Origin of the sequence: Methanoregula sp. (assembly GCF_041663825.1) — an archaeon.
Lineage (GTDB): Archaea > Halobacteriota > Methanomicrobia > Methanomicrobiales > Methanospirillaceae > Methanoregula.
This window is the reverse complement of sequence record NZ_JBAYLY010000002.1, coordinates 1-53,001: the sequence shown is the minus strand read 5'-3', so window position 1 is coordinate 53,001 and position 53,001 is coordinate 1. Positions and strand designations below refer to the sequence as shown.

67 protein-coding genes, 5 tRNA genes and 1 pseudogene are annotated in these 53,001 nt (G+C 55.1%); 26 read left to right on the top strand and 47 right to left on the bottom strand.

The window, feature by feature from the left end:
• The first annotated feature begins 110 nt into the window (after positions 1 to 110).
• On the top strand, positions 111 to 920 hold the full coding sequence (locus tag WCX19_RS01425; RefSeq protein ID WP_373003874.1) for a uridylate kinase: 810 nt from the start codon (positions 111 to 113) through the stop codon (positions 918 to 920).
• A gap of 192 nt (positions 921 to 1,112) precedes the next feature.
• Here the strand turns inward: WCX19_RS01425 and WCX19_RS01420 are convergent, their stop codons facing one another.
• Together WCX19_RS01420 and WCX19_RS01415 are read right to left on the bottom strand one after the other, a co-directional pair.
• The gene (locus WCX19_RS01420) at positions 1,113 to 2,198 is read right to left on the bottom strand and encodes an ABC transporter ATP-binding protein (RefSeq protein ID WP_373003872.1); all 1,086 of its coding nucleotides are present in this window, start codon (positions 2,196 to 2,198) and stop codon (positions 1,113 to 1,115) included.
• 18 nt (positions 2,199 to 2,216) lie between these two features.
• Positions 2,217 to 2,954 carry an ABC transporter permease gene (locus WCX19_RS01415; RefSeq protein ID WP_373003869.1) on the bottom strand — a complete coding sequence of 246 codons (738 nt, stop codon included), beginning with the start codon at positions 2,952 to 2,954 and terminating at the stop codon, positions 2,217 to 2,219.
• A gap of 183 nt (positions 2,955 to 3,137) precedes the next feature.
• Between WCX19_RS01415 and WCX19_RS01410 the strand changes: the two are divergent.
• Positions 3,138 to 3,380 (top strand): annotated as a pseudogene (locus tag WCX19_RS01410) (IS1182 family transposase); the annotation flags it as partial.
• An 84-nt stretch (positions 3,381 to 3,464) separates the two neighbouring features.
• On the opposite strand, the gene WCX19_RS01405 reads toward WCX19_RS01410, so the two are convergent.
• The 5 genes from WCX19_RS01405 to WCX19_RS01385 form a co-directional block, all read right to left on the bottom strand.
• Positions 3,465 to 4,145, bottom strand: coding sequence for an ABC transporter permease (locus tag WCX19_RS01405; RefSeq protein ID WP_373004227.1), 681 nt, complete (start codon positions 4,143 to 4,145; stop codon positions 3,465 to 3,467).
• A gap of 18 nt (positions 4,146 to 4,163) precedes the next feature.
• Positions 4,164 to 4,313 (bottom strand): hypothetical protein, encoded by a 150-nt coding sequence (locus tag WCX19_RS01400; protein ID WP_373003865.1) that lies wholly within the window; start codon positions 4,311 to 4,313, stop codon positions 4,164 to 4,166.
• 279 nt (positions 4,314 to 4,592) lie between these two features.
• Positions 4,593 to 5,567, bottom strand: coding sequence for a GDP-L-fucose synthase family protein (locus WCX19_RS01395; RefSeq protein ID WP_373003862.1), 975 nt, complete (start codon positions 5,565 to 5,567; stop codon positions 4,593 to 4,595).
• 127 nt (positions 5,568 to 5,694) lie between these two features.
• A complete protein-coding gene (gene gmd / locus WCX19_RS01390; protein ID WP_373003859.1) occupies positions 5,695 to 6,741 on the bottom strand; it encodes a GDP-mannose 4,6-dehydratase in 1,047 nt (348 codons plus the stop codon).
• A gap of 122 nt (positions 6,742 to 6,863) precedes the next feature.
• Positions 6,864 to 6,936: transfer RNA gene (locus tag WCX19_RS01385), tRNA-Thr, on the bottom strand.
• A gap of 212 nt (positions 6,937 to 7,148) precedes the next feature.
• Between WCX19_RS01385 and mmp10 the strand changes: the two genes are divergently transcribed.
• Positions 7,149 to 8,375, top strand: coding sequence for a methyl coenzyme M reductase-arginine methyltransferase Mmp10 (gene mmp10 / locus WCX19_RS01380; protein WP_373003856.1), 1,227 nt, complete (start codon positions 7,149 to 7,151; stop codon positions 8,373 to 8,375).
• Positions 8,376 to 8,861: 486 nt separating this feature from the next.
• Here the strand turns inward: mmp10 and WCX19_RS01375 are convergent, their stop codons facing one another.
• From WCX19_RS01375 to WCX19_RS01305, 15 genes are all read right to left on the bottom strand, one after another.
• Positions 8,862 to 9,362 (bottom strand): DUF350 domain-containing protein, encoded by a 501-nt coding sequence (locus WCX19_RS01375; RefSeq protein WP_373003853.1) that lies wholly within the window; start codon positions 9,360 to 9,362, stop codon positions 8,862 to 8,864.
• 171 nt (positions 9,363 to 9,533) lie between these two features.
• Positions 9,534 to 9,654 (bottom strand) — tRNA-Met (locus tag WCX19_RS01370).
• 67 nt (positions 9,655 to 9,721) lie between these two features.
• Positions 9,722 to 11,197 (bottom strand): acetyl-CoA carboxylase biotin carboxylase subunit, encoded by a 1,476-nt coding sequence (locus WCX19_RS01365; protein ID WP_373003850.1) that lies wholly within the window; start codon positions 11,195 to 11,197, stop codon positions 9,722 to 9,724.
• Positions 11,194 to 12,942: a sodium-extruding oxaloacetate decarboxylase subunit alpha gene (gene oadA / locus WCX19_RS01360; RefSeq protein ID WP_373003847.1), complete on the bottom strand. Its 1,749-nt coding sequence runs from the start codon at positions 12,940 to 12,942 to the stop codon at positions 11,194 to 11,196. Before oadA ends, WCX19_RS01365 begins: the two co-directional genes overlap by 4 nt.
• A gap of 45 nt (positions 12,943 to 12,987) precedes the next feature.
• Positions 12,988 to 13,641, bottom strand: a complete 654-nt coding sequence (locus WCX19_RS01355; RefSeq protein WP_373003844.1) for a hypothetical protein — start codon at positions 13,639 to 13,641, stop codon at positions 12,988 to 12,990.
• Positions 13,623 to 14,321 carry an ATP-binding cassette domain-containing protein gene (locus WCX19_RS01350; protein ID WP_373003840.1) on the bottom strand — a complete coding sequence of 233 codons (699 nt, stop codon included), beginning with the start codon at positions 14,319 to 14,321 and terminating at the stop codon, positions 13,623 to 13,625. Before WCX19_RS01350 ends, WCX19_RS01355 begins: the two co-directional genes overlap by 19 nt.
• Positions 14,318 to 14,989: an energy-coupling factor ABC transporter ATP-binding protein gene (locus WCX19_RS01345; RefSeq protein WP_373003837.1), complete on the bottom strand. Its 672-nt coding sequence runs from the start codon at positions 14,987 to 14,989 to the stop codon at positions 14,318 to 14,320. The genes WCX19_RS01350 and WCX19_RS01345 overlap by 4 nt, the downstream gene beginning before the upstream one ends.
• A complete protein-coding gene (locus WCX19_RS01340; RefSeq protein WP_373003834.1) occupies positions 14,986 to 15,495 on the bottom strand; it encodes a biotin transporter BioY in 510 nt (169 codons plus the stop codon). Before WCX19_RS01340 ends, WCX19_RS01345 begins: the two co-directional genes overlap by 4 nt.
• Positions 15,496 to 15,541: 46 nt before the next feature.
• A complete protein-coding gene (locus WCX19_RS01335; RefSeq protein ID WP_373003831.1) occupies positions 15,542 to 16,522 on the bottom strand; it encodes a biotin--[acetyl-CoA-carboxylase] ligase in 981 nt (326 codons plus the stop codon).
• Positions 16,523 to 16,527: 5 nt separating this feature from the next.
• Entirely contained in the window at positions 16,528 to 16,950 is a 423-nt protein-coding gene (locus WCX19_RS01330) for a DUF2111 domain-containing protein (RefSeq protein ID WP_373003828.1), read from the bottom strand.
• Positions 16,951 to 16,987: 37 nt separating this feature from the next.
• On the bottom strand, positions 16,988 to 17,563 hold the full coding sequence (locus WCX19_RS01325; protein WP_373003825.1) for a hypothetical protein: 576 nt from the start codon (positions 17,561 to 17,563) through the stop codon (positions 16,988 to 16,990).
• Complete coding sequence (locus WCX19_RS01320; protein ID WP_373003822.1) at positions 17,560 to 18,993, bottom strand: RtcB family protein; 1,434 nt, start codon at positions 18,991 to 18,993, stop codon at positions 17,560 to 17,562. Before WCX19_RS01320 ends, WCX19_RS01325 begins: the two co-directional genes overlap by 4 nt.
• A gap of 11 nt (positions 18,994 to 19,004) precedes the next feature.
• Entirely contained in the window at positions 19,005 to 19,412 is a 408-nt protein-coding gene (locus tag WCX19_RS01315; protein WP_373003819.1) for an archease, read from the bottom strand.
• A complete protein-coding gene (locus tag WCX19_RS01310; protein ID WP_373003816.1) occupies positions 19,409 to 19,696 on the bottom strand; it encodes a hypothetical protein in 288 nt (95 codons plus the stop codon). The genes WCX19_RS01315 and WCX19_RS01310 overlap by 4 nt, the downstream gene beginning before the upstream one ends.
• Before the next feature lie 65 nt (positions 19,697 to 19,761).
• On the bottom strand, positions 19,762 to 20,070 hold the full coding sequence (locus WCX19_RS01305) for a DUF2551 domain-containing protein (protein ID WP_373003813.1): 309 nt from the start codon (positions 20,068 to 20,070) through the stop codon (positions 19,762 to 19,764).
• Positions 20,071 to 20,279: 209 nt separating this feature from the next.
• On the opposite strand from WCX19_RS01305, the gene WCX19_RS01300 reads away from it, so the two are divergent.
• From WCX19_RS01300 to WCX19_RS01275, 6 genes are read left to right on the top strand one after another with little or no spacing between them, the layout of a single operon-like run.
• Positions 20,280 to 21,134 (top strand): protein translocase subunit SecF, encoded by an 855-nt coding sequence (locus WCX19_RS01300; RefSeq protein ID WP_373003810.1) that lies wholly within the window; start codon positions 20,280 to 20,282, stop codon positions 21,132 to 21,134.
• Positions 21,131 to 22,585: a preprotein translocase subunit SecD gene (locus tag WCX19_RS01295; RefSeq protein WP_373003807.1), complete on the top strand. Its 1,455-nt coding sequence runs from the start codon at positions 21,131 to 21,133 to the stop codon at positions 22,583 to 22,585. Before WCX19_RS01300 ends, WCX19_RS01295 begins: the two co-directional genes overlap by 4 nt.
• A gap of 55 nt (positions 22,586 to 22,640) precedes the next feature.
• Positions 22,641 to 22,913: a thioredoxin gene (gene trxA, locus WCX19_RS01290; protein ID WP_373003804.1), complete on the top strand. Its 273-nt coding sequence runs from the start codon at positions 22,641 to 22,643 to the stop codon at positions 22,911 to 22,913.
• Positions 22,914 to 23,564 (top strand): NADPH-dependent F420 reductase, encoded by a 651-nt coding sequence (npdG, locus tag WCX19_RS01285; RefSeq protein ID WP_373003802.1) that lies wholly within the window; start codon positions 22,914 to 22,916, stop codon positions 23,562 to 23,564. It begins immediately after the preceding gene.
• On the top strand, positions 23,542 to 24,189 hold the full coding sequence (locus tag WCX19_RS01280; protein ID WP_373003799.1) for an endonuclease III domain-containing protein: 648 nt from the start codon (positions 23,542 to 23,544) through the stop codon (positions 24,187 to 24,189). Before npdG ends, WCX19_RS01280 begins: the two co-directional genes overlap by 23 nt.
• Entirely contained in the window at positions 24,162 to 24,698 is a 537-nt protein-coding gene (locus WCX19_RS01275; protein ID WP_373003796.1) for an aldolase, read from the top strand. The genes WCX19_RS01280 and WCX19_RS01275 overlap by 28 nt, the downstream gene beginning before the upstream one ends.
• Positions 24,699 to 24,751: 53 nt before the next feature.
• On the opposite strand, the gene aglJ is transcribed toward WCX19_RS01275, so the two are convergent.
• A complete protein-coding gene (gene aglJ / locus WCX19_RS01270) occupies positions 24,752 to 25,675 on the bottom strand; it encodes an S-layer glycoprotein N-glycosyltransferase AglJ (protein ID WP_373003794.1) in 924 nt (307 codons plus the stop codon).
• Between the two features lie 38 nt (positions 25,676 to 25,713).
• Between aglJ and WCX19_RS01265 the strand changes: the two genes are divergently transcribed.
• Positions 25,714 to 26,283, top strand: a complete 570-nt coding sequence (locus WCX19_RS01265; protein WP_373003791.1) for a DUF99 family protein — start codon at positions 25,714 to 25,716, stop codon at positions 26,281 to 26,283.
• Positions 26,284 to 26,381: 98 nt separating this feature from the next.
• Positions 26,382 to 26,576 (top strand): rubredoxin, encoded by a 195-nt coding sequence (locus tag WCX19_RS01260; protein ID WP_373003788.1) that lies wholly within the window; start codon positions 26,382 to 26,384, stop codon positions 26,574 to 26,576.
• Positions 26,577 to 26,613: 37 nt separating this feature from the next.
• Here WCX19_RS01260 and WCX19_RS01255 read toward each other — a convergent pair whose 3' ends face one another.
• The gene (locus WCX19_RS01255; protein WP_373003785.1) at positions 26,614 to 27,123 is read right to left on the bottom strand and encodes a type IV pilin; all 510 of its coding nucleotides are present in this window, start codon (positions 27,121 to 27,123) and stop codon (positions 26,614 to 26,616) included.
• A gap of 267 nt (positions 27,124 to 27,390) precedes the next feature.
• Here WCX19_RS01255 and WCX19_RS01250 point away from each other — a divergent pair, with 267 nt between their 5' ends.
• Positions 27,391 to 27,804 (top strand): tellurite resistance TerB family protein, encoded by a 414-nt coding sequence (locus tag WCX19_RS01250; protein ID WP_373003783.1) that lies wholly within the window; start codon positions 27,391 to 27,393, stop codon positions 27,802 to 27,804.
• A 184-nt stretch (positions 27,805 to 27,988) separates the two neighbouring features.
• On the opposite strand, the gene WCX19_RS01245 is transcribed toward WCX19_RS01250, so the two are convergent.
• Positions 27,989 to 28,061, bottom strand: a tRNA-Asp gene (locus tag WCX19_RS01245).
• 16 nt (positions 28,062 to 28,077) lie between these two features.
• A tRNA-Tyr gene (locus tag WCX19_RS01240) sits at positions 28,078 to 28,184 on the bottom strand.
• Between the two features lie 150 nt (positions 28,185 to 28,334).
• On the opposite strand from WCX19_RS01240, the gene WCX19_RS01235 reads away from it, so the two are divergent.
• Positions 28,335 to 29,852 carry a 2-isopropylmalate synthase gene (locus WCX19_RS01235; protein WP_373003780.1) on the top strand — a complete coding sequence of 506 codons (1,518 nt, stop codon included), beginning with the start codon at positions 28,335 to 28,337 and terminating at the stop codon, positions 29,850 to 29,852.
• 127 nt (positions 29,853 to 29,979) lie between these two features.
• Here WCX19_RS01235 and WCX19_RS01230 read toward each other — a convergent pair whose 3' ends face one another.
• The 11 genes from WCX19_RS01230 to WCX19_RS01180 form a co-directional block, all read right to left on the bottom strand.
• Positions 29,980 to 30,342: a prefoldin subunit beta gene (locus tag WCX19_RS01230; protein ID WP_373003777.1), complete on the bottom strand. Its 363-nt coding sequence runs from the start codon at positions 30,340 to 30,342 to the stop codon at positions 29,980 to 29,982.
• Between the two features lie 119 nt (positions 30,343 to 30,461).
• The gene (locus WCX19_RS01225; protein WP_373003774.1) at positions 30,462 to 30,701 is read right to left on the bottom strand and encodes a KEOPS complex subunit Pcc1; all 240 of its coding nucleotides are present in this window, start codon (positions 30,699 to 30,701) and stop codon (positions 30,462 to 30,464) included.
• A 75-nt stretch (positions 30,702 to 30,776) separates the two neighbouring features.
• Positions 30,777 to 30,911, bottom strand: a complete 135-nt coding sequence (locus WCX19_RS01220) for a DNA-directed RNA polymerase subunit P (protein WP_373003771.1) — start codon at positions 30,909 to 30,911, stop codon at positions 30,777 to 30,779.
• A 14-nt stretch (positions 30,912 to 30,925) separates the two neighbouring features.
• Entirely contained in the window at positions 30,926 to 31,225 is a 300-nt protein-coding gene (locus tag WCX19_RS01215; RefSeq protein WP_373003768.1) for a 50S ribosomal protein L37ae, read from the bottom strand.
• A gap of 43 nt (positions 31,226 to 31,268) precedes the next feature.
• On the bottom strand, positions 31,269 to 31,973 hold the full coding sequence (locus WCX19_RS01210) for a ribosome assembly factor SBDS (RefSeq protein ID WP_373003765.1): 705 nt from the start codon (positions 31,971 to 31,973) through the stop codon (positions 31,269 to 31,271).
• A gap of 6 nt (positions 31,974 to 31,979) precedes the next feature.
• Complete coding sequence (gene psmA / locus WCX19_RS01205) at positions 31,980 to 32,702, bottom strand: archaeal proteasome endopeptidase complex subunit alpha (RefSeq protein ID WP_373003762.1); 723 nt, start codon at positions 32,700 to 32,702, stop codon at positions 31,980 to 31,982.
• A complete protein-coding gene (locus WCX19_RS01200; RefSeq protein WP_373003759.1) occupies positions 32,674 to 33,231 on the bottom strand; it encodes an Rpp14/Pop5 family protein in 558 nt (185 codons plus the stop codon). Before WCX19_RS01200 ends, psmA begins: the two co-directional genes overlap by 29 nt.
• Complete coding sequence (locus WCX19_RS01195; RefSeq protein WP_373003756.1) at positions 33,228 to 33,872, bottom strand: RNase P subunit p30 family protein; 645 nt, start codon at positions 33,870 to 33,872, stop codon at positions 33,228 to 33,230. The genes WCX19_RS01200 and WCX19_RS01195 overlap by 4 nt, the downstream gene beginning before the upstream one ends.
• A 32-nt stretch (positions 33,873 to 33,904) precedes the next feature.
• A complete protein-coding gene (locus WCX19_RS01190; protein WP_373003753.1) occupies positions 33,905 to 34,495 on the bottom strand; it encodes a 50S ribosomal protein L15e in 591 nt (196 codons plus the stop codon).
• A 154-nt stretch (positions 34,496 to 34,649) separates the two neighbouring features.
• Positions 34,650 to 35,132, bottom strand: coding sequence for a cyclic pyranopterin monophosphate synthase MoaC (gene moaC / locus WCX19_RS01185; RefSeq protein WP_373003750.1), 483 nt, complete (start codon positions 35,130 to 35,132; stop codon positions 34,650 to 34,652).
• Positions 35,132 to 36,568 carry an NAD(P)H-hydrate dehydratase gene (locus WCX19_RS01180; protein WP_373003747.1) on the bottom strand — a complete coding sequence of 479 codons (1,437 nt, stop codon included), beginning with the start codon at positions 36,566 to 36,568 and terminating at the stop codon, positions 35,132 to 35,134. Before WCX19_RS01180 ends, moaC begins: the two co-directional genes overlap by 1 nt.
• 27 nt (positions 36,569 to 36,595) lie before the next feature.
• Between WCX19_RS01180 and WCX19_RS01175 the strand changes: the two genes are divergently transcribed.
• The 4 genes from WCX19_RS01175 to WCX19_RS01160 are packed head-to-tail and all read left to right on the top strand — an operon-like array spanning position 36,596 to position 39,482.
• Complete coding sequence (locus WCX19_RS01175) at positions 36,596 to 37,996, top strand: DHHA1 domain-containing protein (RefSeq protein ID WP_373003744.1); 1,401 nt, start codon at positions 36,596 to 36,598, stop codon at positions 37,994 to 37,996.
• The gene (locus tag WCX19_RS01170) at positions 37,941 to 38,495 is read left to right on the top strand and encodes a PUA domain-containing protein (RefSeq protein WP_373003741.1); all 555 of its coding nucleotides are present in this window, start codon (positions 37,941 to 37,943) and stop codon (positions 38,493 to 38,495) included. Before WCX19_RS01175 ends, WCX19_RS01170 begins: the two co-directional genes overlap by 56 nt.
• Positions 38,419 to 38,760 (top strand): nascent polypeptide-associated complex protein, encoded by a 342-nt coding sequence (locus WCX19_RS01165; RefSeq protein WP_373003738.1) that lies wholly within the window; start codon positions 38,419 to 38,421, stop codon positions 38,758 to 38,760. Before WCX19_RS01170 ends, WCX19_RS01165 begins: the two co-directional genes overlap by 77 nt.
• On the top strand, positions 38,757 to 39,482 hold the full coding sequence (locus tag WCX19_RS01160) for an rRNA adenine N-6-methyltransferase family protein (protein ID WP_373003735.1): 726 nt from the start codon (positions 38,757 to 38,759) through the stop codon (positions 39,480 to 39,482). Before WCX19_RS01165 ends, WCX19_RS01160 begins: the two co-directional genes overlap by 4 nt.
• 42 nt (positions 39,483 to 39,524) lie before the next feature.
• On the opposite strand, the gene WCX19_RS01155 is transcribed toward WCX19_RS01160, so the two are convergent.
• The 4 genes from WCX19_RS01155 to WCX19_RS01140 all read right to left on the bottom strand — a co-directional run bounded on the left by WCX19_RS01155 (position 39,525) and on the right by WCX19_RS01140 (position 41,509).
• Positions 39,525 to 39,929 carry a hypothetical protein gene (locus tag WCX19_RS01155; RefSeq protein ID WP_373003731.1) on the bottom strand — a complete coding sequence of 135 codons (405 nt, stop codon included), beginning with the start codon at positions 39,927 to 39,929 and terminating at the stop codon, positions 39,525 to 39,527.
• Positions 39,930 to 40,278: 349 nt separating this feature from the next.
• A complete protein-coding gene (locus WCX19_RS01150) occupies positions 40,279 to 40,875 on the bottom strand; it encodes a hypothetical protein (protein WP_373003728.1) in 597 nt (198 codons plus the stop codon).
• Between the two features lie 66 nt (positions 40,876 to 40,941).
• Entirely contained in the window at positions 40,942 to 41,301 is a 360-nt protein-coding gene (locus WCX19_RS01145) for a type II toxin-antitoxin system PemK/MazF family toxin (protein WP_373003724.1), read from the bottom strand.
• Entirely contained in the window at positions 41,294 to 41,509 is a 216-nt protein-coding gene (locus WCX19_RS01140; protein ID WP_373003721.1) for an AbrB/MazE/SpoVT family DNA-binding domain-containing protein, read from the bottom strand. The genes WCX19_RS01145 and WCX19_RS01140 overlap by 8 nt, the downstream gene beginning before the upstream one ends.
• A gap of 195 nt (positions 41,510 to 41,704) precedes the next feature.
• Here WCX19_RS01140 and WCX19_RS01135 point away from each other — a divergent pair, with 195 nt between their 5' ends.
• The 3 genes from WCX19_RS01135 to WCX19_RS01125 all read left to right on the top strand — a co-directional run bounded on the left by WCX19_RS01135 (position 41,705) and on the right by WCX19_RS01125 (position 43,490).
• Complete coding sequence (locus WCX19_RS01135; protein WP_373003718.1) at positions 41,705 to 41,941, top strand: antitoxin VapB family protein; 237 nt, start codon at positions 41,705 to 41,707, stop codon at positions 41,939 to 41,941.
• A gap of 112 nt (positions 41,942 to 42,053) precedes the next feature.
• A complete protein-coding gene (locus WCX19_RS01130; RefSeq protein WP_373003716.1) occupies positions 42,054 to 42,896 on the top strand; it encodes a hypothetical protein in 843 nt (280 codons plus the stop codon).
• Between the two features lie 450 nt (positions 42,897 to 43,346).
• Positions 43,347 to 43,490 carry a hypothetical protein gene (locus WCX19_RS01125; RefSeq protein WP_373003713.1) on the top strand — a complete coding sequence of 48 codons (144 nt, stop codon included), beginning with the start codon at positions 43,347 to 43,349 and terminating at the stop codon, positions 43,488 to 43,490.
• A 98-nt stretch (positions 43,491 to 43,588) separates the two neighbouring features.
• On the opposite strand, the gene WCX19_RS01120 is transcribed toward WCX19_RS01125, so the two are convergent.
• Complete coding sequence (locus WCX19_RS01120) at positions 43,589 to 45,226, bottom strand: hypothetical protein (protein ID WP_373003709.1); 1,638 nt, start codon at positions 45,224 to 45,226, stop codon at positions 43,589 to 43,591.
• A 191-nt stretch (positions 45,227 to 45,417) separates the two neighbouring features.
• On the bottom strand, positions 45,418 to 45,627 hold the full coding sequence (locus WCX19_RS01115) for a hypothetical protein (RefSeq protein ID WP_373003706.1): 210 nt from the start codon (positions 45,625 to 45,627) through the stop codon (positions 45,418 to 45,420).
• A 352-nt stretch (positions 45,628 to 45,979) separates the two neighbouring features.
• Here WCX19_RS01115 and pyrB point away from each other — a divergent pair, with 352 nt between their 5' ends.
• Both pyrB and pyrI read left to right on the top strand, forming a co-directional pair.
• Positions 45,980 to 46,903, top strand: a complete 924-nt coding sequence (gene pyrB / locus WCX19_RS01110) for an aspartate carbamoyltransferase (RefSeq protein WP_373004224.1) — start codon at positions 45,980 to 45,982, stop codon at positions 46,901 to 46,903.
• Positions 46,900 to 47,394 (top strand): aspartate carbamoyltransferase regulatory subunit, encoded by a 495-nt coding sequence (gene pyrI / locus WCX19_RS01105; RefSeq protein WP_373003703.1) that lies wholly within the window; start codon positions 46,900 to 46,902, stop codon positions 47,392 to 47,394. The genes pyrB and pyrI overlap by 4 nt, the downstream gene beginning before the upstream one ends.
• 57 nt (positions 47,395 to 47,451) lie before the next feature.
• On the opposite strand, the gene WCX19_RS01100 is transcribed toward pyrI, so the two are convergent.
• On the bottom strand, positions 47,452 to 47,949 hold the full coding sequence (locus tag WCX19_RS01100) for a phosphopantetheine adenylyltransferase (RefSeq protein ID WP_373003700.1): 498 nt from the start codon (positions 47,947 to 47,949) through the stop codon (positions 47,452 to 47,454).
• A 36-nt stretch (positions 47,950 to 47,985) separates the two neighbouring features.
• On the opposite strand from WCX19_RS01100, the gene WCX19_RS01095 reads away from it, so the two are divergent.
• The 4 genes from WCX19_RS01095 to WCX19_RS01080 are packed head-to-tail and all read left to right on the top strand — an operon-like array spanning position 47,986 to position 51,536.
• On the top strand, positions 47,986 to 48,474 hold the full coding sequence (locus tag WCX19_RS01095; protein ID WP_373003697.1) for a gamma carbonic anhydrase family protein: 489 nt from the start codon (positions 47,986 to 47,988) through the stop codon (positions 48,472 to 48,474).
• Positions 48,467 to 49,768 carry an FAD-dependent oxidoreductase gene (locus tag WCX19_RS01090; protein WP_373003695.1) on the top strand — a complete coding sequence of 434 codons (1,302 nt, stop codon included), beginning with the start codon at positions 48,467 to 48,469 and terminating at the stop codon, positions 49,766 to 49,768. Before WCX19_RS01095 ends, WCX19_RS01090 begins: the two co-directional genes overlap by 8 nt.
• On the top strand, positions 49,765 to 50,808 hold the full coding sequence (mtnA, locus tag WCX19_RS01085; protein WP_373003692.1) for an S-methyl-5-thioribose-1-phosphate isomerase: 1,044 nt from the start codon (positions 49,765 to 49,767) through the stop codon (positions 50,806 to 50,808). The genes WCX19_RS01090 and mtnA overlap by 4 nt, the downstream gene beginning before the upstream one ends.
• Before the next feature lie 26 nt (positions 50,809 to 50,834).
• On the top strand, positions 50,835 to 51,536 hold the full coding sequence (locus WCX19_RS01080) for a DUF116 domain-containing protein (protein ID WP_373003689.1): 702 nt from the start codon (positions 50,835 to 50,837) through the stop codon (positions 51,534 to 51,536).
• On the opposite strand, the gene WCX19_RS01075 is transcribed toward WCX19_RS01080, so the two are convergent.
• The 3 genes from WCX19_RS01075 to WCX19_RS01065 form a co-directional block, all read right to left on the bottom strand.
• Positions 51,501 to 51,914, bottom strand: a complete 414-nt coding sequence (locus tag WCX19_RS01075; RefSeq protein WP_373003686.1) for a polymer-forming cytoskeletal protein — start codon at positions 51,912 to 51,914, stop codon at positions 51,501 to 51,503. The two genes, WCX19_RS01080 and WCX19_RS01075, sit on opposite strands and share 36 nt — an antisense overlap.
• Positions 51,915 to 51,982: 68 nt before the next feature.
• Positions 51,983 to 52,822: a geranylgeranylglycerol-phosphate geranylgeranyltransferase gene (locus WCX19_RS01070; RefSeq protein ID WP_373003683.1), complete on the bottom strand. Its 840-nt coding sequence runs from the start codon at positions 52,820 to 52,822 to the stop codon at positions 51,983 to 51,985.
• Positions 52,823 to 52,880: 58 nt separating this feature from the next.
• Positions 52,881 to 52,955 (bottom strand) — tRNA-Arg (locus WCX19_RS01065).
• Positions 52,956 to 53,001: the final 46 nt, after the last annotated feature.

The window sequence follows — 53,001 nt, the reverse complement described above, 5'->3', positions numbered from 1 at the left end:
GCATACCTCCAGCCGATCTCCAGCCTAGTGATTACATCGGCTCTGGTATACCAATTGGTTTAAATGGTTTTATACCTTTCTATTATGGTATAGGAATTGAGTGTCTCATTATGAAAAAACGGTTTGAGCTCACGAGCGGATTACAGGGAGAGACTCTGATCCGAAAAGGATTGAAAACCAAACGGCCGGTAGCAGGCCAGATTCGCATTGCTCCCGATATCAATATTGTCAAGATCGGGGGACACGGGGCAATCGATTATGGGCGTGAGGTCATGTACCCGCTCTGCGAGGAGATCGGGACCCTCTCAAAGAAACACCAGATTCTCGTGGTCACCGGGGGCGGAGGCAGGGTGCGCCATATTATGGATATCGGCATCGACCTTGGCATGCCGACCGGTGTCCTTGCGGAGCTGTCCTCAAAGATCTCCGAGCAGAACGCGATCATGGTCTCGATCCTGCTCGCGAAATATAATGGGACGCGGATAAAATCCGGCGATCTCCTCGAACTTCCGATGCTCCTGAAACTGGGGATCCTGCCGGTCACGCACGGTACTCCCCCGTACGGATTGTACGAGCACCCGGCCCGGAATGAGATGATTCCCCCCCACCGTACAGACACCGGTGCATTTTTAATCGCAGAAGTCCTCGGGGCAAAAAATTGTATCATCGGCAAGAACGTAGACGGTCTCTATACAGAAGACCCGAGGAAAAACCCGGATGCGGAACTGATCCGGGACATCACCGTAGAGGATCTGATTCGCATGAATCTCGATGACATGGTTATCGAGCCCATGGTGATCAAACTTCTCAAAGAAGCAGTCAATATCCGGGAAGTTCGCATCATCAACTGCCACAAGAGAGGCAACATCGAGAAAGCGATTAACGGGAAGAATGCAGGCACAATTATACGGGCAGAATAACAAAAAAACGCTTCCTTGGCGGGTCATGAACCCTGTGACAGCGCAACAGATTGTTGGGATTATTGCCGGAAGGGAAGTTTGAGAGGATCACCCCGGATTTATTTTTTTGCGACCAGACTCCAATTGACGGGTTGATCACCCGGAACCTCCCATAGAGGTCATCGATACAGGCAAACGGTCAAGGAGCCCCGTTTACTGTTCCTCAATCACATGAACAGCCGTTGCCTTGAATGACACCCAGCATTTCACGCCCCGGGCCAACCCGAGATCTTCTGATGACTGGATGGTTACTAGAGCAGTAAGGTCAATACCACAATCAACAATCACATCGACAAACGGCCCTGATGGTATCATCTTTTTTATTATACCACTGAACACATTCCGGGCACTGGTTTTCACGCTCTGCTCCATGTGGAGTGTCACATCTTCTGGCCGGAACAGGAGTGTGACTTTTGTTTGTGGATGAAAAGGAGTCACTGCGGCAATATGTTTTCCGGCAACGTCAACGATCGCTTCACCGTCATGGTTTTCTGTGATGACACCCGCATACATATTTTTGACGCCGACAAACCGGGCTATATTGGTTGTCGTGGGCTGGTGGAATATCTCTTTTGTCGTACCCACCTGGGGCAGAGCACCGTCCATGATGACACCGATTCGATCGGCAAGGTGCTGTCCCTGGATCATGTCATGTGTGCTAATGACGACCGTCATTCCCTTCTCGCGGTTTAACCGGATAATGATGTCGTCGATCCGTTCTGCGGATACCGGATCGAGATTTGTGGTCGGCTCATCGAGAAAGAGAATCTCCGGATTAATTACCACAGCCCGGGCAAGCGCCATTCGCTGGGCTTCCCCTCCAGAAAGCGTGCGTGCGGATCGTTTACCGTAACCAGCGAGCCCCACGGCATCGAGAGCATCGGTCACGGCTCGGGAAATTTCGGACTTTACCTTCTTGCGGTATTCCATGCCGATTGCAATATTATCAAAGACCGACCGGCTAAAGATAACCGGTTTCTGAGAAAGGAGTGCCATCCGCCGCCGGAGGGGGAACTTCGCATCAGGGACAAGGGCATCGGTCCCAAAAATCGTAAGCCTGCCGCCAGTCGGCTGTTCAATAAGATCGAGAAGGCGCAGGAGAGTACTCTTGCCAGAACCGCTCGGGCCGATAATTCCAAAGATCTCCCCCGATTGAATCGAGAAAGATACGTCCCGGATCACATCCCGCTCATCATACTTCTTTAGGAGGGCATGTGTCTCTATTGCGCTCGTACTCATGGTATCCTGTGCACCTTTTTATGAATTCCACGAATTTTTCCAGAGGGATCCTGACTGGATCATGTTCAGGCCAACGTTCACAACGATTGCCACACCAAGGAGGATCAATCCAAGTGCAATCGCCAACGGAAAATCACCCTGCGAGGTCTCAAGGGAGATGGCGGTTGTCAGAACCCGTGTTCCCGAGAGGATGTCACCGGGAAACGCGCGGATATTTCCCCCGATGATCATGGCAGCTCCGACTTCGGAGATGGCACGACCGAACCCCAGGATGACCGCTGCAAGGATTGCAAACCGGGCTTCCTGGATAAGGGTAACAATAGCCTGAAATTTTGTTGCCCCGAGGGATATTATGGAATGCCGCATATCCTTGTCAATCCCGCTTAAAGCAGTAATGGTCAGACCGATAATAAGTGGTGTGACCAAGATCATCTGGGCAAGGATCATCCCCTGGGGTGTAAAAAGAAAATCGAGAAAACCAAGCGGCCCCTGGTGTGAGAGGAACAGGAACAACAGAAGGCCTGCAAGAACGGTCGGAAGGGCATACAAGGTCTGAATAATATTGATCACAAGCCGTTTTCCAAAAAAATCATGAGCGTAGATGTAAGCCCCGGCAGGAACAGAGATAATGGCAGATAAAAATGTGGAGGTTAGCGAGACGATGATGGTAAGAACCGTTATCGTGACCACTTCGGGATTTAAGGATACGATAAGTTGGATTGCCTGAACAAACCCGTCTATAATCTCGTAAACCATAATCACTAACCTATCATTAAACCACGTTCATCAATATATGTGATGTTCTTTGTATCAAGTATTACATGAGAGGCTGTTACCTAATTCAAAGTTTTTCAGGGAAGAGGTTGTTGCACAACTCCCCCGGCCCCCTATTAAAATAAATCGAAAGTACTTTGCCGGAATAAGAATAACCACTCGCTGATGTATCATACAAAGGGACGCGACCTTGAACAAGAATGTCTCCTGCCGGTTAACATCAAGAAATGGTTACCGGAAGATGATTTCAGTCAGATAATAATCGATATAGTATCCATTCTCGATCTGATCAAGATCTATTCAGCCCATCGGGAAGATGGACAGGACGCAGCATTTTATTACCCGGAAATCATGACCGTAATAGCACAGTATTCCTATGTTCGGGGCGCACGTTCGAGCCGTGAGATATTTCGTTCCCGAGATCTTTCATTAACCCAAATTACTCTTTTTGTTAGTTGGGCAACAGCCCTTTTTAATCGCGATTTTTTTTAATCATACAATATCCGCGTAGTACTGCTCCATCCTTCGGAAGTAAAACATTCCGGAAACAAGGAGCACGATGACCATGCCAACCGAAACGAGCACCATCGCACTTGGAGCACCGGTACCCAAGAGCGCCCAGCGGAACCCTTCGATCACACCCGCCATGGGGTTAACGCCGTACCAGACACGCAATGATTCCGGCACGAGGCTTGAAGCATAAACGACTGGCGAGGCAAACAGCAAGATCTGAATCATGAAGGGGACTGTGTACTGAAAATCGCGGTACTTGACGTTGAGTGCCGAGAGCCAGAGTCCAACACCAAGGGCCGTTGCAAGCGCGAGCAGGAGAAACACCGGTAAAAAGACGATATTTACTGTCGGCATAAACCCGTAGTAGATCATCATCGCAATCAGGATGATAAAGGAAACCGCAAAATCCACGAGCGGCGAGATGATGCTTGATAGCGGCATGATCAGACGTGGGAAGTACACCTTGGTCATGATGTTCGCGTTCGTGACCATACTTGTCGTGGACCGCGTCAGTCCTTCGGCAAAGAGTGTCCACGGAAGCAGGGCCGCCAGAACAAAAAGAGGATACGGGACGCCATCGGACGGAATCTTTGCGAGCCCCAAAAAAAAGACCGTGAAGATAACCATGGTCAAAAGCGGCTGGAGAAATGCCCACGCAATCCCAAGGCAGGTCTGCTTTTACCGGAGTTTGATGTCGCGCAAGGTAAACGAGGTGACCAGTTCCCGGTACTCCCAGAGCTCATGCAGGTCAACCGGCACCCATTTCCGGGGCGGACGGATGACGAGAGTCGGGACGGCGGATTCCTGAACAGGTCTGATCTCGGTCATAAGAAGTTACCATGAATTTTGTTTTTACATTACTTATAGTCTGGTGATTTGATCAACGCGATATCCTCCCATAGCATCCAGCACTCTTTAAAAAGATTCTGATCGGGGATTTGATCGTAGTCGAAAATTCCCAAAATAATTTCCCTTTTTCTTCACCGGTTTAGAATGTAAAAAAGCCACATAGGGGTCTGTGTAAAGAGACAATCATCCATCTCGCACAAAAAATGCACTATTGGCAAGAATCGGCCCCGGGGTTTCCCCCAAGCAGACAACTATTTTTCAGCAATGATCCCCGACCCCATGCGGCTTGCCGGCTTCTTCACGATGCGCTTCGTACCATGCGATCGTCCGCTTCAGACCTTCCCTAAACTGCATCTGCGCTTCAAACCCAAACTCATCGCGTGCCCGGCTCACATCCAGACAACGCTTGGGCTGTCCATCGGGTTTTGAAGTGTCCCAGTGAATCGTACCAGTATAGCCGGTCAATTCCTGAATGAGAGAAACCAGATCCCGGATCGAAATCTCCATCCCGGATCCAAGGTTCACCGGCTCTGATTTATTATACCTCTCCGCTGCAAGGACAAGCCCGTGTGCGGCGTCATCAACATATAAAAATTCCCTTGAAGCAGCGCCGGTTCCCCAGACATCAACAAACGTTTTTTTATTCCGTTTTGCATCGATAAACTTTTTTATGAGAGCAGGAATGACATGCGAACTAGCCGGATCAAAATTGTCCCCGGGCCCGTACAGGTTAACCGGCAGGAGATAAATTGAATTAAAACCATACTGCTGTCGGTATGCCTGTGACTGAACCAAGAGCATCTTTTTTGCGAGTCCATAAGGAGCATTGGTCTCTTCCGGGTAACCATTCCAGAGGTTCTCCTCCTTAAACGGAACCGGGGTGAACTTGGGGTACGCGCAGATAGTACCGACCACAACACACTTCTCCACGTTTTCCTGCCGGGCAGCCTCGATCATCTGGATGCCCATGATCGCATTGTCGTAAAAAAGTTGGGCCGGGTAAGCCTGATTGTATCCGATCCCACCGACCCGTGCGGCAAGGTGGATGACGATATCGGAATCCCTGATCACATCGACACAGTTCTTCCATACCCGCAGATCGATCTCCCGGCTACGGGGTATGGCGATATTATCTTTCTGAACTCCTTTCTGCAGGAGTTCTCTGACAACCTGCGAACCAAAGAATCCTGCCCCACCGGTAATGAGAATTTTTTTATCAGACCAGAACGTCATAAAGATCGCCTGCAGGAGTACCCATGTTCTGATGAGATCCAGCTAAACCTGCACGTCAGTATTAGAAATAAAATATGAGCTTCGATCCTTTTAATGACCTCGGCTTTTTTTCGGGAAACATTTCCTGTCAGTCGCACTTCCACCACCGGTGCGGGAACTTAGTCCTGATTATCCCTTCACCTTTGCCGATCGGTTCCAGTCCCGCTGCCTTCATATCCGCATCCACCATGATCCTCACGAGATCGACGAACTTTATGGTCGGTTTCCAGCCAAGAATCTTCCCGGATTTCCCTGCATCTGCAGCCAGCACCTCTACTTCCGTCGGCCGGAAATATTTTTGATCGATCCGCACATGTTCTTCAACATCCAGTCCCGCATATTCAAACGATTCATGTAAAAATTCGCGGACAGAATGCGTCTCCCCGGTCCCGATGACAAAATCATCTGCTTTTTCCTGCTGGAGGATCCGCCACATGCATTCGACGTACTCCGGGGCAAATCCCCAGTCCCGCTTTGCATCGAGATTTCCAAGGTAGAGATATTTTTCCTTTCCTGCAAGGATACGGGCGATTGCCCGGGTAATCTTGCGGGTGACAAACGTCTCACCCCTACGTGGGGATTCGTGGTTGAAGAGGATGCCGTTCGACGCAAAGAGGTTATATCCGTCCCGGTAATTCCGTGTCATCCAGTAGGAGTATACCTTCGCGCAGGCATAGGGACTGCGCGGGTGGAAGATTGTCATCTCACTCTGGGGCGGCGCTGCAGCACCGAACATCTCACTCGATGACGCTTGGTAAAACTTCACGGAGTTGTTACTCCGGCGGATTGCCTCTAAAATACGGGTAGTACCAAGGGCGGTGACATTACCGGTGTATTCGGGGGTATCGAAACTGACCCGGACGTGGCTCTGTGCACCCAGGTGGTAGACCTCATTCGGTCGGATATTGTACATCACGTTTGCAATCTGTTCGGAATCTGATAGATCTCCGTAATGCAGAAAAAGACTAGCATTAGGATCATGTGGATCGACATAGATGGAGTCGATCCGACTCGTATTAAAGGTGGATGATCTCCGTACCAGCCCGTGGACTTCGTATCCTTTACTGAGCAGCAGTTCGGCAAGGTACGACCCGTCCTGACCGGTAATACCCGTGATGAAGGCTTTTTTTGTCATGATACATCAAGCGTAACTACATATAAAATTCATAAAAATTTCAATGTATGGGGCACTTGTCCTAGAGAACAACCCGAAAATAAAAACCCCATAAGTCGCAATGATGAACAGATTAAAGAGAAAGCCTCAGCCGAGATTTGAACTCGGGACCTGCTGATTACAAGTCAGCCGCTCTGCCAACTAAGCCACTGAGGCGCCATATACAATAGGTAGTTACTGGTAAAAAATGTGGTGTTTTCCGGGCATATCTATCCGTAGAGGGATATCTCACAGGCTCGCTTGGTTTTATGTAAAAACCTGCACCGCCCAGGATACCTTCAACAAAAAAGCGCTTATAATTTTTTCCGGCCCGAAACATACAATTCCAAATACATTATACGCACCGGAACGGAGTAATCTAACAACGAATGGCTCAGTTAACCGTTGACATCGGGGGACGGGCGGGCGTTGACTGCCGCGGCTTCTGCGAGTATTGTTACTTCAAGCGCGTGAAAACAACCCGGGCATTCGGCTGCCGCTATTGCCTGCCGTTCAAGAAAGGCTGCGACTATTGTACACGGGGGGTCCGGGAGGAGTACAGTGGTTTCAAGGACCTCAGGACCATCGCAGACGAGACTCTTGCCGCACTCCAGACAAAAAGTGGGGAACTCGACCGCATCACCATCAGCGGTGGTGGCGATCCCAGTTGTTACCCACAGTTTAACGATCTCATCGAGCTGCTCGGCGCAACAGAAGCACCGCTCCATATCGGGTATACCAGCGGCAAAGGCTGGGATGACCCGGCGGTTGCCGATCTCCTTGTCGACAACGGGTTAGCCGAGTGCTCGTTTACAATATTTGCAGCGGACCCGGCCCTGCGGAAGCGCTGGATGCACGACCCGACACCGGACGCTTCGCTTGCGATTCTCGAACGACTCTGCGGAGGGGCGGAGGTCTACGCAGCGGCGGTAGTGCTGCCCGGGGTCAACGATGGCGCCGTTCTTGAACATACCTGCGAATGGTTGGAAGAGCGCGGTGCAAAGGGCCTTATCCTCATGCGATTTGCGAATGCAACGGAACAGGGGCTCATTCTGGAGAACGCCCCGATCCTCAAGGGGCAGAACGTACAAACTGTGGAATCGTTCCGAGATATGGTGACCGACTTTAGCAGCCGTTTCAAAATGAAAATCTCCGGCACACCGCTATGGGATCCGGAGATCGGTTCGCCGTTTGCGATCCTCCACGAACCCACAATCATGAAAAAACTCCCTCGCGTCCAGCATCGGGCATCGGTTATCTCCGGTTCTGTGGCCACACCGTATATCAGCGAGGTTTTGTCAGCACGCGGTGCCACGTCTCCGGTTATACCGGTAAAAAAAGAGATTGCCTGCCTGATCACAATCGACGACCTCCAAGAACTGGACCTTTCGCATCTCGAACCAACCGTTATCATCCCGGGCCGCGCCTTTGTCCATGACGCTGAAGCGCAGGAAGTATTGGGTCGTGACGGAACGCACCGCGAGGTGATCCGGGGACCGGATCAGCTCACCGCCGATGCCGAAACGAGCATGGGTATGACCCGAAATGAAGTGCTTGCGCTGGAGATGGAGGGCTTTTCAACTCTCATCCAGCAGATCAACCTGTACGGGAAATAAGCCCCTATTTTCCGAGCAAGAGTTAATAATCAATCCAAAAAATCCTGCTTTTTTGGAGTAAAGCATAAAAATTGTTCAGAATTGGTGAAGTGATCGTTACCTTCCAACTGAGGGACGATGAGTGACTCCACCCATAAAGGGACGCCTCCTCGAAGGTTCAGCAACTTAAAACATCTGTATCCCTGCCCCACCGTGCCCCGAAAGGGCCCTGATGCGGGAAGCCATTCAAATATTGACCGTTTACGATTGGATATGAAAATAACCTTAATTTTCCTTCGGTCTGTCTGTAACCCTTGGCATTATGGTTGTTTTCATAGTTTCGGAGTAAATCCGATCTGTTTATCTTGATTACCACCATGACAGAGCCAGACTCTTCGCGTGTATAAAAGACAAAAGGCCTCACGCACTAACGTCAGAAGACGTGCAAATGACTGTTTTAAGACAACACTCCGGAGAGCTTGAAAAAAGAAAAATTGATGAGATCCTTCAGGCCAGTGCTGTCGTAATACCAACAATACCGGACTGGATAATAAGGGCAACCGCGATGATAACGCCAGCCATTTCGAGCGCAACAGCGACATTGCCTTTCTTGAGTTCCTCGAACTCCTCGATGCCTTTGGTGAGCTTGTCAAGAATGTTTAATGCAAGGTAGATGGCGCCAATCGCAAGGAGGACACCAAGGATAAGCTGGATGATCGCAACGCTGATTGCAATCAGGCCATCAACGGACGTGAACCCGAATGCCGAAGCCTTGCTGATTCCGACAGAGATACCGGCAACACCGGACTGGACGACTACGGCAATTGCGACAAAGATTGCGGCAATAACAATACCGAATGCAACATTGCCCTTCGCAAGTTCCTTCTGCTCGTCAACGTCTTTTGTGATCTTGCCAAAGACGGAGAAACCAATATACAATGCTACCACCGCAAGGATGACTGCGATGATTAACTGAATAATTCCAACAGCTGCATTTACAAGAATCATTATTTCACCTCATTTTCAGTATTGTGTGGGCTGACGGTACACATAAATATATCTCCGGCAGGTGGTTGAAATCCCCCTGAATACGTGGCAAAACAACATTCCGGGCAATTATACTTCTTTAAACGCATATAAAAATATAAAAAAATCCGGACGTACCGAAAGAAATTAAAATGCTGCGAGTGGGTTACGATCCCACGATCTCCAGATGTCCCAAAGTTCTTCAGCGCGAAAGACTACATGCGCCGATAAAACCCTATGAGTCTGGCGCCCTAACCAGCTAGGCCACCGCAGCACGAAAGTGCATAAATACAACACCGTAAAAACTTTTAAAGGTTCTGATATAGGTGGATTTGCACCGGTCAGCCCTTTTTCTGCTGGAGATAGACGTTGACCGCTGCCGTGATCGCAGCGACCTTGTTCCCTTGCGAAAACGAGCCGGCCAGGGTCTGCATCCGTGCTTCCTCGTCATTTTTGTAACGTTCGAGCGTTTTTATGATATGTTCTTCCTGCAGGAAGTGGGTGTGCGTGTTGCCCTCGATGAACTGCTGGTTGTTCATGATCGCGTAGTGGAGCGGGAGCGTGGTCTTGATCCCGAGGATGATATATTCTGATATAGCCCGACGCATCCGTTTGATAACCTCAGCACGGGTGCTGTCCCACGCGCAGAGCTTTGCGATCATCGAGTCGTAGTTGGGAGGGATCATATACCCCATGTGGATACCGCTGTCGACACGGATACCCGGGCCGCCCGGGGAACGGTACCGGACGATCTTGCCCGGGTCCGATGAAAAATTATTGAGCGGATCTTCCGCATTGATCCGGCATTCGATCGCATGGCCCCGTATCGAAACGTCTTCCTGATCGAAGGGGAGCGATTCCCCTGCGGCAATCGCAATCTGCTGCCGGACTAAATCGATGCCGGTGATGAATTCGGTGATGGTATGTTCGACCTGCAACCGGGTGTTCATCTCCATGAAATAGAAATTCCCGTTGCTGTACAGGAACTCGACTGACCCGGCGTTTGTATAATCAGACACTTCAGCCACCCTGAGCGCGGCGGCCGACATGCGCGCACGGAGCTCGGGAGTCATGATCGCAGACGGGGCTTCTTCGACCAGTTTCTGGTGCCGGCGCTGGATGGAGCACTCGCGGTCGTAGAGGTGGACCGCATGCCCGTGTTCATCGGCAAGGACCTGGAACTCGATATGCCGGGGCTTGACTAGGTATTTCTCGATAAAGACCGTGGGATCGCCAAACGCAGACTGGGCGATGCGCATACTGCCCGTGATCGCCTCTTCGAGCGCGGTCTCGTCATTGACGATCTGCATCCCGATACCGCCGCCACCCGCGCTTGCTTTTACAATGACCGGGTAGCCAATCTCGGCTGCAACCTTTTTTGCAGTCCCGATATCACTGATGCCATCATCGGTCCCGGGCAGGACCGGCACGCCGGCCTTTTTCATCATCTGCTTGCTCCCGATCTTGGAGCCCATGGCCTGGATGGTCTTTGAACCGGGGCCGATAAAGGTCACGCCTTCATCAGTGCAGAGCTTCGCGAACCGGTAGTTCTCCGCAAGGAAACCATAGCCCGGGTGGATCGCCTCGGCACCGCTCTTTTTGGCGATGTCGACGATCCGTTCCATGTTGAGATAACTCTTGGACGGGTGCGCCTCCCCGACCGGAAATGCCTCGTCGGCGTACTTGACATGGAGTGCGTTCTTGTCGACCGATGAATAGATCGCCACGGTATCGATGTCGAGCTCGCGGCACGCACGCATGACCCGGATCGCTATCTCGCCCCGGTTCGCGATCAGGATCTTCTCAAAAAACTTCATTGAACCACCAGCAGGACATCGCCATTCTGGACGACATCGCCGGCGTCAACAAAAATCTCGGTGACCTTGCCGTCCACCGGACTGTGGATGGGGTTTTCCATCTTCATCGCTTCAAGCACAATGAGGGTATCGCCCTTTTTGACCGCCGCGCCCCGGCTGACCATGACCTGAAGCACCATGCCCTGCATGTTGCTCCGGATACCGCCTACGATATCCCCGCGAGGCGCTTTCTGGGGTGCGATATTTGCTACCTGTACCTGGTTCCCGCCCACGGATACAATGCGGACAGAGAATACTTCCCCGTCCACTTCAACTTCCATCTGGTCAGGAATGCCCCCGGATGCGGCTGCCTGCTGGGCGGCCGACTGCTTCTGGGGAATCGCCTCAAGCTGCCGCTCGCCTTTCAGGAATGAAGGGGCAATGGCAGGGTACATGATGTAAGTGAGGACATCTTCCTCTTTTTTTACGAGACCGGCTTTTTCTGCCTCTGCCTTCATGCGCTCGTATGAGGTTTCGAGCATGTCGGCCGGGCGGCAGGTGATCGGCTTCTCATCGCCGATGATCAGTTTCCGGATCTCCTCGCTGACCGGTGCCGGCGAACGGCCGTACAGCCCGCGCACGTAATCCTTGACTTCCTTTGTCACGTTCGCGTACCGATGGCCGTTCACGAGCACGTTTAAGACCGCCTGCGTCCCCACGATCTGGCTCGTCGGCGTCACAAGCGGCGGGTAGCCGAGATCTTTTCTCACGCGCGGGATCTCAGCGAACACTTCATCGAGCCGGTTGAGCGCGTCCTGCTCCATCAGCTGCGAGACGAGGTTTGAGATCATGCCGCCGGGCAATTGGTAGATAAGCACGTTGCTGTCCACGCGCTCAGAGATCGGGTTTAACAGTCCCGCGTACTTCTCGCGGATCTGCATGCAGGTATTCCGGACCGTCCGTAGTTTCAGGAGATCGATACCGGTATCCCGGGGGGTTCCCACAAGAGTCGCCACGACACTTTCTGTCGGGGGCTGGGAGGTCCCCATCGAGAACGGCGACATCGCAGTATCGAGGATATCGACACCCGCTTCAATTGCTGCCTGGTAACTCATGGGAGCAATCCCGCTTGTCGAGTGGCTGTGGAGGCAGACTTTGATATCTACCGCATTTTTTATGCCGCTGATGAGTTCACGAGCCGCTTCGGGCATGATGAGCCCGGCCATGTCCTTGATGCAGATGGAGTCGCAGTCGAGCGCGGCAAGTTCCTTGGCCATCTCGATAAACATTCCCGTACTGTGAACCGGGCTTGTCGTGTAGGAGATCGTGCCCTGGAGATGGGCGCCGGCTTTCTTTACCTGCTCCATCGAGCGCTTCATATTCCGTATATCGTTGAGCGCATCAAAGACCCGGAAGATATCCACCCCGTTCTTGTAGGATGCCGCGACAAACCGGTCAACAACGTCATCGGAATAATGGCGGTACCCGACAAGGTTCTGGCCACGGAGGAGCATCTGGATGGGGGTGTGTTTCAGCTCCGCCTTAAGGGCACGGAGCCGGTCCCACGGATCATCATTCAGGAACCGTATGCAGGTATCAAACGTAGCCCCGCCCCATGCCTCGGCAGAAAAAAATCCGCACGTATCAATCTCACGTGCAAGCGGGATCATATCCTCGGTGCGGAGGCGCGTAGCGATGAGAGACTGTTGGGCATCACGAAGTGTTGTATCAGTGATAAGTACTTTTCCAGAAACTGCAGCACACATGGGAAACCTCAGGGCCTCCGGTATTACAATTAGCCTCCCAAAGGTTCACCTGTTGAGTATAAAAAATTCACTTAAAGGGAGATACGCGAGAACGAGGGCCACAACCGCACAGATACCGGCCACTGCATCAGGAACCGTTGTAGGGAAGTGCGGGCAGATCGTCCCACCGTTCCGGTATCCACGCGTTGCAAGCACTTCGGCAGTATCATCCGCCCGCCGGAGTGCATCATGAATGAGGACGCGTCCCACGGGCACGATTCTGCGGATACTCCATGCCTGCCCTTTCTGCCCTATGGCAATCCGGATACGGCGAAAATCCTCAAAAAGCCCGTTTGCCATCTGCATCGCCATCCCGGCGATCATGCCGGCCTCAAACCCGATCCGGGTACCAAAAAGCCAGGTACCCACTGAAAGGAAATCGCCTGCACAGGATTCGGCATACAGCCAGGTACCAACCAACAGTATCGCGGTCATCCGCACAAGATACGAGAGCCCGTCGCTCCCAGCAAGGGTCATGACCCCCGCAATAATGACAAACAGGACAAACGTCGCAAGGATGGCAGTGCGGTGCCGAATGCTGCGCCAGCGGGGAGTAAAGACCAGCCACCAGACAAAGACTGCAACAGCCCCGGCAACACTTGCGAATGCCGCAAGCGAGAGCAGGAACGCACAGAGAAGTCTTATCCGCGGGTCCTGCATGCAGCCTCCCTGATGCCCTCCGGCGTGAGTGCGAGCGGAATTCTCCCGGCACGGATGAGGTTCTTTACCAGAGCCGGCGCATGCTGCCAGCGCACGACCGCCCCGGGCATATCGCCACAATCGATTAGGTTCCCCCCGACAATTTCCCAGATATGATCGATGCGGGGGAAAATGCTCTGCTCGTGAGTGAAAATGACGGTGATCCCCTCGGTCCGGTTGCTAAGCTGCCGGCATACCCATTCCTTCCCGGGGCAATCGAGTGAAGAGAATGGCTCGTCAAGCAGCAGGAGATCGTACTTCCGGGAGAGAACGCAGGCAAGGTGGAGGCGTTTGAGCTCACCACGGGAAAGCGAGAGTGCCGGGGTTTCTCCGGTGACATCGATACCTGCCGCCCGGATGACTGCATCCGGATCAAGGTCCCACGATCGGCATTCCTCCGCGACAGAGAGGCCGGTGATGTGGAACTCGGGGAACTGGAACGAGAGCAGGGTCCAGGTTATGTCCTCCCGGATCACCGAGCCGCTTTCCGGCATGAGCAGCCCGGCCATCATAAGAGAAAGCGTAGACTTCCCGCTGCCGACATCCCCGCTCACGAGATGGATACCCGGGGAAAAAACACCGTTTGCTGCAAGCGACCAGCGAGGGTAGCTCGCGGTGAGATGATCGAGGACAAGCCTCATACCGGCCACCTCCACGAAAGCGGGTAAAACGGGGAATCACAAAGCAGAGCAAAGACGCCCGCCGGTGTCCCGGCATGCACGACATGCCCTTTCTCAATATAGATGAGTTGATCCCCAACTGCGGCGGTTTCCATTTGCTGCGTACACCGGATAACATATCCGGCTCCCGATACACGGAGTACCGTGTTCAGCCATTCACACCGGTCAGCGTCAAGGTGCGAATCGTATTCATCAAGGACAAGCACACGCGGCCGGGTAATACAGGCCGTGGCAAGCGCGACGAGGATCTTCTCTCCCCCACTCAGGTCCTGCATATCACGGTCGAGCAACCGGGAGATTCCCCTCGTCTCCGCACATGCGCGGACTGCCTGATCCGTCTCCCTGCAGGGAGTGTGTCGGAAGCGCAGCGGGGAGGCCAGTTCATCTCTAACTGTGGAAAAGAGGATATTCCGGTCCGGAAACTCGTTCACGTACCCGATCTCTGTCTCACGCGGTGACCTGCCATCCACGAGCACGGTCCCGCAGTCAGGTTCTGCAATACCGGCACAGAGTTTCAACAGGGTGCTCTTACCGCTGCCATTCGGGCCGATTACCGATGTGATACCCGGGGCGATCGTAAGGGAATCGATGGCAAGGAGCCGGTGCCGGATATGTTCAAAGGTGATCATGGCAGGTGCCGCGCGATCAGGTATGCTGCGCCGGCCTTGACCATATCCCCGGGGAGGAATATGAGCATCCCCAGAACCAACGCGGCGGTTGGTGCCATGCCGGTTGATACGATCAGCCATGCCACGCCGCAGGTAAGGATCAACACGGCAGCAAGGACGAGCCCGCTGATCCTGAATGCAGGCCGGGCTGATTCATACGCAAGACCTGCCACCAGCGCAGCCGGGATAAACCCGATGAGGTACCCCCCCGTCGGCCCGAGCAGGACGCCGACACCGGCCACGCCGTTGTGGAAGACCGGCAGCCCCAGTGCCCCGAGAAGAACGTAGAGCACCACCGGGATCACGGCATCGCGCTTCATGACCGCACCCGCGAGCAGAACAAAAAACGTCTGGAGGGTAAACGGGGATGGGACAAACGGGACGGAGATCCATCCGCCCACCGTGATCAGGCCGATAAATGCAGCCGTATACGCGATACGGCGGGAACGCTGCAGATCGCCAAACATCGTCAACCATTAAAAAATTGGAGGTTGACGATAAAAGAGTACCGGTCTACTGGTGGATACAGTCGCCGGCAATGACGCGTTCGAATTTCCCGTTGTCTTTCCTGATGATGAGCGCGCCGTACTCATCGATATCGACCGCTTCCCCGGAGAAACTATTCTTGAGCGTGCGGATGTCCACCCGGTGTTCGAGCGTACAGGAGAGGCTCTTCCATTCCCGGATGATGGTATCGTATTCCCCTCCCTCAAGGAGTGAGTAGTGGCTCTCAAACTCTTTTAAGATCCGGGCCAGAAACGAGGCCCGGTCTACTTCGTGGCCGAGCTCGGCAGAGAGCGAGGTGATATCATTCTGAAGTTCAGGCGAGAACTCGCTGATAGGAACATTTGCATCGATACCCATCCCAAGCAGGCAGTAGTGCACGGCATCTGCTTCAGCCGCAAGCTCAAGCAGCAGGCCCGCTACCTTCTTGTTCCCGATAAAAATATCGTTCGGCCACTTGATCAGGGCGCCCAGACCGAACTCCTTTCGGATCGCCCGGGCCACCGCAACGGAGCCTGCCATGGTGATCATGAAGACCCGGTCGATCGGGATATGGGGTTTTAAGATAACCGTGACCCAGATCCCGCCGACGGGAGAGACCCATGCCCGCCCCATCCGGCCGACGCCCCCGGTCTGTTCCTCGGCGATGATCACCATCCCGTGCATCTTTTCCACATCGCTCTCGGCACAGAGCTGTTTTCCCGCCCATATAGTCGACGGAGTGTTCTCCATGTACCGCATCTTTTTGCCGATAAATTTCGTATGGAGTTTCTTGTGGATCTCGTACGGGAGGAGCTTATTGCTCATGCGTGTGAGACGGTATCCTTCTTTCTGCGATGACGAGATGTCGTATCCCATCATGCGGAGCTCGTTGATGTGCTTCCAGACCGCAGAACGGGTGATCCCCAGTTCATTGCTGATGGCCTCTCCCGAGATCGGTGCGTCCGATCTTTCGAGGATCTCCATTACCCTGAATGCTGAGTCCGGCATGGTTATCACCTCTTTGATGTACTCGATTCTTCCGACAGCGGGCAGGGATCCTTGCCACACACCTGCTTTATGATGGCAGACTGGTGTTCCATGAGCGTGGCGAGATCGAAGATGCCGGTGACATCGACAACACCGATCGCGCCAATTACGTGCCCCTCGTGATCCCGTATGGGGGCAACCGTCACCGGTACACCTTTGTAAACACCCAGTTCGGGGGTCGTTTTTATTACAGTATTCAATGCGATAGCCTGTTCGAGCACCGGGCCGGTATAATTGCGGTCGATCACCCGGCCGTCCTCGATCCGGATCCCGGGTTTCAGCAATGATTTCGCCGTCACCGGAAGGCGATGGATGATCTCGTGGATGGCCATCACTACCGGTTCAAGATCTGCTGCCTCCGCAGTTTCACAAAAAGTATAGCGGTGCATCGGACACAACCTCACTATCATTCTGGTCTTTTTCCTGCTAGAATAAGGTTTGTGTCCCGGTAGCGCAGAATTTTTTTATAAATGCACGGGAGGGGTATTCGTGGACGCTTGTTACAACCACAGTTCCCTTCCCCACCGTTTTCTCGATAATGACAGTCGACCCGCCCGCTGCCCCTGCAGCACTTCCCTCGTGCGCAGGGAATATGCCGTCGCATTCGATGCAGGTGGGATCGTAATCCTCCACGAGAGCAGTTCCCAACTCGGACGACCCGCATGTAATCTTTCGGGGAAAAACCTCGTGCCGGTACGTGACCGGGAACGGCAGCCAGTCATACGCATCCGCACGGTCGATCGCTGCCCCAAAGACAAGGAGGTTACCGCCGTTCTCGACAAATTGTTCTATTCGCTCTGACGATGCCCGAAGCGCAGGAAGCAGACGGCAGTAGGCCGGGTTTGCAAACCCGGTGGGGATGATAAGGCAGGTAAACGAGCCACGGAAAAACGGGGCGGCGAGCATATACGGGGTGACGAGCTCGCACGGGATGCCGCAGTCCTCGATGAACCTGACGAAATGCTGGGAAGTCTCCCAGACAAATCCCGCCCGGCAGCTCACCCCTTGATCACTCCCAGCGGGGATAGGCGGGCGACGAGGGCCGAGAGCCCGACATCGTGGACTACCTGCACCACCTCGCTGCTTGGCTTGTACACCTCCGGCGCTTCATCGGCTATCGCCGCTTCGTTGGGCGCCCGGACAATGATGCCCTGCGCGAGCAGGTGATCGGCCACTTCTTTCCCGGTCATCCTCTTCTTTGCCTGCGACCGGCTCATGACCCGGCCCGAACCGTGGCAGGTGCTGCCAAAGGTGCGCTCCATTGCGATTGCGGTCCCTTTGAGCACGAACGAGGACGTTCCCATGCTGCCGGGAATGATCACCGGCTGGCCAATCGCAGCAAGATCCCCGGGCAGGTCCGGAGCGCCCGGCCCGAACGATCGGGTGGCTCCCTTGCGGTGTACGCAGAGCGAAGCCCGGTGCCCGTCGACCGTGTGCTCCTCGATCTTTGCCACGTTATGGGTGACATCATAGACAAGCGGCATGCTCTCGTACCCGATGGAAAACATCCGCTCGAACTGGAGGCGGGCCGCGTGCATGATCAGCTGACGGTTGGCCCAGGCATAATTCGCAGCGGCGGCCATCGCGCCGAAATAGGCCTTGCCTTCAGGAGACTGGATAGGGGCACAGGCAAGCTGGCGATCCGGGAGCGGGATATGATACTTTTTTGTCGCCTCTTCCAGCGTCTTGAGATGATCGGTGCAGACCTGATGGCCGAGTCCCCGGGAGCCGCAGTGGATCATACAACAGATCTGGCCTTCTGCAAGACCGAACGCTTTTGCCGCGGACTCATCGTAGATCTCGCTCACAACCTGGATCTCAAGGAAGTGGTTGCCCGACCCGAGCGTTCCTCCCTGAGGGATTCCCCGGGCCCGGGCCTTGGCCGAGACTGCACGGATATCGGCCTGCTTCATATAGCCGCCCTCTTCGCACCGGGCAAGATCCCGTTGTGTCCCGTACCCGGCCTCCACCGCCCAGCGTGCACCCTTTTCCATCATGGTTGTAAGAGCAGTCGGAGAGACCTTCAGGGAACCCTTTGCACCGACACCGGTCGGCACGGCCTTGTACAGGGACTCGATAAACTCCCGGGGCTTTTTTATGTCCGCCTGCTTAAGCGGCGTGGTAAAGAGCCGGACCCCGCAGTTGATGTCAAAACCGACACCGCCGGGGGAGATGACGCCCTCGTCAAGGGAAAATGCAGCAACGCCACCTATAGGAAACCCATAGCCCCAGTGGATATCCGGCATGCCAAGCGAACACCGGACAATCCCCGGGAGGGTTGCGACGTTAGCCAGCTGCTGCACGGCACCGGGTTCAAGGAGTTCTGCGAGCGCATCCGAGAGGAAAAATCTTCCCGGTACCCGCATGCCGGGCACAAACCCGACCGGGATCTCCCACTCATTTACACCGGCCCGTGTAACTCCGTCAAGCATTTCTTCACCATTTATACATCAAATAAGATGTCCAGCATATATCCCTTGGCATCCCGGGTAATGCACATCCCGGAGTACGAGATCCCCTTGACTTCAGTTCCTTTATTATGCCGCTCGGGATCGAACGGCTCGCCGTCAAGAACCGCATGGAGATGCGTGCCGTCAAGGCAGACATCAGTCCGGCAGAAGACCAGCCCGTCCACCTCAGTGACATACAGCACTTCCGAGAGGAAATCACAGATCAGCGATTCCAGGTCCTTCCCGTCGAGATCGATCGTTTTTTGTGTCCCGCCTCTCCGGTCTCCGCCGTACATCACCTGCATCAGCGCGCTACAGGCCTCTCCAAAAAGACCCTCCAGCGTGGGGGCACAGGCGCGGATCTTCACATCTGCGGTGTGGGACAGTTCTTCGTAACTCATCTCTGCCCGTACCCTGCCAAATCATCTTCATAGAAGGGTATCATGTCACTCCGTATTTCATCGAGGTAACGTGCCTGGTGAATGGAGACATAGATAGTGTGGTGGGCGGCCTCGATAAGAAGATCACTTTTCTTTGGGGGTTTTACGCGTACAGGGAGAAGGATCGGGCCTCCGCAGGAAGTACACACGCGGAAATCGCAGTCTCTCTTCGCAATATAGTCCATGACATCAGGTGCAATCGCAATCCGGGAGACTTCGGATGTATCAGAAGGATTACCGGGCATTATGTCAGTACTATTGTAAGGAGTTGTTAAAAAACGGTTATGGTTTAAGTGAGGGGCTTAAAAGATCATATACTCACGAGCCGGACAACCATTGCGGCATACTTCTCCTTGAGCTCATAGGTACTGACGCCCCCTGTATTTCGGTTGACCTTCAGGATCCCGATGCGGGAGGCAATAATGCCGACCATCGAGGCCATCGTGTGAAATGAAACCGAGAACTGCTCTTTGAGTTCATCAAGGATGTCTGCAATCGTCATCTGCTTAATGCGCAGGAGGAGCCGAAGCACCTCGCGGCGGATGCCGGTCTTATCCCGGGAGAGATACGATCTCAACCGCCCCTCAATCATACTTTCGATCTCAAACTGAGATCTCATAACGTAGTGTCGCAACTTTCTCCATATATATTTTGTGGATTTTCCCGTTTTAAAAACCCTGTTTGGAAATCCCGCCATTCTGGCAAGGAAACGCAGATATTCTGCGAAATTGCTGTCGGGGCCGTGATCAAAACCGTTACCGGGAGATGGTGCGGACATCACCAGCAATCTGGTAATTATTTAATTGTTCATGAACAGATGAATATGATATGGGATTATTCAGTTATAACATCGAAAAATATTCACCAAAACAACTGGTGATAATCCCGATGGTACTGCTTGCCATAGCGCTTGTGGTGCTTGCGTTTGTTACGGTAACGATCGGGATGCCGGTCAAGCCGGGTATCGATTTTTCTGGCGGGACTGCCGTAACCGTGATCACCCCTGACACCTCCGATCAGATCCGTGCAGTATTCGCCGGCTATCCTCTCGTAAGTATCAGCGAAGGGCTCAACAACGGGAAATTTATCACCTTCGGGACAATGGACGATACGAAATACCAGAGCCTGACCGCTCTTATCTCAAGTAAATACCCGGATGCACGGGTAGACCAGGTCGGGGAATCCTTTGGTAAGACCCTGCAGGATCAGGCGTTCATCGCGATCATCCTCGCCTTCATCGGCATGGCAATTGTCGTCTTTGTTGCATTCAGGACCTTTATCCCGTCCTGTGCAGTCGTCCTCTCGGCGTTTGCCGACATGGTCATGACCGCCGCGATGATGAATGTCATCGGTATCCCCTTGTCACTCGGAACCACCGCGGCACTGCTCATGCTGATCGGGTATTCCGTGGACAGTGATATCTTACTCACGACACGGGTTCTCAAACGGCAGGGAAAACTCAACGACAAACTGTCCGGGGCGTTCCATACCGGTATCATCATGACTTCCACGACACTCGCGGCGGTTACGGTGCTGCTCGTGGTGTCCTGGATCGGACAGATCCAGGTCGTTGAAGAAATTTCAGCAGTCCTCCTGATCGGACTTATCTTCGATATCCTGAACACCTGGCTCACAAACGTCGGCATACTGAAATGGTATGTCCTTAAAGGAGGCGGGAAATGAAGCAGGAACGGATAAAGGACCTCTTCAAGGACTGGCGGGTTCTCACGCTGATCATCCTCTTGGTCCTCTCGGTAGTCGCCATCTATCCGCATTTCGACAACAAGGGTAACCTGACGACAAACCTCCAGTACGGCCTCGATCTCCAGCAGGGGGCTTGGCTTCAGCTCGAGTTCCAGGCAGAAGTGGTCGGGTACTCAACGACAGAGCCGGTCAATTCATTTGTGACCAACCTCTCAAAGACCCTTGACACCGATGTTATTGTGGTCGATACCAACCACCTCGAGATCCGAAAATACTACACGCAGGAACAGCTTGAATCCTACTTTGAGGCCGAAGGCGGGAAAGTGATCTCGTACCAGCCCGGCGTGTCCAAGGATACTGCAACTCTGGTAAAACGCATCCTTGAACAGAAGATCAACACGATGGGTACCAAGGATGCCAAAGTCAATACCCTTACGGGCGTTAACAACGTCGCCCGGTACGTGCGCGTAGAGATGGCCGGCGTCGATATGAACGAGGCCCAGCAGATCGTCGGTAAGCAGGGTAAGTTCGAAATCCGAATCCTGACAACAGGTAACGAGTCCGAACACGTCCTCTATGGCGATACCATCACCAGTGTCCAGGTCCCAACCAAGGATACATCGGGCAACTGGGGTGTAGGGTTTACCTTAAGCGATGCGGGTGCCGCAACATTCCGGGATGCAGCTATCAAGTACGGCGCAACGGTTGACCCCGATCACCACCAGCTGGCGATGATCCTCGATAACAAGACAGTCTATTCTGCACCGCTGTCATCGAACCTTGCTTCCTCCCTCCAGAGTGAACCCACCCGCAATATGGTTGCATCTACCGGTACGGGAACAGCCGGACAGACGCAGGCAACAAATCTCGAGATTCACCTGCGTGCAGGTGCGCTGCCGGTTGATGTGAAGATTGCCGGTTCCGGCTCGACCTCTGCGTCACTCGGGTCACACTACATGACCATGTGCCTGATCGCCTTTATCCTTGCCCTCATCGCGGTCGCGTTTGTGATCTTCTACCGGTACCGCGAGCCGAGGATCGTGCTCCCCATGGTATTGATCAATGCCTCGGAAATCGTGATCCTGCTTGGGTTCATCAGCGTGATCAAGTTCCAGATGGATCTACCAACCATCGCCGGGTTGATAGCCGTGCTTGGGACGGGTATAGATCAGCTGGTCGTTATTACCGATGAGATCCTTCACGAAGGGATCGTCCCATCGCCAAATATCTACCTGAAGAGACTTGCCCGGGCGCTCACCATCATCGTGATAGCGGCTGCAACCGTGCTGATTGCGATGCTGCCGCTTGCACTCATGGATCTGTCCACGCTCAAGGGATTTGCCATCATCACCATGATGGGTGTCCTTGTGGGTGTGATAGTGACAAGACCCGCCTATGGTAAGATCATCATGGAGATCCTCTCCGAATAACAATACCATAGATTTATCTTTTTTTTTATCGACTACTCTATCCGGGTATGATTACATGACGAGACCTGTTCTTTATGACTTTTTTGCCACGTGGTGCGGCCCCTGCCGTATGCAGACACCGATCATCGAGGAACTGGCAAAGAAACTGGGCGATGCCGTTGAGATAAAAAAAGTGGACGTTGATGAGCACATGGATCTTGCAGAAAAATATGGGATCCGCGTGGTGCCGACCCTTATTATCGAAAAGGACGGAAAAGTGGTCCAGACCATGGAAGGCGTCACCGACGCCGCAACGCTTGAAAAACTGCTCCGGCCGCTGGTGGGATAAGTGAAGATCGGAATAGTTGGCGGCACCGGGGATATCGGGGAAGGCATGACGATGCGCCTCTCCCGGGTCTTTGACGTGGTTGTCGGGTCGCGGGAGCAGGAAAAGGCCGAAGCGAGCTGCGCGGTAGCCCGGGAGACCCTCAAAAATCGCGGGCAGTCCTGCTCGGTTCATGGGGTCTCAAACCAGGGAGCGGTCGATGAGGCCGATATCGTGATCCTCGCGATCCCGTTCAAGCACGTGGTGCCGACCCTCTCGACCCTGCACGGCTTTGAGGACAAGATTGTCATAAGCCCGGTCAACCCGATGGAAAAACAGGATCACTTCGTATTTGTCCCGCCACCGGAAGGGGCAGCGGCGCTGTTGATCAAAAAACTCCTGCCAAAGGAGGCGCGGCTCTGTTGCGCGTTCAATACCATCGCCGCAAACCGTTGGAAGGCACTGGACGAGGAACTGGACTATTCGGTACCGGTCTGCAGTGACGATGAGGATGCAAAGCACCAGGTGATGGAACTCGTGAACCGGGTCTCCAGGCTCCAGGCATTCAATGCCGGCCCGCTTGCCGTTGCACCGATGATAGAATCGCTCACGCCGCTGGTGCTCAATATCGCCCGGTACAACAAGATGCACGATGTCGGCATCCAGTTCCGGTAACGACGCCACAAAGGCCAGAAAAATAGTCGGTATCCTCAAAACCCGGTTCGGGGAGATCCCCTGGTGGCCGGGGGATACCGACGAGGTCATGATCGGGGCGATCCTGACCCAGCAGACAAGGTGGGAGAATGTCATGCGGGCACTTGACCTCCTGAAGGAGCGGGGGCTCTGTTCGATGCAGGCCATTTACACCGCAGACCCGTCGGAGATCGAAGAGGCCGTGCGGTGCACCGGGTTCTACCGGATAAAGGCACACCGGCTCAAGTCCCTTGCGGTTTTTGTGGTCGAAAACTGTGGCGGGATAGAACCGATGGCGACCATACCTACGCCCGCGCTCCGGGCCGGGCTGCTCGCAGTGCACGGCATCGGAGAGGAAACGGCAGATAGTATCCTCTGCTACGGTTTTTCCCGGCCCAGTTTCGTGATCGATGCCTATACGAAACGTATCGCGCGGTGTGCCGGTATAACCACCCCGCGATCGGCGCTAAAAACTCTTTTCGAGAGCGTTCTTGCGGTGGATCCCCACGTGTACCACCAGACCCATGCCCATATAGTGGAATACGCCAAAGGAGGGTGTACAAAGAAGAGGTGCGAAGGATGCCGGATTATGGCTTTGAACGGATAGGAAAACGGCTGTTTGCCGAACATCTCGTCGGTGGGAATTTCGGGAACATGAGCGTGCGGGACGGGGACGCCGGTTTTTTTATAAAAAAAACAGGCGCCTACCTCGACACCCCGGGTGAGCCGGTCTTTGTGCCGTTTGACGGGCCGGTCCCAAAAGACGCCTCAAGCGAGTACCGGGTCCATCTCGCGGTATACCGCTCGACACCCTACCGGGCAATCGTGCACGCCCACCCGCCCTGCGCAGTCGCCGCATCCCTCACAAAAGACGAGATCCGGCCGCTGGACAGCGAAGGAGAGATGTTCTGTCCCATAATCCCGGTCGCATCAGGGGCGCCCGGGACTCAAGGGCTTGCGGATGCGGTCGCAAAAGAGATGCGGCGCAGCAAACTGGTCATTGCACGGGGGCACGGGACATTTGCCGCCGGTGCGACACTTGACGAGGCATTCCTTCTCACATCCCTTGCAGAACATGCCTGCAAGGTCATCGCATTAAAAACGATGTTCCTTTAAAAAAAATCCACGAAACCGTTTTAAAAAATATCTAATTTTACTTTTTTAAAATTTTATTTCAGCTGCTTGGGCGGCTGGTTCAACTGGATCTCACGGATGATCTCACGATGGAAGACCAGCAGCATATCTGATATCACTCCGAACATGAAGATCTCGATACCGACAACAATGAGAAGTACGGTAAGGATAGTCAGCGGGATATGATCGATGTGGTGCAGCCATTCAAGAAGAACATACACCCCGGTGAGCAGGCCAAGGAGTGAACAAAACAGGCCCATAATACCGAAGTAAAACATCGGGTTGTTAACCCTCGCAAGGCGGTAAATCGTGGACACGATCCGGATACCGTCATGGAAGGGGGAGAGTTTTGTCGGGGTTCCCGGACGGCGCGAGTACCGTATAGGCACCACCATGATCCGCTGGCCGTTTCTGACCGCTTCTACGGACATCTCGGTCTCGATCTCAAAACCGCTCTCCTTGAGGTTCATCTGTTGGACAGCCAGTTTGGTAAACGCCCGGTAACCGGAGAGGATATCATGAAGATCCCGGCTGTGAGCGAGCTTAAAAAAGAGGTTGAGCATGTGATTACCAAAGAGGTTGAGGCGCGAGAACGATCCTTCTTCCGCGTTGATGAGCCGGTCGCCGATCACCTGGTCGAATCCCAGGAAAAGCGGGGTAAGCATCTTCTCTGCATCCTTTGCCGAGTACGTGCTGTCACCGTCAAGCATCAGGATATATGGCTGCTCGATCACCTCAAACGCCTCGATGATCGCATTTCCCTTTCCTTTACCTGACTGCGTCTTAACCAGAGCACCGGCATCCCGGGCAATTTTTACAGTATTATCCGTACTCTTGCCATCCATGACAAGAATATGGGCATACCCGATATCCCGGAACTCTTTTACTACCGTGCCAATAGTCAGGCTCTCGTTTAACGTGGGGATAAGGATACAAACCTCATCTTTGTTGAATTTCATTGGTATAGTATTTTTAATCCGTTATCATAAGTGCTTCTATGCACATCCCGAAAAAAGGCCTCCGGGCGCTCGGCATTGCGGAGAGTTATTCCGGCCGGGAACACTCGACCCTTGCCGGGATCGTGATGAGGAAAGACCTCATCATCGACGGGTTTGCATTCTCCCGTGTGACAGTCGGGGGTGTGGATGCAACTGACGCAGTCCTTGAAATCGTCACGGCCCTCAACCGCCGGGACATCAACGTTATCCTCCTCTCGGGCTGCGTGATCGCCTTTTTCAACATCATCGACCCCGGGCAGGTACACGACATGACGGGGTTACCGGTCATCTGTGTGACGTACGAGGAATCTACCGGGCTCGAAGGAGATATCCTCCACCATTTTCCCATGGATACCACACGGCTGGATGCATACCGCCGGCTGGGTGCACGCACACCCCATTCTCTGCCGGACGGGCAGACAGTCTATCTCCGCAGTTGGGGACTTGATCCTGCAGATGCCGGCCGGCTCTGCACTGCGTTTACCTGCGAGGGGAAGATCCCGGAACCCCTCCGGGTCGCCCGACTTACAGCCCGCGCCGCCCACCGTTTTGTCAGCTACCCTGTTTAAGACTTTTTTTAGGAGATGTAACTCCCCGTTACTTGCCCCCACAGGAGATTTCATATCTGGTAAGGTAGATGGGTAAAAAAGAAAGACGAGGTAACCAGATGACACAACAGACGGTAAAACTCGCCCGCTGGGTATGTCTTGAATGCCACTATATCTACGATCCCGCAAAAGGGGACAAGAAAGGGGGAATCCCGCCGGGTGTCCCATTCGATGATCTGCCGGACACATGGCGCTGCCCGGAGTGTAATGTCCTTAAGGCAAAGAAAGGCGTATTTAAGCGGCTCGACGATTAACGCCGGGCCAAAAGTCCTCTTTTTCTAAAGAACCGGTTCATGCCGTATAGGTGTGGCGCGAGATAATCTGATCAGTTTCCACATCATAGACCTCAAAGGTCACTACATCGCCCGGGTGAAATGTCTTGTCGGAATAATCAATAAAAATGAGTTCCCCGGGATCCCATGTCGTGCCCCGTGACCCCTGTCCACCGAGATTCTGGATTTTGTAGTGGTGAGTGGGAATAAAATTATGTCCGTTCACGGTTTTGATGGAACTTTCCAGAGGATCCCCATTCCGGTAGGTCAGCGCATAGAGGTTCAGGTTCTTATAGCCGGTTTCCCCGGCATTCATGACCATCATCCGGCTGTCGTAGGTCAGACGGTCATAATCATCCACATGCCGAATCTTCGTAATCTTGAAAATTTCAGGAACAGACTGGTCGAACTGGTACGGAAGCTGGATCATCATGAGCAGGACAAGTGCTGCAAGAATAAAGGTGATCGCGAGCATCAGGAGTATCCCCATCGCCGGTGATGTAGCTTTCTCGGATCTGCAACTGGACAACAATAAACAGTTTTCTTCTTTTTGGATTATGAATGAAGAGTATTTGATTTTTTAGAGAGGTGCCTGTAACCCGGAAGGTGAGCACATGTGTAACTCAGGATCCTCCCAAGGGGAATTATGATTCCCGAAGCACGTTTTTGCGAGTAGATTTCCTTGTTTTGGTAAAACCGATACCCGGGCACCCGCATCCTGCCCGGAAAGTCATGTTCATAGATACAATCAATTACCATCAGGAGAAAAATACTAGAGAATTCAAAAAGGTGAATCATGGGAATTTTTGACAGATTATCCGGAAAACCCGTAGAACTGACTCCGAAATCAGCACTTGTGCTCTCCGCTATTACCATTATCGCGGCAGACGGCGTTATCGAGGACTCCGAACTTGGCGACCTTGCAAAGATCGTCCGCGGCGACAGGAAGTCGATCGATGTGGCAATGCAGGTCTTAAAGGCAAACAAGTTCCCCGAAGTCATCGATCTCGTCGCACAGAAGCTTGACGAGAAGCAGAAGATCGCAACCCTTGCGATTCTCTGTGATATTGCGATGGCAGACGGTGTCCTTGCCGGCGAGGAGAAGGCAGTCCTCCAGCTGTATATGGACAAGTTCGGCATCCCGGAAGCAACGATGAAGCCCATTATCGAAGCTATCGCCATCAAGAACGACTTCTCGGTCTTCGCGTAACTATTATTTCATATACCTTTTTTTAGTACGTTTTGAAACGCAGGGACGGGTCCATTTTCTGGATCGCACCGCCCATTTCATACCAATGGGGGCCCATCGGAGATTTTCTGCGAAGGGAACTCTGGTAACCCGTGTTATCGGATGAGATAACAAGGGTAAGAAGAAATTTTAAAAAACAAAGCCACGCCCAGGTCGGAATTCGAATCCGAGTCGATTGCGTGACAGGCAATCATGATAGGCCGCTACACTACCTGGGCACTTTTTTACAGTATATCCCGCCTCCCGGATTCGGACCGGGGACATCGCGGTAGCCGCGCAGTTGCCGTTCATCGGCAAACCATACTACAGCCGCGCACTCTACCAGGCTGAGTTAAGGCGGGGCACTCTGCCTAATAATGTAGGGGTAGTTTCCTATTAAACATATCGTAAGTTACCGGTTTTACAGGGGATGAAAACGGCAAAAACCGGGCTGGTGCAGGGTTTCTTTAAATAATCCGGGGGCACATGATGTTGTATGGCTCGCAAGGATTTTGCGGGGGATCGTTTTCTTCACCGATAGCCGTGCGAAGAATAACGTGACCGTTTTTGATACGACACTCCGTGACGGGGAACAAACCCCGGGGATTGCCTTCACATTTGAACAAAAAATTGAGATTGCCCGTCAGCTCTCCGGCATCGGCGTGCATACGATCGAGGCAGGGTTCCCTGCATCATCGGCTGCCGAGAAAGAGACCGTGTCCGCCATCAAGAAGCTCGGCCTCTCTGCGAATGTCTGCGGACTCGCCCGGTCGGTCAAAGCCGACGTGGATGCCTGCATCGACTGCGATGTCGACATGATCCACGTGTTCATCCCGACATCGGACATCCAGCGGGAGAACACCATCAACAAAAGCCGGGAGCAGGTACTCGCGATCACAAGCGAGATCATCCGGTACATCAGGGGGCATGTGGACAAGTGCATGTTCTCGCCCATGGATGCGACGCGGACAGATCCCGACTATCTCGTTGAGGTCTGCCGCACCGCCGCCGCTGCCGGGGCCACGATCATCAACATCCCGGACACCGTCGGGGTCATCTCCCCGTCGGGCATGAAGACCCTGATGGGCCGGCTCGCCCGCGAGGTGGACTGCCCGCTCGACGTCCACTGCCACAACGACTTCGGCCTCGCGGTCGCAAACACGATCGCCGCGGTCGAAGCCGGCGCCTCGCAGGTGCAGGTGACGGTGAACGGTCTCGGTGAGCGGGCCGGCAATGCCGACCTCGCCCAAGCCGTGATGATCATGGAGGCGATCTACGGCATCCATACCGGGATCGCAAAAGAGCGCCTTGTCGAGACCTCGCGCCTTGTCTCCCGGTTCTCCGGCCTCGGTATCCCGCCCACCCAGCCGGTGGTCGGGGAGAACGTCTTCTCGCACGAGAGCGGCATTCACACGCAGGGCGTCTTAAAGTGCACCGCGACGTTCGAGCCCGGCATCATGACCCCGGAGATGGTCGGGCATCGGCGCCGGCTCACGCTCGGCAAACATGTCGGCAGGCACGCGGTGCGCCAGATGCTTGTGGATGTCCACATCGAACCCGATGATACACAGCTCGACACGATTGTTGAGCGCGTGAAAGTGATCGCGAACAAGGGGAAACGGGTGACCGACGCCGACCTCTACGAGATCGCCGAGAGCGTCATGGGCATCGAGATCGGGAAAAAGGTACTCCAGCTCGACGATATCGCGATCATGACCGGCAACCACGTGATCCCGACGGCAAGCGTTCGGGCGCAGGTCAACGGCACCGAGCATGTCTTCTCAAGTGTCGGGAACGGCCCCGTGGATGCGGCGCTCAACGCGATCATCGGGATCCTGCCGGTAAAGATCCGGCTGACCGAGTTCAACATCGAGGCGATCAGCGGGGGCTCGGACGCGATGTGTCACGTGACGATCGCCGTCGAAGACGAGCACGGGCACATCTACGATGCAAGCGGGAGCGGTGACGATATCGTGCTCGCCTCGGTCGATGCGCTCGTAAACGCGATCAACCTCACGAGCAGGGACTAACCATTCCATTTTATTTGTAATTTTTCTGGACCGGTACTGCCGGATCGGCAACGATCCCTCGGGAAAGATTCCTAAACAGACCGTGAGATAGTGTCCTGTAACGGGTCATAAACAATTTTAAAAAAAGTTATGCGGCATTCGGGGCGCTCTTGCCCTCGAGTGCAGACTTGATCTGTGCTTGAAGCTGCTCGAACTTGCCCTGGAGCATCTTCTCCTGCTTCTCTAACGACTTGATCCGAAGTTCAAGGGTCTCGACCTTCTCGGTGAGCTTTGAGGCGACGTATTCCTTCTTCTTCTGCACCATGACGGTTCCGATGCTCATGTACATCGGGGTGTCATCTGCTGAATCCTTGACCTCTTCTTCTGCACGCTTGGCCTCGCGCACCGCCATCTCATACTGATTCTTCTGCGAAAGAACGGTCTGGAGCTGCTGCTGTATCTGCTGGAGCATCGCAAACTGGTTCTGGACTTTGGGGGGAATGTTCTGCATAATCGTATCTCCGTATCAAGTTTCATTTCCCAGCGATAAAAATGATTCCGCACGTGCCCTCTCGCCAGCAGTATAAAAACCCTGATTAGGGACGAGAAACGTGCAGGCGCCAGCAGTTTTCAGGCGATCTGCTGCATCTCGTCGGCAACGCTTACGAGGCGCAGGAACATATTGAGCGCCGCTCGCAGCGCCGCAAGATCCTGCGCTTCAACGTGCAGGACGAGCGTATCGGTCCCCTCGACCCATGCCTGCGTCGTGGACCGGGGATTCACATCCTCCTGTAACTCCGGAAGAAGCGACCGGTAGATCTGATCCGCATGATCGGTCGTGAACGTAAACAGGGCTTCATGGTGCGGCACAGGAGTACCTCGTAAAGTATATGGGTAAAACGAGAATAAAAAATGAAACTGCCGGTTATTCCGGCACCGGTAACCTTACCTGGCTTTTATCTCTTTTATTGCTGCGCCGCGTTCCTTGAAAAGGATGCGGTGGCCGCAGTAGGGACACCGGACGTTGACGTCGATCTCCACTTTCTGTTTGCACCGTGCGCACTTGTAGGTACTTGCCATGTCTCAAAGTCCGCTTACTGGGTCTTTTCTTCAACGACACTGGTGCGGTCGATGGCACGGAGGGCAACACGGAGGGCCGGGGTCTCAGGCTGGTATGCGCCGCCGGCGAACTTGAACCCGCACTTCCGGCATTCCCAGATACCGGTGCCTCTTCTCTGCACCGACATCGTATCGCACTTCGGGCACCGGTGATCTGCCCGGGAAATCTTTTCCATCTCTGCGACTCGCTTGCGTACAAATCTTCCGTATCTGCAGCCAAAACGCCCTGCACTACCGGTTACTTTTCCTTTTGCTGATTTTTCTGATTTTGCCATGATGAGTGTCCACCGAATTGACTTTCTATATTTGTCCTCGTAATTAATATACTTGATTGAGGATTTTTACCTGTCCTTCGCCTTTGCTGATCTTGTTTATCAGATCGTAAAATTCGCCCTGGATGCCGGCCGGGATCCGCACGACGCAAACCCATGAGCCGTCTTTCTGCCACTCGTCCTTCTCCATGGTGCAAGCCGCCGCGATATCTCCGTATGCGCGGGCTGCGTTGTCGGGAGGGATCCGTATTGCAAGACGAAGTTCCTCGAACCGGATGGGCAGGATCGGGCGCAGCGCCTTGACGGTCTCCTTGACCAGTTCGTCAAGGTGCTTGAACGGATCGATATTGACCCGGGCCTCTTCCATCGCTCTCTCGATACGGGCGGGGGGATGCGGGTGGCCGGTCTGGGGGTTGATCGCGTTCCTGGCGATAAACGTGATGACCTGCCGGCGTTTCTCCTCGGTCATCTCCTTACGCTGGTCGGCGGTGAGATGGATCTCCCCTTTCTCAATGATCTTCTTTGCCACGGTTGCAAAGTCCGTGGTATGGAAGACCTTTTCAAGCGATTCGTCGGATGCCCGGGTCCCCCGCGAAGAATTCCCGAATACGTCGAGCGCTGCGACAACGTCCTCGATGTTTATGGCCTCGCCCTGCCGCAGGCGGGCCGCAAGGTGGGGTTCGACCAGGATCTCGAACCGCTCCCCGAAACTTTCCAGACGGGCTACCACCGCGTTCTCAAGAGAGATCATGAGAGATCACTGTTTGAACTGTGAGACGTATGATGCGACTTCTTCTTTGGTCATCTTCTTGAACTTCGCATCGCTCTGTTCAACGATGCCGATCTCTACGGTGTCGACATCGAACTTGCCTTCGGTTGCCGAGTGCAGTGCCTTGAGGCCGAGAAGGATTGCATCCTTGATCGTGAGGCTTGGCGTGTATTCCTCCTCAAAGATCTTCATGGCCGCCGGCCGGCCGATACCGATACCGGTCGCCTTGTACTCAAGGAGGGTGCCGGAGGGGTCGGTCTCAAAGAGCCGGCATTCGCCATCGCTGACGCCGGCAATTAAAAGCGCCGTGCCGTACGGGCGGATGCCGCCGTACTGGGTGAGGGTCTGCATGTGGTCGCAGAGTTTCTTTGCGAGCGCCTCGACCTCGATCTTCTCATCGTAGGAGACCCGGTTGATCTGGCACTCGACCCGTGCCCGGTCCACAAGCGCACGTGCATCGCCGACGAGGCCGGAGGATGCGACCCCGATATGATCGTCGATCCTGAAGATCTTCTCGATCGAGGCTGCTTCAAGCAGTTTGGAACTGATGCGTTTGTCGACGATAAGGACAATCCCGTCCTGTGCCTTGATACCGACCGCAGTGGTACCGCGCTTTACTGCCTCCCGGGCGTATTCCACCTGGTACAGCCTGCCGTCAGGCGAAAAAACGGTGATCGCCCGGTCATAGCCCATCTGGTATTGTGGTTGCATGTATTTTCTCCAGATCTTCTGTTGTTAAGAACAATCGGCGTGTATTTTTAAATCCCTTTTCTATGACATCAACCTTATGACCGTGCCATACAACAGGTTCGACAGGAGTGGTGCCGAAACGGTATTCGCAGGGACCGGCGTCGGGTACACCTTCACCGGCACCATCCTGGGCCGGGACATCGGGTTCCTGCGGCACGAGCGTTGCGATCCGCTCCCGCAGGCTCTCGATCGTTCCCGATACTGCGAGCACTCTCACGGCAAGGGTGTAGTCCCGGCACGCGGAAAGCGTCGAGAGGGCGATCGCAAACTCGCGTTCGGCACCCCTGCGGCAGCGCAGGATCGCGTGCCCGCTCTCAATCGCAAGCACCGAAGGCTGCATGGCTGCCGCCGCCATATCACCGAAGAGCGAGACCACCGCCTCGTACACCGCGTAGTAGAGATCCTTTGTCTCAACCGGAGTTTCTGCCGGGTCGATACGGGCGAGGAGATACCGCCGTTTTTCCCGCAGCGTCGGGGGACGGATGCTCATGTAATCACCTTCACGACACTCTCGACCGGTCCGGTCACCCGGCCGACCCCGGCAAGCGCCACCTGAACATCGGTCTCATCCATGCCAAAGAGCGAGCAGAGACCGGTGACTTCACGCACGGCCCTCATACCAAGAACCGACCGTGCCGATGACGAGATGGTGAGCGGGAACTCGAACCTGCGGTACAGGATCATCAGGTCGATATAACGGTGGATCGCTTTCTGCCGGAGGTGCCCGCGCCCGAAAATGAGGGGGGCCAGGTCAATGTCAAGAGCGGTGTTGTTGTCCGCTGCAATCTTAGCCGCCACGTGATCGAACGCACGCTTGTCGGCGGCATGGATGCCCCGCAGGATGTGGACGCCGTTTGTGCTCGCTACGGCACGGTTGAACCCGTTGTCCCCGACCTGTACGGCAATGACCGCTCCCGTGCCCCTGCTCTTTTTCACCCGGCTCTGGACGTCCTTTGCCGGGATGCCAGCAAGGAAGATCCCTGGGATCACGGTAATACCGCAGACCTCGGCAGCGGGCGTATCTGCTGCGACAATACTGTCATACCCGAACGAACGGGCTTCGAGCGCAAACCGGCGGACCGACGAGTCACCGACAGGATACGGATAAACACAGGCATCGGTGATCTTCATGAAGATACCCTTAGCGGGAAAAAAGGATAAGATTATTTGCCCTGGTTTGCATGGGAGCGGATGCTCGGGCGGGTCTTCTCTGTTCCCCGTCCCCGGGTCCTCATGCCACGGCCCTTGCGACCTGCCGAGGTCTTGCCACGCTCGGCACGGCCACGGTGGACCGGGTCTGCGAGCCATGCAAGGTTCTTGTCTGCCCGGATGGAGGGGTGGTGGCCGTCAACGAGTATAACCTCGTAATATTTCAGCTTCCCGTCCTGACCAACCCAGTAGGAGTTAAGGACTTCCATGTTCGGGTACCGGCGGGATGCACGTTCCTCGGCGATCCGCTGGATGCTCTTTCCGGGGGTAAGTTTGTTCTTACCCATGCGTGCGGACCGGCGGGCCCGGACGTACCGGGAGGCACGGCGGCCACCGCGGCGTACCTGGACGCGGACGACTGCGATACCCTGCTTCGCCTTGTACCCGAGCGAGCGGGCGCGGTCGATACGGGTCGGGTGCTCAAGACGGGTGACGCTGCCCTCGCGGCGCCACTCCTGCATCCGGTCCCAGAGCATTGCTTTTACTTCGGACTTTTCAGGTCGTGCCCATGCGTCCCTGACATACGCATACATCGATTTTACCATGTGTTATAACACCTCAAGGTTCGGCCCATTACAGGCTACATTCCTTTTCTGACGGGACGAATCCCGCATTCTTATAAAATGGATCCGGGGGAGTATTAAAGTACACGGGCGCTTGCGCGGGCAAACACGGAAGGGAGGGGAGATAACTGCACCATCACGCTGCAGCCGGGGTCGTCCCTTTGCGTTTTTCCACAACCCGTATGCCTTCGATCCGGGTGACGGGGTACTGGCCGTTCTCGTCCTTCTCTGCGGACTTGACCATGTCCCAGATGGTGAGGAGCGCAACCGAGACACCGGTTAAGGCTTCCATCTCCACCCCGGTCTTGCCGGTGGACTTTGTCCTGACCACCGCTTCGATAAATCCGTCGCCTTCGGTAAAATCAACCGTGATTGCACCGAGCAGGATCGTGTGGCACATCGGGATTATGCGGGGCGTCTCCTTGACCGCGAGGGTGGCGGCGACGCGGGCCGTGGCAAGCACGTTCCCCTTGATGACCGTTCCCTCCCGGATTGCCGCAAGGGTTGCCGGCCGCAGGTAGATCCTTCCCGTTGCCACTGCTTCGCGCACGACATCAGTCTTCGCGCAAATATCCACCATCTGTGCCCTGCCATCGGAAATATGGGTAAACTCGACCATTACTTCTGCCTCCTGAACAATTCTTTTGGGATCCGGTCGACAAGGTCTGACGCAAGCATCCCCTCGCCCCGCTCTTCTGCCACGCGCTCCCCGGCTCTCCCGACCGCATACGCGGCGATGCAGGCTGCCTCGAATGCGGGTAGGTGGCAGAGGAGCGCTCCGGTTACCCCGGCCAGCACGTCCCCGGTCCCGCCCACGCTCATCGCCGGGTCGCCGGTCCGGTTGAACCTGACCCGGCGGCCGTCCGTGATGACGTCCACCGGCCCCTTGAGGAGGATAGTGCCGCCGAGGGTCGCCGCCGCAGCCTTGGCTTCCCGCGCCCGCCCGCACGCGTCTCCCGCATCCTCCGAAAGCCGGACGCCCGCGATACGGGTAAATTCCCCGGCATGGGGAGTATACACGGTCTCACCGCAGGCTTTCGGGAGCGGGAGCCGGAGGGCATCGGCATCGAAGACCGCTTTCTTGCAGTGTGGGGAGACCGCAAGGATGACCTCATGACTTTCAGTACCAAGCCCGTTCCCGCAGACGACCACGTCCGCCCGCTCCGCGAGGGCGATGAGCCGTTCTGTGTGCTCACCACCGATCCGGTCTCCCGTGAGGCGCTCGTAGATCAGGTCCGGTACCGGTTCAAAAACCGGCGACGCGATCCTGACAATATCGGCACCGGCCCGGAGCGCCCCGAGACCGGCAAGATAGGGTGCGCCCTGGTACGGCCCGCCACCGATCACGAGCACCTCGCCCCCGACCCCCTTATGGCTCGTCCTCTTCCGCATCGGGATCAGGGTCAGGTCCCCGGGCCCGGTGCAGATCTCCGCTTCAATGGGGATGCCGATATCCACGACCTCCGACCCTTTCACTTTGGGACGGTGGAACGCGCAGATACGATCGGCCCGCATACCGGGCGAAGGGAGATCTGCCGCGATAATCTTTGCCCGCGACGCATTTGCCATCGCCACGCAGGCTGCAAGGGGTTCCTTTGGCATCCCGGCAGCCCCGGTCCCGAGCAGGGCATCGACAATCACGTCGGCCTTCGAAAACACGGACGAGAGCGAGCGGAGATCATCGGTGGACACAAACGGGTGGAGCGTCACCCGGCAGCCTTTGAGCGCTGCCAGCTGGTGGGCACAGGAAGGACTGCGCGTTCCTGAATCGAGGTAACAGACAACAGTATCCACACCGCGCTGGAGATACCGGGCCGCCACCATCCCGTCTCCCCCGTTGTTCCCCCGGCCGCAGAGAATGAATACCGAGTCCGGGCGGAGCGCGAGCACGGATACCGCAAGGGCTTTGCCCGCGCTCTCCATTAACTGGAGACCGGTAACGCCGAGCGCCTGCGCGTTTGCATCCACCGCCCGCATCCGCTCATGCGTAATGACTCCCTCCTCAAGGAATTCTTCTGCACAAACGGTCAGGTCGGGCATTATGACACACTTCATCTGTATTGACTCCATAAATATTAGGTAATGGGTTTCTCTGATGATGTGAAGGCGGCCGCCGAGCAGATCACGGCTGCGCACGAGATAACCATCATCTCCCACATCGACGCGGATGGCATCTCAAGTGAAGCGATCCTCTCGCAGGCGATCTCCCGGCACGGGATCACCGTCCGCTCCGTTTTTGTCAGGCAGCTCGAACCGCTCACCATGCCGCAGGTGCCCGACGATCCTTCCTTAAAGGTCTTCACCGACCTCGGGGCGGGCCAGCAGAACCTCCTGCATGAGCGGGGCCTCAAGGAAAAGGATGTGCTGATCGTCGACCACCACGTCAGCCAGCCCGGCGATGTCACGTACCCGCAGGTCAACTGCCTCCCGTACGGGTACACGAAGATGAGCGCGGCCGGTGTCGCCTATCTTATCGCAAAGCAGATGGACGAGGCAAACATCGACCTCGCGAAGATCGCAGTGATAGGAAACGTCGGGGACATGATGGCCCGGGAGACCCGGGGGCTTGTCGGCCCGGCCCGTGACCTCATCGTGGAGGACGGGGTCCGGCACCGGTCGGTGAAGGTCTGTAAAAAAGATCTCAACTGCTACGGCACCGCGACCCGCCCGGTCTACCTCTCGCTCGCGTACAACGATGACCCGTTTGTGAAGGGGATCAGCAACAACCCCGAGGGCGCAAAGCAGTTCTTAAAGAAACTCGGGATCGTGCAACAGACCAAAGACGGGCGCTGGTATGTCTGGGAGGAACTCGGCGATGATGACCGGCGGACGATCACATCGGGTCTTGCCGAGCAGCTGATCGCAAACGGCGAGAGCGTCGAGCGCCTGCTCGCGGAGACCTACCGGTTCCCGGACGAGATCCCGAGAACGCCTCTCCGGAACGCACAGGAGTACGCGACGGTCCTCAATGCCTGCGGACGGTGGACGAAACCCCACATCGGGAGCGCAATTCTCCGGGGCGACCGGGGCCAGGCCTACCGCGAGGCGGAGCACATGCTCGGCAACCACCGGGCGATCATCAGAGAACTGCTCCAGTACATCATCGAGACCGGGGTCACGGAACTTGAGAACGTCCAGTACCTCAGTGTCGGGAACAGGTTCCCGGACACGATTGTCGGGATCGGGGCGGGCATGGCCCTTTCGAAGCTCAACGCTAAAAAACCCATCCTGATCATGTGCGAGGTTCCCGAGGACAAGAACCTCACCAAGGTCTCGATGCGCACGACCGAGAGAGTCATCGAAAAAGGCATCGACCTCCAGAAAGCGATCAGCGATGCCTCGGCAGAATACGGCGGCGGGGGCGGTGGGCACAAGATCGCGGCCGGAGCGTTTATCCCCAAATCCGCAGAAAAGGAGTTTGTCAACCGTGTCAACAGGATACTCGGAGAACAGTTCGCTCGCGAGAGTGCAGGCAATCGCTGATTACCAGTTCGGGAACCTCGCAGGAACCGGGCTCTTTCCCGAAGGCTGCGAGTTTTTATTCTCGACGACGGGACGTATCCGCCAGATTATCTACGGCGGCACGAGGCTCGCGACGGTCAGGGCATCGGACGGCCGGCTCACGCTCGGGATCGAGGGGGCACGCCGGCTCCACGCGCTCCTCCCGGTGCCCGGCTACCGGGTCGTCGTCAGGGACGACGTCGCGGAATTTGTCGCGCAGGGGAAGAACGCGTTTGCAAAGCACGTGGTCGCAGCAGACCCGCAGATCCGCGCGGGGGATGACGTGCTGGTGGTCGCGGGCGGAGATCGGCTCATTGCCTGCGGCGCTGCGCTCCTTTCAGGCGCGGAGATGCTTGCATTTAATTACGGTGTAGCGGTAAGAGTACGACAGGGGAGTGAAAAAAATGCTTCCGGGAAACATCAACCCGCGCCAGATGAAGGCGATGATGAAGAAGCTCGGCATGCAAGTCGAGCCGATTGAAGACGTCCAGAGTATCGTGATCAAGACACCGAAGGGAACCTATACATTTGATTCCGCAGAAGTGAGCTCGATGACCATGCAGGGGGTCACGACCTACCAAGTCACGGGAACGCCGCGCTTTGAGCCGGCAGCCGTCGAGATCCCCGCAGATGATGTCGCGATGGTCGCCGAGCAGGCGCAGGTGCCAATCGAGAAAGCAAGGGAAGCGCTTGTCGCGACAAACGGCGATATCGCCGAAGCGATCGTGAAACTCTCCTCGCCATGATCGAGGCAGGGGACCGCGTCCTGTTAGTCGGCGAGGGAAGGGAATTTTTCGTCCGGGCAGGCCAGGGCACGCTCTCGACCGATAAGGGCCAGCTGGATCTTGGGCCGGTTGTCGGGGCAGCGGCCGGTGACGTGTTTACCACGCACACCGGGGCAAAATTTGTGCTCCGCATCCCCCGGCCCACGGACTTTTTCGTGCACGGCAAGCGCTCCGGCGCCCCGATGCTCCCAAAAGACATCGGTCTCGTGATCGCGTATACCGGCATGAACCGGAACGATGAGGTGCTCGATGCGGGGACGGGCAGCGGGATCGCGGCGATCTATTTTGGCGGGATCGCGGCGCACGTGAAGACCTACGAGGTCAGGCCCGACTTCTCTGCGCTGGCACAGAAGAATATCAAAGAAGCCAAACTCGACAACGTGGAAGCGGTTGCCGCCGATGTCCTCACCGCTGAAGGCATCTATGACGTGATCCATCTCGACCTCCAGATCGCAACCGAACACGTGGTCTTCGCGTTCGACCACCTCCGGGCCGGGGGATACATGGCCTGCTACACGCCGTTCTTAGAGCAGATGGCAATCGTGGTGGACGCGGCGCAGGAACGGTTCCCCGAAGTCCATACCCATGAGCTGATCGAGCGGGAGATGACCCGGTCGAAGAGAGGAACCCGGCCCTCGACGAGCATCAGTCATTCGGGGTATATCACGATTGCGAGGAAGTAAATGAAAGGGATACTAAAAAAGATCCTTTAGTTTAGATTCCCGTCAATTTTGGTAACCTGAACTTGGCACGGGCTTCTTTTGTATAAATCCTTTCAATTCCTCTAAAGGTGGAATTAAATTCGGATTTTTAACAATTATCTGTGTGATTGTGTAATTGTAGTTGTTGACAACATAAGTAATGTTTTGAGAGGGACAAGTTGAATTCAGACTTATCGTAGATGCATCATCAACATTCGATAAAACAACAAAATAGTATAAACTAACCCCGACCAATGCAACAAATACCACAAGTGAACATATAAAAACGACAACTCGAATTTCTTTTAAAACTCGCTCAAATATTTGATATGAGGATTCAACGAGAAAACTACTCACTATACCAATGATTGCTCCTAAAACAATTGCACCAAAAAAGACGAATCCCTCAGAAAATGATATATAAAGCATATTTTATTGTGCATTTCTCATTCCGATAAACTTTTTTAGATCAAAACATAGTTTGCAGAGTTCTAATTTGTCACGGTAGAAATTCTTTTAGTAAATACTTCTCTAAAAAACGCTGCCAAAATGATTGCCGATAGATTTTCTACAAAGATCGTTTAGATAGGACAAGAACATTCTCATCACACCTCACATGATCGATGCGTGTCACCGCCCCCAAAGGGATGCCCCCGTGTCGGTAAAGTACCACAAAAACTCTCTTGCCCCGCCGTACCTCGGATAGGCCCTGAGGCGGGGAACCCTCATACCATTTGATTAATCGGGATTGTGGGGTTTTATCATCGGGTTAAATCAGTCAATATTCCCGAGGTACATAAATGTCATCCGGGTATGGAAGTCGAGCATTTATTTCTTGTAAAAATATCAGGTACTGTCGTATATCCTCAAAAAATTCATCAAAAGTCCCAATATCCCGGTTTTGATAAGCGTGAATTGCATTACGTCGTTGCTGGATTTTTTCTATCCATGTATTCCAATTATAACCTCCCTTACACCAGATTCTCTTTTTAAAAAATAGACGTATTTCTTGGAAGTAAAGACTATCAGGATCTGTCAAATCTTTTTTCTTACGTTTAATTGACTTATTATCCTTCTTATAATCATTATAGTACACAGACAAGAATAGTTTCAGTGTGCCTTCTACGAGAGTTCCTAAGTTAGCCCAAGCAAGAATTAAGCGACCATTTTCTTCATCAGGAAGTGGTACAGTTAACCAGATTTTTAAACTTCTTGAAAGGGATACTTGCCAATCAAGACGTGATTTACTCAATAATTGGGCTGATTCGATCGGAGCCCAGCCACCCGATTGTGTCCAGAAATCAGTTAAACCTTCGTTAAGTGCAACAATACGATTGATCACTTCATCTAGGGAAAGGGTTTCTAATTCCGGCATATAAATCACAATTCATTCACTTAATTCTATTAATTTAAAAAATCCTTCCATTCCCCAACAAACCATTTAAACCCCGCTAACGGAATCCGGAGCAAGCAGATCATAAACCAATCCCCGAATCTCCTCCATCTTTTCCGGCCTGACGATACCGAGGGTATCGCAGATCAGTTCTTTCTCCAACGCATAGATCCCATCAGCTTGGACAAAACTGGGATGGTCCAACGATCCTTCCTTGAGATCCTCGTTTGTCAGGCTGGCCGCCATCATCTTTGGTTTCCTCGTGGTGATTTTTACGACAATCACATCGCGGGAGATCCTGTTATACCGGGAATTGCTCACGACAAGCGCCGGGCGAACCTTTGACTGGATCTGGTTGGAATAGGAAAAATCCACAAGGACAACGGCGCCCTGTGCCGGATCAGTCATGCGCCAACCTGTTCTTCGCGTAATCCTTCCAGGCATCGTCCGGATTCTCGTAATCGACATCGATCTTTGCTTTCCGGAAGATGATCCTGTCCTTATCTGAGGAAATGGTCAGGTAATCCCCGTCATGAATATCGAGATCCGTCCGGATCTTCTTGGGGAGGGTGACGAGGCCTTTTGATGAGACCTTGACAAGAGTCGTGTCAGACATATGCGCTCACAACTTAGAATATAAGATTCTTATATTATCAGTGTTGTGGGAGCGGAAGTAACATAATCGGAAGGACTCCCGGAAAAAGTACCTGCTCACCCCCGGGATTCTCCCGGCACATTCCGGAATTGAGTGAGGTTCGGGGCATACCAGACACCACAAACATACTATCCCGAGGTGCAGAGTAGTGTTATCATGCAGGCTGCAAGCACAATCTCAATCCGGGCAGACCTCAAAGAGCAGCTCGCCGCCCTCAAACGTCATCCAGGAGAATCGTACAACGATGTCATCGTGCGCCTGGTCACGCTCGCGGTCGATGAAGAGGGCTTAAGCGAAGAGACACTTGCAGGACTTGAAGAATCGCTGGATGATGTTCGGAAAGGCAACCTGATCCCGGAAAAAGAGATCATGAAAAAATACGGGATTCGGTGAGCACCATACAGGTGACGCATATCCCGCTGGCATACCACGACCCTGACAGGCTTCCCCCGGAACCCGCCCGCCAACCTACAACCATTTAATCCCCGCCCTCAGATCCGGATTCATGCCATCGCAGGAACACGTCCACATCATCACCGCCGGTGACGACATCGCCACCACCTACACCGCATCATTCCGGGATTATCCCGGCATCACCCGGACGTACGTCTTTTCCGACAACACCCTCTATTTCAGACACGCGGATCCCGAGATTGAAAAAGCGAGGTTTACGGTCAGGAACGCGATCTCCGCTGCAAAGAATACCTCCACATCCATCGGCATCCCGTTCTCAAACGAGGTCATCTCCGCTCCTGCATACCCGGCCGTCCGCGACGCGCTCACACGAATTCACCGGGAACATCCCGGCGCACGGTACACCTTCGACCTCTCGGGCGGATCAAAACCGCTCTGCATGGCGCTCCTTGCCCTCGCCCCGTGGGTAAACGGGGAGATCCGGTCGGCATTCGATGAGAGGGTTCCGCGGTCCGTCCCGCTCCCGTACCTGCCGGCCCGGGCAATGCTCGCAAACCCCAACTACCAGACGATCCTTGCGCTGCTGGTAAAACATGGCAGAAACGAGAAGAAAACAACGGCCCCGGTTCCCGTGTCGCGGCAGTATCTCTACCAGCAGCTCTGGCCGCTCTACGTGATGGCGCGGGCACGAAAAGATCCGCCGGCCGCGATCTATAAGAAAGGGAGGAAGGCGGCAGATGAACTTACCCAGCCGACATTTTCCGGGTTTATGGTCGCTCTTGTGGACGCGGGACTTACTGAAGAGGTCAGTTCCGGGGAGAACAGGAAAGAGAAATACTACCGGCTCACCGAAATGGGAGGGATGGCGTTCCGTTTCGGTTCCGACCCTGCCACGAACACTCTGGTCAAAACTGTGCTGGAAACGCTGTGCTAAAGCGGGTTGCTCCGGAAAAAATCCGGGAAAAATATTTTCGAGCCGAAAAAGAAGTGTAAGTTAACCAGCCGATTATCGGATAATTATACGATAATCGGATGTACAACCGACAATATTTTTTTAGTTTCGACGTGAATTTTCCGGCTGTTCCGGTGTTTTACAAAAAAATCCGGATTGCCCGGGCCGGTAAAAATTTTCGCGGCCAAAAAAAATCCGGAATTTATTTTTCGGGCCGGAAAAAGTATCAGCATTCCGGCCGGCCCGGGTCCACGAACTCACCAAATGGGATACCTGCCCGCCCGGAAAGCGCGGTGGACACGAAAGGCGCGCCATAGTACCGGCCCGAACACCACCATTGTGAGAAAATTCCCGCCCGAAATTTTCCAACTTCCCGCGCTTTATACCATGCCCGGGTCAAGCATTGGATCAGCAAAAGAAAGAGGAAGTATCATGACCGAACCCTGCATCACAACCCCCGCACAAGGAAACGAACAGGCAACAATGAAGATCCCCCTCGCCGTTCACCTGGCAGGTATCCTGCTCCTCGTCGCTGTTACCGCCACCACCGGGCCGCTCGCCGCATTCTTTGTATAATCTCTCGTTCGTGCGCCGTCGTCCGTAAAAAACCGCCCACCAGCGAGGGTGCCCCGATCCTTTTAGGCATCCCCCCGTTCTGTTCTGGTAAAACAGGGTTACAGGAAAACGAGCGGGTTTAACTCGCATGCCGGGGAGATATGCATCTTGATCCTTCGGATAACTGCCAGCTCGTTTTTCAGCCCGAGTTCCCGGGCATAGGCCTCTGCCTGTTCCAGTTTTCCCGCTGTATCGGCGTACTTGTCCGGGAACTCTTCGGCCATCGTATGGTAGAGCAGCGCCTCGGAGAGGAAACACTGGACCATCCCCCATTTCGAACCGATCTGGCAGGAGATATCAAACGCGTTTGCGTATTTTGCGGCGAGATCCCCGGGCAGCGGCCTGTTAAATTTCCGGGAGGCCACCCGGGCGAGTTCGCATTCGCCTATCAGTGCGTAGGCAAACCGGCTGATGATCCTGATACGCTGGGCGGCGGTCTTTGCCTCATCGTACAGGCTCGCGGACTCTCTTAAGTAACGGTCAGCAGCCGCAACATCGGTGGCAGCAACAGCACAGGCCCGTTCCAGCTCCGCCCGCTCCGGAAGCAGCAGTGCCCGCCCCCGGAACATATCGTTCTGGTAGATGGCGTCCGCGGCTGCGTAGCACTCCCTTGCCTTGTCGTACTGCCCGTTGATCCGGTGGAGCGTCCCAGTCCTGCGCAGGATATCCCCTTTGAGTTCGTCCACATCGGGGTTGGTATGATCCGGATCCGCCTTTGCAACCAGTTCGAGCGCCCGGGCAAACCGGGCCGGGGCAAGCGCGGGGGCAGTATCCCCGCAGATCAGCTCTGTTTCCCCGGCGCCAAACAGGTTCTTTCCTTGTACAAACGGGCCGGCACCGCTCTCGCGGGAATCGGCAAGGAATGCATCCTTTGCCCCGGCAAGGTTGTTGAGGTGCAGGAGGATGCTGCCCCGCGTGATCCGAGCCTCGCCAAGGATTGCATGTAAGGGCAGTCCCCGTTCTGTGGCAAGCCCGACACCCCAGTCAAAGATCCCCGAAGACGCCTCGTACAGGTCGAGCGTCTGGAAGAACTGCGCATACCAGAAAAAGAACCTGACCTCGTGCTCCTCGGGGGGAGCCGTTGCGACAAACCTGAGGAAATCCCGGGCGAGCGAACCGTCGATATCGCTCGCGGGAACCGCGCCGGTAAAGATCGCATCATAGATGCCTTCGAGATAATCACCGATCGCGTTGGGATCTCCCAGCCGTTCGCGGAACGCCCGGTACGCCGCTTCCACCTCGTGGCTCCGCTCGGTTCGCTCGCCGATGGCAGATATAACGCGGGGCTGGACGGTATCGGGTTTCCCGCCCGGGGTCTCCCGGGAGATCTCGCCAAGCAGGATCCTTAAGTCGAGAAGCCCCCCGGAGGGGTTCTCCCTGCACCGGATCAGGATATAGCGGTTGAACAGCCATGATCGGCGGATGAAATAATAGGGGTTGGTCCGCTCGCTCCCGGCCCGGGCGATGATCCCCCGGCCAATCAGCACCTCAAGGCGTTTCCTGAGCGCGGATTCGGAGATCGTGCGCTCCTTTGCTGCTTCCTTTGACTCTGCCGGCCTTGAAGCGTTGACCATGGAGAGGATCTGGCGGATCTTTAAGGGACCGTCGTACAGTGCCCGCAGCGTCTCCCTCCCGGGCTGGGAGAGATCCGGCTCTTCATCGACAATTTTTCCAAATACGGTCCGGTCGGGATACATCTCTCTTGGTAACTACAATGGTCTGCCGCTTATAGGTTCCGGAATTGTTCGGCAATACAGCCAGATCCAGGACAATTCGCAGGGATGACTGGAAAAGAACGGGGTGTTTTTTTCCAACTTCCCGTGTTTTATATGCAGACCGGTGCAACCAATGGATCAGGCCTGCAGGAATGCAGGTAACGCATCAGGAATCACCGGACCCCCGCATGACACCCGGGGGCCCACACCTCATAAGAACGATCCACCCTCTCTAGAAAAAAGGGCAGCCCGGGAAAGAGGAGGAAAACAACTCCCTGTGCCTTCTCTTCCGGGCTTTTAGCCCCGACAATCGCGGCGTAATCCCATGGAACGAGGAAGAATCCGGAAAAACTCTTCCCTCTTGAAAAGATGGCCTCCTCCAAAGCCCCGTACCCGGTAAACGGCGCCTCGTTCCATATATGCGCCCGAAAAAAGATCGATCCAAGGGGACCGGCAACATTCCGGCAACCTTCTCGCCCTCTGCAAGCATCCCGGACATCAGCACATCTGACACCGCCGCCACTTTATCCTGGCCAATTACCGGCCGCACAACCGGTATCTGCATGCCCGGACCCTCCCGTAAAAACCGGGTATTTTGGTTTTTAACCCTGGGTAATTATCGGATACTGTCATTCCTGTCGGAAATCCCGGGTGTACTGCTGCCTGACTGACCTCCAGCCCGATACCTGCAAGGAGGGTGGATAGGTACATTAGGGTTTAAATGATACATATTCCATATCAAAAGCGCCGGGAGGAGTTGCCACGCATCACATCATATCTATCGGGGATTTTGACCGCAGCGCAATCGATCGTCTGCTGGATCATGCACAACAGATCGAGAAAAAGAAATATACCAAAAACGCCCTTGACGGCAAAATCCTTGCCGTCCTCTTTTTTGAACCAAGTACCCGTACACGGATGTCCTTTGAGTCCGCGATGGCGCGCCTCGGCGGCTCCTCGATATCGGTGAGCAGTGTCGAGGCCTGCTCAATTGCAAAGGGCGAGACGCTTGCCGACACGATCCGGGTGGTAAGCGGGTACGCGGATGCGATTGTTATCCGCCACCCCAAGGAGGGCGCGGCCCGGCTTGCAGCGGAATTCGCGAAGGTGCCGGTTATAAACGCCGGGGACGGCGCCGGCCAGCACCCGTCCCAGACGCTTCTTGACCTCTACACCATCAGGCAGTCGATGCCTATCGATGGGATTGATGTGGCGCTGATAGGAGACCTGCGGTACGGGAGGACTGCCCACTCGCTTGCCTCCGCACTCTCCCTCTACGGGGTCCGGCTCCACACGATCTCGCCCCCCGGCCTCGAACTGCCACCCACCCTTGCCGCCGGCCTTGCGGAAAAAGGCATGGAGATTATTATGCACACGGATATTAACGAGGTGATAAACGATGTGGATGTCCTCTATGTCACGAGGATCCAGCGGGAACGGTTCCCGGACTCGACCTCGTACTTCAATGTCGCCTCCAGTTACCGGATCACCCCCGAACTCCTTACCGGGGCAAAAAAGCACCTGATCGTCCTGCATCCTCTCCCGAGGGTGGACGAGATCGACCCCCGGCTTGATGCCTCGCCCCATGCCCGGTACTTCGAGCAGTCGAAAAACGGGGTGCCCGTGAGAATGGCGATGCTCCTGGACGTGATGGGATGAAACATATCGTACCTGCAGAGACCAGCGATGATGAAGGGGAGGGACTCCTTGTACGGAGGATCAAAAACGGCACCGTGATCGATCATATCGATGGCGGCGAGGCGCTCAATGTGATAAAAATCCTCGGGATTATCGGGACGACCCCGGAAGCGCTCTCGATCGCGACCAATGTCCCAAGCAAGAACATGGGCAAAAAAGACATTGTCAAGATCTCCAACCGGGAACTCTCGAAAGAAGAGGTCGACCGGATCGCGCTTATCTCCCCCCGCGCAACCATCAATATCATCAGGAACTTCAAGGTCTGCGAAAAGCAGGGCGTCGAGATCCCGACCCTGATTGTCGGGAGCGTGCGGTGCCCAAATCCCGGCTGCATCACCCGCACGAACGAACCGATCAAGAGCAGGTTCGAGGTGCTGCCGGAGGGAAAAGGCCTGCGCTGCCTTTACTGCGATTCGGTCATCACAAAAGATCTGACCAGTTACATCATATGACGGGATACCCGGACGGGACAGCCCACTCCGGATACATCCTTTTTTCCCCGGGTTTTATTATCCGGATTTTGCTGGTGGGATCAGGTGGCCGTGGACGTCGATCTCGCCGCGCCATATACGGGTAGACGAGATCCAGCGGCCGTCCTCGGCAAGCACGCAGGTAATCTGGTGGATGTCCACCTTGCGTAATTTTCTCTCACGCCGCATCCGGTTGATCTCGACAGCGACGGGAAGCGTCTCTTCAGAGACGACAATCGCGTCGAAATCCGCGTCGAGCGCCGAACCGAACCGGTCGCTGAGCGACTCGACCTCCCAGTGCGTCGCATACTTGTTCCCTGCGGCTTTTGTAGTGATGCTTTCAGCAATAAACTTCTCAAGGTCGGCTTTACGCTCGGCAAACGGGTGAATCGGATGAGTTTTCCTGCTCGCAAATGCGTCAGTGGTCAGCCCGATCACGACCTGCCCATCAGGCCCGGCGAGCGCAAACGACCGGGTCAGGAGCCGTTTGTGGCCGTCGTGAAGCGGGTCAAAGGTGCCCCCTACCATAACCTTCATACTGTCTGTACGTTAAGTTCCTATGATAATATGGGTATGGATGGGAAGATCGCTGGCACACCGCTGTTCGCTGCACCCAATGCAACGGTGGTGGGAAACGTCACCTTTGGAAAAGATGTGGGCATCTGGTTTGGCGCGGTCATCCGGGCTGACAAGGACCGGATCGTCATTGGCGACCGGTCCAATGTCCAGGACAACTGCGTCGTCCACACAAGCAAGGGTTTTCCCACCGTGCTCGGGAACGATGTATCCGTGGGGCATGGGGCAATCCTCCACGGCTGCACCATCGGCGACCGGGTGCTGGTCGGGATGGGCGCGATCGTGTTAAACGGCGCACTGGTGGGGGATGATTCCCTGATCGGCGCAGGAGCGGTCGTTACTGAAGGCATGCAGGTCCCGCCCGGATCGGTCGTGATCGGGATCCCGGGGAGGGTGCTCAAAGAGACCACCCCGGCCCAGCGTGCACACATTCTTGAAAATGCCCAGTCTTATGTCAGGCTCGCCGGGGAATATGTCCATGGGTGACGTTGTCGTCATAGGAGCCGGGATCAGCGGTATCCAGGCAGCGCTCGACCTCGCAAACCTCGGTGTCATCGTACACCTGATCGAGAGGGAGCCCACCATCGGCGGCCACATGGCGCAGCTCGACAAGACGTTTCCCACAAACGACTGCTCCATGTGCATCCTCTCGCCGAAAATGGTGGATGTGCAAAGGCATGCAAATATCCGGGTTCATACTCTTTCAGAAGTGGAAAAAGTGGAAGGTGAAGCCGGGCATTTCCAGGTCACCATCCGCGAGCACCCGCGCTACATCGACATGGATACCTGCACCGGCTGCGGCGATTGTATCGGGATTTGCCCGGTTGAGGTTTACAACCGGTTCGATGCGGGAGTGGGCGTCCGTAAGGCAATCTACAAGCCCTACCCGCAGGCTGTCCCCGACCGGGTGGTGAAGGACAAGGAGCACTGTATCGAGTGCGGGCTCTGCTACGATATCTGCGGACCTCAGGCGATCCTGCGCGAAGATGCGGAAAAGGAGATCGAAATCGAGGCCGCAAGTATTGTCGTCACTACCGGGTACGAGGTCTTCGATGCCCGGAAAAAGTCCCCGCTTGGGTACCTGCAATTCCCCGATGTGGTTACCAGCCTCGAACTGGAGCGGATGATCAACGCAAGCGGCCCGACCGGCGGGAAGATCCGGCGCTTAAGCGACGGGACTGAGCCAAAAAGCATTGTGTTTATCCAGTGCGTGGGTTCACGGGACATGCCCCTTAAGCGGCCTTACTGCTCCTGCGTCTGCTGTATGCAGGCGATGAAGAACGCGATGCTCATCAAAGAGAAGCACCCGGAGATTGACGTGACCATCTTCTACATGGACGTCCGCGCCTACGGGAAGGGTTACGAGGAGTACTATGAGCGGGCAAAGGGTGTCGGGGTCCGGTTCGTGCGGGGGTTGCCCTCCGATGTGCTTGCCGACAAAAACAGCAGCAGCCTGCGGTTTCAGGTAGAGAACACCGAGAACGGGGAGATACAGGTTCTTCACCCGGGCCTTGTCGTGCTCTCGGTTGGCATCCAGCCGACGGATGCGACGGCAGCACTCGCGGAAAAACTTGGCCTCCCTCTCGAAGAGACCGGGTTTATCAAATCGGTGCACGACGCGATGGATACCGTGGGCACCATGAAGCCGGGTATCTTTGTCGCCGGCACCGCGATTGCACCTAAAGATATCCCCGACAGCGTGGCATCAGGGGAATCGGCGGCGATGCGGGCGTTTATCGAGACGAAAAAAGCAACGGCAACAAGGGCGCGATCCCGGTGAGGGAGACCGCCACGCTCTGGTGGGACGATGCACTCCCGGGGATCCGGTTCATCGACCAGACACTGCTTCCCACGCAGTATGTTATTGCAGAATGTACCACGGTCGACCGGCTGATCACCGCGATCAAACGGCTTGAGATCCGGGGAGCACCGGCGCTCGGGGTTGCCGGGGGCTACGGGGTCGCCCTTGCTGCGATTACCTGTACCGGTACATCGCCTGACGCGTTTGTCCCGGCGGTACGACACGAGGCGGGGCGCATCCGTGAGAGCCGTCCGACCGCAGTTAACCTCAGTTGGGGGGTCGACCGGGTGCTTGCACGGGTGCTCGCCGCTCCCGGTGCGGCATCCGCACAAAAAGCCGCTCTTGACGAAGCAAAGGCAATCGCCGTGGAAGATACCCGCTGCTGCCATGCTATTGGCGATTATGGCGCCGCACTCCTCCCTGACCAGTGCACCGTGCTCACGCACTGCAACGCGGGAGCACTCGCCTGCTCCTCGTGGGGTACGGCCCTGGGTGTGATCCGGTCTGCTGTCGAGGCCGGAAAGAAGGTAAAGGTGATCGCCTGCGAGACCCGGCCGCTCCTCCAGGGTGCCCGGCTCACCGCGTGGGAGCTTGCCCGGGACGGGATCGATGTCACGGTTATCACCGATTCCACAGCGGCGCATATCATGCGCACCGGGGCAATCGATGCCGTGATTGTCGGGGCGGACCGGATCACCGTCGATGCGGTCTTTAACAAGATCGGCACCTACATGCATGCCGTCTGCGCCCGCCACCACGACATTCCCTTCTACGTTGCCGCCCCGCTCTCAACGTTCGATGCTACCCGGATGGAACGAGAGGTGACCATCGAGGAGCGGGGGCGCGAGGAGCTCGCAGTCGTAGGAAACCGGACCCTGATCCCTGAGGGCGTACCGGTGAAGAACTACGCGTTTGATGCGACACCCATGAACCTGGTCAGCGCAATTATCACCGAAAAGGGTGTCATCCGGCCGCCCGTGGATATCGGCGCACTCTTATCTGAAAACAACGCCTATTAATCTCTCACAAGAAGGATCTGCCCGCAATGGAATTCGATCTCGGTCCCTGGCACAGCGCTGTGTATATTATCGGCGAAGCGACCGTCATTTTTATCCTCGCAGCACTCCTGATATCGTTTGTCCTTGTCGTCATCTCCCTTTACTCGATAAAGAAAGGACGGTTGTATTTTCCCCGGCTCATCAAGGCGGGCATCGTCTTTTTTGAAGGCTTCATGAAAGGGTTCTTCCGGCTCCTCGGTCTCGAAGACAGGGAGATGCTCACGTTTTTGATCAAGATCCACAACACGATGAATGCCAGTGCATTCTCCCAGGTTCCTCTGGCCGAACGTGCGGTCTTCTTCCCCCAGTGCCTGAGAAACGCAAAGTGCCCGGCCCACCTCACCCCGGAGGGTCTCAAATGCGTGAACTGCGGGCAGTGCACGGTGGGGGAGTCCCGGCTCTCCTTAGAAAAACTGGGATACCGGGTCTTCATCATACCGGGATCGTCGTTTATCAAACGGATGGTCAAAAAATACCACCCGAAGGCAATCATCGGCGTCGGCTGCCTGACCGAGGTAAAAGAAGGGATCGACATGGCCGACAAGATCGGCCTTGTTGCGATGGGGGTTGTGACTCTAAAAGAAGGGTGCGTGGAAACGCTGGTCAACTGGCAGGATATTTACGAGGTAGCGGTGCTGGGACTCGATCCGGCCTCAGTTCCCGATGACCTTCATACTCTTGCCGGTTAATTTTCCGCTCTTTATTTTGCCGTGAACGAGGATCATATCGCTGCTCGTTACATCGCCGACATGGACATCGGGCCTGATGATAACATTCCCACCGGCTGCTACTGAATAGACCACGCAGTGATCGAGGAGGGTGACATCCCCGGTTGCAACGAGCGGCCCCTTGACCCGGGCATGGCTCCCGACGATCGCGCTCCCGCATTCCACGTCGAGGGCAACGCTTGATTTCAGCCCCAGTTCAAGCCTTCCCGTCACGACAAGCCTTCCCCAGAAATGAGTCCGGGCGGGCACGATAAAATCGCCATCGATCCTGACATTGCCTTCGTAATACGACCCTTTGGGGGCATAATACGTGCTGCCTTTTCTGATGACGTTTGCCATGAAGTATCAAGGTAGATGAGGCATGACCTTGTGCATAAAGGTTGTTGTCGCCCGGGTGGGAGGGCAGTTCACAGGTACACTGCGGACAGCGTGAATACGACAAGGGAGGCAAACATCCCGATCTTGAGAAGGTTCGTCGATCCGGCCGCTTTGAGCCGGGCGGGATCTGTGCATCCGAGCGCCCTGACTGCAGCTACAATGATAACGATGTCGACGAGGGCGATGCCAAGGAGATACCATGCCCCCCACCAGAACCAGGGCAGCATGCTTGCCGCGATGGCCGCGACCGTAAAGATGAATGCCAGAAGGGCGGTCTTTCGTACGCCGATCCGGATGGGCAGGGTATCGGCTCCCCCGGCGCGATCCCCTTCAATGTCCTCGGCATCTTTTAAGAGTTCCCGGGCGAGCATCGCAAGGAACGTGATGACGACAAGGGGCAGCATGTCCAGCAGCCGGTCCCCGCCGGCAAGCGCCCCGCCAAAGAGAAAGATGCTTGCCGCAAGATACGAGACCGCTACATTCCCGAAAAACGGCGTGCTCTTGAGCCGGGCCGCATAGGCGACAAGGAGCACGGCATTAAAGAGGGCAATTACCAGGCAGAGCGGAGAGGTAAACCCGCTCAGGAGAATGCCAAGGAAAAACAGGACTCCCGCATACACCAGTGCGGCGTTCCGGCTCACGGTGCCGGATGGGAGGGGACGCTCGGGGCGGTTGATCGCATCAATCTCCGCATCGAAGTAATCGTTGATCACGTTCCCGGCTGCGGTAATGAGGGTGACAACGGCCATGAGCAGGATGACACCGGGCACGAGCGTACCGGTGGCAATAAGGTACGCGACGACTGCCGCAAGCCCGGCGACAAACGAGTTTGCCGGGCGGGTAATGGTGAAAAATCCTGCGAGGCCCATACGTTAGGGATCACGTATCTGGCCGTTTGGTAATTAACCTGCCCTAAAAATGTCCTTACGGGCGAGGGGGGATTTGAACCCCCGACCATTAGCTTAGGAGGCTAACGCTCTATCCGGACTAAGCCACTCGCCCACTGCTCATACCAATTGCAGGGGAATATGTATAAGTTTTGCGCGCT

Excerpts from the sequence above, each read along its gene's own strand:
- WCX19_RS01090 (WP_373003695.1), top strand. The coding sequence starts at position 48,467 with ATGGGTGACGTTGTCGTCATAGGAGCCGGGATCAGCGGTATCCAGGCA.
- WCX19_RS01230 (WP_373003777.1), bottom strand. The coding sequence starts at position 30,342 with ATGCAGAACATTCCCCCCAAAGTCCAGAACCAGTTTGCGATGCTCCAG.
- WCX19_RS01100 (WP_373003700.1), bottom strand. The coding sequence starts at position 47,949 with ATGAAGGTTATGGTAGGGGGCACCTTTGACCCGCTTCACGACGGCCAC.
- WCX19_RS01315 (WP_373003819.1), bottom strand. The coding sequence starts at position 19,412 with ATGAGTTACGAAGAACTGTCCCACACCGCAGATGTGAAGATCCGCGCC.
- pyrI (WP_373003703.1), top strand. The coding sequence starts at position 46,900 with ATGAAACATATCGTACCTGCAGAGACCAGCGATGATGAAGGGGAGGGA.
- WCX19_RS01310 (WP_373003816.1), bottom strand. The coding sequence starts at position 19,696 with ATGCCCGGTAATCCTTCTGATACATCCGAAGTCTCCCGGATTGCGATT.
- WCX19_RS01125 (WP_373003713.1), top strand. The coding sequence starts at position 43,347 with ATGACCGAACCCTGCATCACAACCCCCGCACAAGGAAACGAACAGGCA.
- moaC (WP_373003750.1), bottom strand. The coding sequence starts at position 35,132 with ATGGTCGAGTTTACCCATATTTCCGATGGCAGGGCACAGATGGTGGAT.
- WCX19_RS01300 (WP_373003810.1), top strand. The coding sequence starts at position 20,280 with ATGGGATTATTCAGTTATAACATCGAAAAATATTCACCAAAACAACTG.
- WCX19_RS01340 (WP_373003834.1), bottom strand. The coding sequence starts at position 15,495 with ATGTTTGGCGATCTGCAGCGTTCCCGCCGTATCGCGTATACGGCTGCA.
- WCX19_RS01070 (WP_373003683.1), bottom strand. The coding sequence starts at position 52,822 with ATGGGCCTCGCAGGATTTTTCACCATTACCCGCCCGGCAAACTCGTTT.
- aglJ (WP_373003794.1), bottom strand. The coding sequence starts at position 25,675 with ATGAAATTCAACAAAGATGAGGTTTGTATCCTTATCCCCACGTTAAAC.
- WCX19_RS01275 (WP_373003796.1), top strand. The coding sequence starts at position 24,162 with ATGCCGGATTATGGCTTTGAACGGATAGGAAAACGGCTGTTTGCCGAA.
- WCX19_RS01345 (WP_373003837.1), bottom strand. The coding sequence starts at position 14,989 with ATGATCACCTTTGAACATATCCGGCACCGGCTCCTTGCCATCGATTCC.
- WCX19_RS01260 (WP_373003788.1), top strand. The coding sequence starts at position 26,382 with ATGACACAACAGACGGTAAAACTCGCCCGCTGGGTATGTCTTGAATGC.
- WCX19_RS01210 (WP_373003765.1), bottom strand. The coding sequence starts at position 31,973 with ATGATCTCTCTTGAGAACGCGGTGGTAGCCCGTCTGGAAAGTTTCGGG.
- WCX19_RS01415 (WP_373003869.1), bottom strand. The coding sequence starts at position 2,954 with ATGGTTTACGAGATTATAGACGGGTTTGTTCAGGCAATCCAACTTATC.
- WCX19_RS01155 (WP_373003731.1), bottom strand. The coding sequence starts at position 39,929 with ATGCTTTATATATCATTTTCTGAGGGATTCGTCTTTTTTGGTGCAATT.
- WCX19_RS01365 (WP_373003850.1), bottom strand. The coding sequence starts at position 11,197 with ATGAAGTTTTTTGAGAAGATCCTGATCGCGAACCGGGGCGAGATAGCG.
- WCX19_RS01200 (WP_373003759.1), bottom strand. The coding sequence starts at position 33,231 with ATGAGCATCCGTCCCCCGACGCTGCGGGAAAAACGGCGGTATCTCCTC.
- WCX19_RS01215 (WP_373003768.1), bottom strand. The coding sequence starts at position 31,225 with ATGGCAAAATCAGAAAAATCAGCAAAAGGAAAAGTAACCGGTAGTGCA.
- WCX19_RS01120 (WP_373003709.1), bottom strand. The coding sequence starts at position 45,226 with ATGTATCCCGACCGGACCGTATTTGGAAAAATTGTCGATGAAGAGCCG.
- WCX19_RS01395 (WP_373003862.1), bottom strand. The coding sequence starts at position 5,567 with ATGACGTTCTGGTCTGATAAAAAAATTCTCATTACCGGTGGGGCAGGA.
- psmA (WP_373003762.1), bottom strand. The coding sequence starts at position 32,702 with ATGCAACCACAATACCAGATGGGCTATGACCGGGCGATCACCGTTTTT.
- WCX19_RS01330 (WP_373003828.1), bottom strand. The coding sequence starts at position 16,950 with ATGCACCGCTATACTTTTTGTGAAACTGCGGAGGCAGCAGATCTTGAA.
- WCX19_RS01425 (WP_373003874.1), top strand. The coding sequence starts at position 111 with ATGAAAAAACGGTTTGAGCTCACGAGCGGATTACAGGGAGAGACTCTG.
- WCX19_RS01135 (WP_373003718.1), top strand. The coding sequence starts at position 41,705 with ATGCAGGCTGCAAGCACAATCTCAATCCGGGCAGACCTCAAAGAGCAG.
- WCX19_RS01355 (WP_373003844.1), bottom strand. The coding sequence starts at position 13,641 with ATGCAGGACCCGCGGATAAGACTTCTCTGTGCGTTCCTGCTCTCGCTT.
- WCX19_RS01320 (WP_373003822.1), bottom strand. The coding sequence starts at position 18,993 with ATGCTTGACGGAGTTACACGGGCCGGTGTAAATGAGTGGGAGATCCCG.
- WCX19_RS01305 (WP_373003813.1), bottom strand. The coding sequence starts at position 20,070 with ATGAGATCTCAGTTTGAGATCGAAAGTATGATTGAGGGGCGGTTGAGA.
- mmp10 (WP_373003856.1), top strand. The coding sequence starts at position 7,149 with ATGGCTCAGTTAACCGTTGACATCGGGGGACGGGCGGGCGTTGACTGC.
- WCX19_RS01420 (WP_373003872.1), bottom strand. The coding sequence starts at position 2,198 with ATGAGTACGAGCGCAATAGAGACACATGCCCTCCTAAAGAAGTATGAT.
- WCX19_RS01165 (WP_373003738.1), top strand. The coding sequence starts at position 38,419 with ATGCTTCCGGGAAACATCAACCCGCGCCAGATGAAGGCGATGATGAAG.
- WCX19_RS01400 (WP_373003865.1), bottom strand. The coding sequence starts at position 4,313 with ATGACCGAGATCAGACCTGTTCAGGAATCCGCCGTCCCGACTCTCGTC.
- WCX19_RS01350 (WP_373003840.1), bottom strand. The coding sequence starts at position 14,321 with ATGAGGCTTGTCCTCGATCATCTCACCGCGAGCTACCCTCGCTGGTCG.
- WCX19_RS01095 (WP_373003697.1), top strand. The coding sequence starts at position 47,986 with ATGGATGGGAAGATCGCTGGCACACCGCTGTTCGCTGCACCCAATGCA.
- oadA (WP_373003847.1), bottom strand. The coding sequence starts at position 12,942 with ATGTGTGCTGCAGTTTCTGGAAAAGTACTTATCACTGATACAACACTT.
- WCX19_RS01130 (WP_373003716.1), top strand. The coding sequence starts at position 42,054 with ATGCCATCGCAGGAACACGTCCACATCATCACCGCCGGTGACGACATC.
- WCX19_RS01180 (WP_373003747.1), bottom strand. The coding sequence starts at position 36,568 with ATGAAGTGTGTCATAATGCCCGACCTGACCGTTTGTGCAGAAGAATTC.
- WCX19_RS01250 (WP_373003783.1), top strand. The coding sequence starts at position 27,391 with ATGGGAATTTTTGACAGATTATCCGGAAAACCCGTAGAACTGACTCCG.
- WCX19_RS01265 (WP_373003791.1), top strand. The coding sequence starts at position 25,714 with ATGCACATCCCGAAAAAAGGCCTCCGGGCGCTCGGCATTGCGGAGAGT.
- WCX19_RS01175 (WP_373003744.1), top strand. The coding sequence starts at position 36,596 with ATGGGTTTCTCTGATGATGTGAAGGCGGCCGCCGAGCAGATCACGGCT.
- WCX19_RS01160 (WP_373003735.1), top strand. The coding sequence starts at position 38,757 with ATGATCGAGGCAGGGGACCGCGTCCTGTTAGTCGGCGAGGGAAGGGAA.
- trxA (WP_373003804.1), top strand. The coding sequence starts at position 22,641 with ATGACGAGACCTGTTCTTTATGACTTTTTTGCCACGTGGTGCGGCCCC.
- WCX19_RS01295 (WP_373003807.1), top strand. The coding sequence starts at position 21,131 with ATGAAGCAGGAACGGATAAAGGACCTCTTCAAGGACTGGCGGGTTCTC.
- WCX19_RS01075 (WP_373003686.1), bottom strand. The coding sequence starts at position 51,914 with ATGGCAAACGTCATCAGAAAAGGCAGCACGTATTATGCCCCCAAAGGG.
- WCX19_RS01195 (WP_373003756.1), bottom strand. The coding sequence starts at position 33,872 with ATGAAGATCACCGATGCCTGTGTTTATCCGTATCCTGTCGGTGACTCG.
- WCX19_RS01190 (WP_373003753.1), bottom strand. The coding sequence starts at position 34,495 with ATGGTAAAATCGATGTATGCGTATGTCAGGGACGCATGGGCACGACCT.
- WCX19_RS01335 (WP_373003831.1), bottom strand. The coding sequence starts at position 16,522 with ATGCCGGACTCAGCATTCAGGGTAATGGAGATCCTCGAAAGATCGGAC.
- WCX19_RS01145 (WP_373003724.1), bottom strand. The coding sequence starts at position 41,301 with ATGACTGATCCGGCACAGGGCGCCGTTGTCCTTGTGGATTTTTCCTAT.
- WCX19_RS01080 (WP_373003689.1), top strand. The coding sequence starts at position 50,835 with ATGGAATTCGATCTCGGTCCCTGGCACAGCGCTGTGTATATTATCGGC.
- gmd (WP_373003859.1), bottom strand. The coding sequence starts at position 6,741 with ATGACAAAAAAAGCCTTCATCACGGGTATTACCGGTCAGGACGGGTCG.
- WCX19_RS01150 (WP_373003728.1), bottom strand. The coding sequence starts at position 40,875 with ATGCCGGAATTAGAAACCCTTTCCCTAGATGAAGTGATCAATCGTATT.
- WCX19_RS01280 (WP_373003799.1), top strand. The coding sequence starts at position 23,542 with ATGTCGGCATCCAGTTCCGGTAACGACGCCACAAAGGCCAGAAAAATA.
- WCX19_RS01220 (WP_373003771.1), bottom strand. The coding sequence starts at position 30,911 with ATGGCAAGTACCTACAAGTGCGCACGGTGCAAACAGAAAGTGGAGATC.
- WCX19_RS01140 (WP_373003721.1), bottom strand. The coding sequence starts at position 41,509 with ATGTCTGACACGACTCTTGTCAAGGTCTCATCAAAAGGCCTCGTCACC.
- WCX19_RS01375 (WP_373003853.1), bottom strand. The coding sequence starts at position 9,362 with ATGATTCTTGTAAATGCAGCTGTTGGAATTATTCAGTTAATCATCGCA.